General features: G+C 54.9%; 54 protein-coding genes (1 of these 54 only partly in view). 11 read left to right on the top strand and 43 right to left on the bottom strand.

Annotated features, from left to right (window positions below; all coding sequences use genetic code 11):
* Window positions 1-282: 282 nt before the first annotated feature.
* The 10 genes from C3708_RS20575 to C3708_RS20530 form a co-directional block, all read right to left on the bottom strand.
* Window positions 283-1,482, bottom strand: a complete 1,200-nt coding sequence (locus tag C3708_RS20575; RefSeq protein WP_103950095.1) for a nicotinamide mononucleotide deamidase-related protein YfaY — start codon at window positions 1,480-1,482, stop codon at window positions 283-285.
* Window positions 1,483-1,575: 93 nt separating this feature from the next.
* Entirely contained in the window at window positions 1,576-2,115 is a 540-nt protein-coding gene (locus C3708_RS20570) for a YfaZ family outer membrane protein (RefSeq protein WP_103950094.1), read from the bottom strand.
* A gap of 162 nt (window positions 2,116-2,277) precedes the next feature.
* Window positions 2,278-3,639 carry an o-succinylbenzoate--CoA ligase gene (gene menE, locus C3708_RS20565; protein ID WP_103950093.1) on the bottom strand — a complete coding sequence of 454 codons (1,362 nt, stop codon included), beginning with the start codon at window positions 3,637-3,639 and terminating at the stop codon, window positions 2,278-2,280.
* Window positions 3,636-4,601, bottom strand: coding sequence for an o-succinylbenzoate synthase (gene menC / locus C3708_RS20560; protein WP_095282733.1), 966 nt, complete (start codon window positions 4,599-4,601; stop codon window positions 3,636-3,638). Before menC ends, menE begins: the two co-directional genes overlap by 4 nt.
* A complete protein-coding gene (menB, locus tag C3708_RS20555) occupies window positions 4,601-5,458 on the bottom strand; it encodes a 1,4-dihydroxy-2-naphthoyl-CoA synthase (RefSeq protein WP_095282734.1) in 858 nt (285 codons plus the stop codon). The genes menC and menB overlap by 1 nt, the downstream gene beginning before the upstream one ends.
* A complete protein-coding gene (gene menH / locus C3708_RS20550; RefSeq protein WP_103950092.1) occupies window positions 5,455-6,231 on the bottom strand; it encodes a 2-succinyl-6-hydroxy-2,4-cyclohexadiene-1-carboxylate synthase in 777 nt (258 codons plus the stop codon). The genes menB and menH overlap by 4 nt, the downstream gene beginning before the upstream one ends.
* Window positions 6,228-7,898 carry a 2-succinyl-5-enolpyruvyl-6-hydroxy-3-cyclohexene-1-carboxylic-acid synthase gene (gene menD, locus C3708_RS20545; protein WP_103950091.1) on the bottom strand — a complete coding sequence of 557 codons (1,671 nt, stop codon included), beginning with the start codon at window positions 7,896-7,898 and terminating at the stop codon, window positions 6,228-6,230. The genes menH and menD overlap by 4 nt, the downstream gene beginning before the upstream one ends.
* A gap of 88 nt (window positions 7,899-7,986) precedes the next feature.
* On the bottom strand, window positions 7,987-9,282 hold the full coding sequence (gene menF, locus C3708_RS20540) for an isochorismate synthase MenF (RefSeq protein ID WP_103950090.1): 1,296 nt from the start codon (window positions 9,280-9,282) through the stop codon (window positions 7,987-7,989).
* A gap of 96 nt (window positions 9,283-9,378) precedes the next feature.
* Window positions 9,379-9,684, bottom strand: a complete 306-nt coding sequence (elaB, locus tag C3708_RS20535) for a stress response protein ElaB (protein ID WP_095284335.1) — start codon at window positions 9,682-9,684, stop codon at window positions 9,379-9,381.
* Between the two features lie 53 nt (window positions 9,685-9,737).
* A complete protein-coding gene (locus C3708_RS20530; protein ID WP_103950089.1) occupies window positions 9,738-10,199 on the bottom strand; it encodes a GNAT family N-acetyltransferase in 462 nt (153 codons plus the stop codon).
* A gap of 71 nt (window positions 10,200-10,270) precedes the next feature.
* Between C3708_RS20530 and rnz the strand changes: the two genes are divergently transcribed.
* Window positions 10,271-11,188 carry a ribonuclease Z gene (rnz, locus tag C3708_RS20525; RefSeq protein ID WP_103950088.1) on the top strand — a complete coding sequence of 306 codons (918 nt, stop codon included), beginning with the start codon at window positions 10,271-10,273 and terminating at the stop codon, window positions 11,186-11,188.
* A gap of 64 nt (window positions 11,189-11,252) precedes the next feature.
* Window positions 11,253-12,257: a chemotaxis protein gene (locus C3708_RS20520; RefSeq protein ID WP_095282740.1), complete on the top strand. Its 1,005-nt coding sequence runs from the start codon at window positions 11,253-11,255 to the stop codon at window positions 12,255-12,257.
* Between the two features lie 133 nt (window positions 12,258-12,390).
* Here the strand turns inward: C3708_RS20520 and nuoN are convergent, their stop codons facing one another.
* The 14 genes from nuoN to lrhA form a co-directional block, all read right to left on the bottom strand.
* Entirely contained in the window at window positions 12,391-13,848 is a 1,458-nt protein-coding gene (gene nuoN / locus C3708_RS20515; protein ID WP_095282741.1) for an NADH-quinone oxidoreductase subunit NuoN, read from the bottom strand.
* A gap of 6 nt (window positions 13,849-13,854) precedes the next feature.
* A complete protein-coding gene (gene nuoM / locus C3708_RS20510) occupies window positions 13,855-15,384 on the bottom strand; it encodes an NADH-quinone oxidoreductase subunit M (protein WP_095282742.1) in 1,530 nt (509 codons plus the stop codon).
* Between the two features lie 171 nt (window positions 15,385-15,555).
* The gene (gene nuoL, locus C3708_RS20505) at window positions 15,556-17,397 is read right to left on the bottom strand and encodes an NADH-quinone oxidoreductase subunit L (RefSeq protein WP_095282743.1); all 1,842 of its coding nucleotides are present in this window, start codon (window positions 17,395-17,397) and stop codon (window positions 15,556-15,558) included.
* Entirely contained in the window at window positions 17,394-17,696 is a 303-nt protein-coding gene (nuoK, locus tag C3708_RS20500; protein WP_003861496.1) for an NADH-quinone oxidoreductase subunit NuoK, read from the bottom strand. The genes nuoL and nuoK overlap by 4 nt, the downstream gene beginning before the upstream one ends.
* Entirely contained in the window at window positions 17,693-18,247 is a 555-nt protein-coding gene (gene nuoJ / locus C3708_RS20495; RefSeq protein WP_095282744.1) for an NADH-quinone oxidoreductase subunit J, read from the bottom strand. Before nuoJ ends, nuoK begins: the two co-directional genes overlap by 4 nt.
* An 11-nt stretch (window positions 18,248-18,258) precedes the next feature.
* The gene (gene nuoI, locus C3708_RS20490) at window positions 18,259-18,801 is read right to left on the bottom strand and encodes an NADH-quinone oxidoreductase subunit NuoI (RefSeq protein WP_095282745.1); all 543 of its coding nucleotides are present in this window, start codon (window positions 18,799-18,801) and stop codon (window positions 18,259-18,261) included.
* Window positions 18,802-18,814: 13 nt separating this feature from the next.
* Entirely contained in the window at window positions 18,815-19,792 is a 978-nt protein-coding gene (gene nuoH, locus C3708_RS20485) for an NADH-quinone oxidoreductase subunit NuoH (protein ID WP_095282746.1), read from the bottom strand.
* Window positions 19,789-22,515 (bottom strand): NADH-quinone oxidoreductase subunit NuoG, encoded by a 2,727-nt coding sequence (gene nuoG, locus C3708_RS20480; protein WP_133159908.1) that lies wholly within the window; start codon window positions 22,513-22,515, stop codon window positions 19,789-19,791. The genes nuoH and nuoG overlap by 4 nt, the downstream gene beginning before the upstream one ends.
* A gap of 57 nt (window positions 22,516-22,572) precedes the next feature.
* On the bottom strand, window positions 22,573-23,910 hold the full coding sequence (gene nuoF, locus C3708_RS20475; protein WP_095282748.1) for an NADH-quinone oxidoreductase subunit NuoF: 1,338 nt from the start codon (window positions 23,908-23,910) through the stop codon (window positions 22,573-22,575).
* Window positions 23,907-24,407 (bottom strand): NADH-quinone oxidoreductase subunit NuoE, encoded by a 501-nt coding sequence (gene nuoE / locus C3708_RS20470; RefSeq protein WP_095282749.1) that lies wholly within the window; start codon window positions 24,405-24,407, stop codon window positions 23,907-23,909. The genes nuoF and nuoE overlap by 4 nt, the downstream gene beginning before the upstream one ends.
* Window positions 24,408-24,409: 2 nt before the next feature.
* Window positions 24,410-26,212, bottom strand: coding sequence for an NADH-quinone oxidoreductase subunit C/D (gene nuoC / locus C3708_RS20465; RefSeq protein WP_095282750.1), 1,803 nt, complete (start codon window positions 26,210-26,212; stop codon window positions 24,410-24,412).
* 90 nt (window positions 26,213-26,302) lie between these two features.
* Window positions 26,303-26,977, bottom strand: a complete 675-nt coding sequence (gene nuoB / locus C3708_RS20460) for an NADH-quinone oxidoreductase subunit NuoB (RefSeq protein ID WP_003861482.1) — start codon at window positions 26,975-26,977, stop codon at window positions 26,303-26,305.
* 15 nt (window positions 26,978-26,992) lie between these two features.
* Window positions 26,993-27,433: an NADH-quinone oxidoreductase subunit NuoA gene (gene nuoA / locus C3708_RS20455; protein ID WP_095282751.1), complete on the bottom strand. Its 441-nt coding sequence runs from the start codon at window positions 27,431-27,433 to the stop codon at window positions 26,993-26,995.
* A gap of 631 nt (window positions 27,434-28,064) precedes the next feature.
* A complete protein-coding gene (gene lrhA / locus C3708_RS20450; protein ID WP_103947223.1) occupies window positions 28,065-29,003 on the bottom strand; it encodes a transcriptional regulator LrhA in 939 nt (312 codons plus the stop codon).
* Between the two features lie 884 nt (window positions 29,004-29,887).
* Here lrhA and alaA point away from each other — a divergent pair.
* Both alaA and yfbR read left to right on the top strand, forming a co-directional pair.
* The gene (gene alaA, locus C3708_RS20445; RefSeq protein ID WP_095282753.1) at window positions 29,888-31,102 is read left to right on the top strand and encodes an alanine transaminase AlaA; all 1,215 of its coding nucleotides are present in this window, start codon (window positions 29,888-29,890) and stop codon (window positions 31,100-31,102) included.
* A gap of 94 nt (window positions 31,103-31,196) precedes the next feature.
* Window positions 31,197-31,796, top strand: coding sequence for a 5'-deoxynucleotidase (yfbR, locus tag C3708_RS20440; protein ID WP_095282754.1), 600 nt, complete (start codon window positions 31,197-31,199; stop codon window positions 31,794-31,796).
* 96 nt (window positions 31,797-31,892) lie between these two features.
* On the opposite strand, the gene C3708_RS20435 is transcribed toward yfbR, so the two are convergent.
* The 4 genes from C3708_RS20435 to yfbV all read right to left on the bottom strand — a co-directional run bounded on the left by C3708_RS20435 (window position 31,893) and on the right by yfbV (window position 35,513).
* Window positions 31,893-33,725 (bottom strand): SLC13 family permease, encoded by a 1,833-nt coding sequence (locus tag C3708_RS20435; RefSeq protein ID WP_103950086.1) that lies wholly within the window; start codon window positions 33,723-33,725, stop codon window positions 31,893-31,895.
* A 76-nt stretch (window positions 33,726-33,801) separates the two neighbouring features.
* Entirely contained in the window at window positions 33,802-34,461 is a 660-nt protein-coding gene (locus C3708_RS20430; RefSeq protein WP_103950101.1) for a sugar phosphatase, read from the bottom strand.
* Between the two features lie 10 nt (window positions 34,462-34,471).
* Window positions 34,472-34,966: a YfbU family protein gene (locus C3708_RS20425; RefSeq protein WP_095282756.1), complete on the bottom strand. Its 495-nt coding sequence runs from the start codon at window positions 34,964-34,966 to the stop codon at window positions 34,472-34,474.
* A gap of 91 nt (window positions 34,967-35,057) precedes the next feature.
* The gene (gene yfbV, locus C3708_RS20420) at window positions 35,058-35,513 is read right to left on the bottom strand and encodes a terminus macrodomain insulation protein YfbV (RefSeq protein ID WP_095282757.1); all 456 of its coding nucleotides are present in this window, start codon (window positions 35,511-35,513) and stop codon (window positions 35,058-35,060) included.
* A gap of 337 nt (window positions 35,514-35,850) precedes the next feature.
* On the opposite strand from yfbV, the gene ackA reads away from it, so the two are divergent.
* Both ackA and pta read left to right on the top strand, forming a co-directional pair.
* Entirely contained in the window at window positions 35,851-37,053 is a 1,203-nt protein-coding gene (gene ackA / locus C3708_RS20415; RefSeq protein ID WP_095282758.1) for an acetate kinase, read from the top strand.
* A 76-nt stretch (window positions 37,054-37,129) separates the two neighbouring features.
* On the top strand, window positions 37,130-39,274 hold the full coding sequence (gene pta / locus C3708_RS20410; RefSeq protein WP_095282759.1) for a phosphate acetyltransferase: 2,145 nt from the start codon (window positions 37,130-37,132) through the stop codon (window positions 39,272-39,274).
* A gap of 113 nt (window positions 39,275-39,387) precedes the next feature.
* Here the strand turns inward: pta and C3708_RS20405 are convergent, their stop codons facing one another.
* The 5 genes from C3708_RS20405 to C3708_RS20385 form a co-directional block, all read right to left on the bottom strand.
* Complete coding sequence (locus C3708_RS20405) at window positions 39,388-40,341, bottom strand: transketolase family protein (RefSeq protein WP_103950085.1); 954 nt, start codon at window positions 40,339-40,341, stop codon at window positions 39,388-39,390.
* The gene (locus C3708_RS20400) at window positions 40,334-41,164 is read right to left on the bottom strand and encodes a transketolase (RefSeq protein WP_103947226.1); all 831 of its coding nucleotides are present in this window, start codon (window positions 41,162-41,164) and stop codon (window positions 40,334-40,336) included. Before C3708_RS20400 ends, C3708_RS20405 begins: the two co-directional genes overlap by 8 nt.
* Window positions 41,161-42,552, bottom strand: coding sequence for a PTS ascorbate transporter subunit IIC (locus C3708_RS20395; protein ID WP_095282762.1), 1,392 nt, complete (start codon window positions 42,550-42,552; stop codon window positions 41,161-41,163). Before C3708_RS20395 ends, C3708_RS20400 begins: the two co-directional genes overlap by 4 nt.
* A gap of 21 nt (window positions 42,553-42,573) precedes the next feature.
* Complete coding sequence (locus tag C3708_RS20390) at window positions 42,574-42,846, bottom strand: PTS sugar transporter subunit IIB (protein ID WP_095282763.1); 273 nt, start codon at window positions 42,844-42,846, stop codon at window positions 42,574-42,576.
* Between the two features lie 80 nt (window positions 42,847-42,926).
* The gene (locus tag C3708_RS20385) at window positions 42,927-43,370 is read right to left on the bottom strand and encodes a PTS sugar transporter subunit IIA (RefSeq protein WP_103950084.1); all 444 of its coding nucleotides are present in this window, start codon (window positions 43,368-43,370) and stop codon (window positions 42,927-42,929) included.
* Between the two features lie 238 nt (window positions 43,371-43,608).
* Between C3708_RS20385 and C3708_RS20380 the strand changes: the two genes are divergently transcribed.
* Window positions 43,609-44,628: a LacI family DNA-binding transcriptional regulator gene (locus C3708_RS20380; RefSeq protein ID WP_103947227.1), complete on the top strand. Its 1,020-nt coding sequence runs from the start codon at window positions 43,609-43,611 to the stop codon at window positions 44,626-44,628.
* A gap of 3 nt (window positions 44,629-44,631) precedes the next feature.
* Here the strand turns inward: C3708_RS20380 and yfcD are convergent, their stop codons facing one another.
* Genes yfcD through yfcF form a run of 3 tightly spaced genes read right to left on the bottom strand, consistent with a single transcriptional unit; the run spans window position 44,632 to window position 46,492 of the window.
* Window positions 44,632-45,186, bottom strand: a complete 555-nt coding sequence (gene yfcD / locus C3708_RS20375) for an NUDIX hydrolase YfcD (protein WP_095282766.1) — start codon at window positions 45,184-45,186, stop codon at window positions 44,632-44,634.
* Between the two features lie 54 nt (window positions 45,187-45,240).
* A complete protein-coding gene (gene yfcE, locus C3708_RS20370; RefSeq protein ID WP_095282767.1) occupies window positions 45,241-45,792 on the bottom strand; it encodes a phosphodiesterase in 552 nt (183 codons plus the stop codon).
* Window positions 45,793-45,847: 55 nt separating this feature from the next.
* The gene (yfcF, locus tag C3708_RS20365; RefSeq protein ID WP_103950100.1) at window positions 45,848-46,492 is read right to left on the bottom strand and encodes a glutathione transferase; all 645 of its coding nucleotides are present in this window, start codon (window positions 46,490-46,492) and stop codon (window positions 45,848-45,850) included.
* A gap of 138 nt (window positions 46,493-46,630) precedes the next feature.
* Between yfcF and yfcG the strand changes: the two genes are divergently transcribed.
* The 4 genes from yfcG (at window position 46,631) to C3708_RS20345 (ending at window position 49,175) form a co-directional block, all read left to right on the top strand.
* The gene (yfcG, locus tag C3708_RS20360; RefSeq protein ID WP_095282768.1) at window positions 46,631-47,260 is read left to right on the top strand and encodes a GSH-dependent disulfide bond oxidoreductase; all 630 of its coding nucleotides are present in this window, start codon (window positions 46,631-46,633) and stop codon (window positions 47,258-47,260) included.
* 72 nt (window positions 47,261-47,332) lie between these two features.
* Entirely contained in the window at window positions 47,333-47,695 is a 363-nt protein-coding gene (gene folX / locus C3708_RS20355) for a dihydroneopterin triphosphate 2'-epimerase (RefSeq protein ID WP_095282769.1), read from the top strand.
* Window positions 47,696-47,714: 19 nt separating this feature from the next.
* The gene (locus C3708_RS20350; RefSeq protein WP_103947228.1) at window positions 47,715-48,608 is read left to right on the top strand and encodes a TIGR01777 family oxidoreductase; all 894 of its coding nucleotides are present in this window, start codon (window positions 47,715-47,717) and stop codon (window positions 48,606-48,608) included.
* A gap of 57 nt (window positions 48,609-48,665) precedes the next feature.
* Window positions 48,666-49,175 (top strand): GNAT family N-acetyltransferase, encoded by a 510-nt coding sequence (locus C3708_RS20345; RefSeq protein ID WP_103950083.1) that lies wholly within the window; start codon window positions 48,666-48,668, stop codon window positions 49,173-49,175.
* Between the two features lie 77 nt (window positions 49,176-49,252).
* Here C3708_RS20345 and hisP read toward each other — a convergent pair whose 3' ends face one another.
* From hisP to purF, 7 genes are all read right to left on the bottom strand, one after another.
* Window positions 49,253-50,026: a histidine ABC transporter ATP-binding protein HisP gene (hisP, locus tag C3708_RS20340; RefSeq protein ID WP_095282772.1), complete on the bottom strand. Its 774-nt coding sequence runs from the start codon at window positions 50,024-50,026 to the stop codon at window positions 49,253-49,255.
* Between the two features lie 7 nt (window positions 50,027-50,033).
* Complete coding sequence (locus tag C3708_RS20335; protein WP_095282773.1) at window positions 50,034-50,750, bottom strand: ABC transporter permease; 717 nt, start codon at window positions 50,748-50,750, stop codon at window positions 50,034-50,036.
* On the bottom strand, window positions 50,747-51,433 hold the full coding sequence (locus tag C3708_RS20330; protein WP_095282774.1) for a histidine ABC transporter permease HisQ: 687 nt from the start codon (window positions 51,431-51,433) through the stop codon (window positions 50,747-50,749). Before C3708_RS20330 ends, C3708_RS20335 begins: the two co-directional genes overlap by 4 nt.
* Before the next feature lie 85 nt (window positions 51,434-51,518).
* Window positions 51,519-52,301, bottom strand: coding sequence for a histidine ABC transporter substrate-binding protein HisJ (hisJ, locus tag C3708_RS20325; RefSeq protein WP_095282775.1), 783 nt, complete (start codon window positions 52,299-52,301; stop codon window positions 51,519-51,521).
* 201 nt (window positions 52,302-52,502) lie between these two features.
* Window positions 52,503-53,285, bottom strand: a complete 783-nt coding sequence (gene argT, locus C3708_RS20320) for a lysine/arginine/ornithine ABC transporter substrate-binding protein ArgT (protein ID WP_095282776.1) — start codon at window positions 53,283-53,285, stop codon at window positions 52,503-52,505.
* Between the two features lie 291 nt (window positions 53,286-53,576).
* A complete protein-coding gene (locus tag C3708_RS20315) occupies window positions 53,577-54,146 on the bottom strand; it encodes a UbiX family flavin prenyltransferase (protein ID WP_103950082.1) in 570 nt (189 codons plus the stop codon).
* Between the two features lie 88 nt (window positions 54,147-54,234).
* Window positions 54,235-55,037, bottom strand: partial view of an amidophosphoribosyltransferase gene (gene purF, locus C3708_RS20310; RefSeq protein ID WP_095282778.1) — the 3' portion only. It continues 715 nt past the right edge of the window; 803 of the gene's 1,518 nt are visible here — the last part of the coding sequence; the start codon falls outside the window, past its right edge; it ends in the stop codon at window positions 54,235-54,237.

The raw sequence follows: 55,037 nt of genomic DNA, 5'->3' as shown, positions 1-55,037 counted from the left end.
GAAGCGTTTCCGTAAGGCCGGGGCGACGCGCAGGGATGCGCGGAGAGGGTGCGACCTGCATGGATGCAGGATCGCGCCCGACCCGAAAGTCTGAAGGAATAAGCTGAGGGCACCGCGAAGCGGCGATTTTCATTGCCGGGAGCCGGGATTGTTAAGGGGGCGGCGATAGCCCCCTTAACACGTTCACCGCAGAGAAACAGACAAAAAGCAGCGAACTAAGAGTGAACGGAACGATTCCACTCATTTCCCAAAGCGCATCAAACAGCACGGCCCCACATAGTTCTACTCAATAAACAGAGTATCCACCACATCAATCCAGCCGTGATCGCTCGCAACATCTTTGCCATTCAACCAGCGGCGCAGCATATTCAACGCCATCATCGCGCACACTTCCTGACGCACCGGCAGGCTGTAGCGCGTCGCGCTCATTTTCACCCGCAGGGCATGAGTTCCCTGCGGCGTGGCGAGGGCAAAGTTGAGATGCTCGTCTTCAAGCCCACTGACCGACAGCGCCAGCCCGGCGAAATGATTCACCCGACGATCGGCTGCCCAGTGAGCGGTTTGTGCCAACGTCTCTTCCTGAGAGGGCACCACTTCGCTCGCCAGCAGCGACGCGTTTTCTCGCGAGAGTTGCAGCGCCAGTAAACCGCCAGTGAATTGCTCGCTTAAGGTCAGGCTTAGCTGACGCTCCTGCAAATGACGGGCAATTTGCGCCGGTAATCCTTCGGTGCCTTCGAAGATCAGGTTTTCACCTGCCACGCGCTGCACTTCAGGCCATGCCGCCAGCATGGCTGCCTTTTCGCTGGCCGGGCCGGTGAGTTTTAACTCAATGATTGGCATCGAAGAGCGATAACCCATAGACACGCTTTCCGGCAGCGCAAGATGGTCGAGGCTTTGCGCCAGATCGCTTTCCGAGCGGCCAAAAGTGGTCAGACGCAGGCAGATCGGCGGCTCAGGCAGCGTGAAACGCTCGCGCAGGCGCGGCATGATTTCTTGCTCGACCATCACTTTAAATTCAGAGGGAACGCCAGGCGTGAAGAACATCAGGCAGCGGTTCAGCTTAACGGCAAACCCGCAGGCCGTGCCGACCGGGTTATTGATAAATTCGGCGCTGGCGGGGATTTCCGCCTGTTTGCGGTTGCTGGGAGCCATCACCCGACCACGATCGTTGAAGAAACGCTCCATTTCTGCCAGCCACGGCTCATGCAGCACCAGCCCCTCACCTTTTGCCGTCGCGGCAGCCAGTGCGCTGAGATCGTCGCTGGTCGGCCCAAGCCCACCGTTGACGATCAGCACATCCGCATGTTCGCTGCGCTCGCGCAGAACGTTAACCAGCGATTCAAGACTGTCGCCAACGGTATTGCGGCGCGTTAACGGTAATCCCTGCTCAAAGAAAAAATTGGCCAGCCAGGCCGCATTGGTATCAGTAATTTGTCCATGCAGCACTTCGTCGCCAGTGGACAACATTTCCACGCTTATCATCGTGTTCTCCCACTTATTTAGTGGAAACACTATAGCGCAAACGGATGTGGGGGGAAGAGAGAAACAGGCGCAGCAGAACGCCGCGCCCTAAAATCAGAAACCTGCGCTCACGCCAACGTACGGGCCATCGGCCAGCGCGTTGTCGCGGTTGCCGTCTTTACCGGCGAGGTTCAGGTAACGATAACCTGCTTCGATGGTGATTGGACGCATGATGGTCCAGCGCGCACCGGCGTTGGCTTCTTCGTAGCTGTCGATACCGCTGGAGAGTGAATCCGGAGAGTAGTAGTACTCACCAAACAGACCGAAGCTGTCGCCGATTTTCCACTGTAAACCGCCGCCCACTGCCGCCGCGTAGCCTTCGTCGCCATCGTTCGGATTGGTATAAATACCTTTCCCGCCAACGGTCGCCAGGAAGGGTCCCAGCGGAACATTCAGGCCGAGGCCGAGGCTTGCCGCATCGCCGTCGTCATCGTTGTGCGTCCAGCCGCCGGTCATCGCCAGGCCGGAGGTTTCCGTGCCCATGCCAAAACCGAGGTGGGTGTAATCCTGACCCGCCTGGCCGCTCACTGAAATCGCGTTTGCCGCCGCAGATACAACCATCAGGCCTAAGCCCAGTAATGCCACTTTTTTCATTGTCGTGATCCCGCACTTATTAAATATAGATGTCCCAAAACCGCGCGATTTTAACCCGAGCGTGCGTGGGATCAATGCGCTATCAGTGCGTATGACGTTTAGATTGTAACGATTTGAAACTTTCTGGCTTTTTTGCAAGCAGTGTTAAGGTCAGTTAACGGACTACCCTTTCAGAAAAGCGTTAACCCACTGCTGCAACGCCCGACGGGAGATTTTGATCCCACCGCTTTTCAGCTCGGCGGGTAACACCAGCCAGTGTCGCGGCTGCTGAAATCGCGCCAGTTTGTCGCTCACCCACTCGGGGAACGTCGAGATGTCTGCATTTTCGGCACACTCGATCACCGCCACCGGGCGCTGACCGAATTCAATGTCATCCAGCGGAACAACAAACACCTGATGAATCAAAGGATGTGCGACGATTACGCGCTCCAGCTCTTCCGGTTGGATGCCCTCGCCCCCGCTGAAAAACAGATTATCCATCCGTCCAACAATTGTCAGACGGCCATCGTGCAATTCCCCACGATCGCGGGTAGCGAACCAGCCCTGCTCGTTGGCAAGCGGCGCTAATCCCCCGTTGCGCCAGTAACCACTGGCCATGCTTTTCGCTTTCAGCCAGACTTCCCCATCAACAATCCTGACTTCGCGTCCTGGTAGCGCATACCCGACATCAGGTTGGCCGTCGGCTTCTTTCGCACAGACAGTCGACGCAAATTCCGTCAGCCCGTAGCCGCACCAGGTTCTGATGCCTTGCTGTTGCGCGTTGAGCGTTAACTCCACCGGAATGGCGGCACCGCCCAGCAGTACGGCTTTGAGGGCGACAGGCTCGTGATTATTCAGTAAGCGCCAGAGCTGCGTCGGCACCAGAGACGCATGCGTGCAGCCCTGTAGCATCTGCTCCAGCGGCTGTTTTTCACATACGGTTAAACGGGCACCGGCCCGCAGCCAGCGCCACAAAATCCCCTGACCGGAGACGTGAAATAGCGGGAGCGAGAGCAGCCAGTCGTCTTCTTCGGCGTACGGCATCAGGGAAAGCACGCCCTGTGCGCTGGCAAGATGCGCTTCACAGGTGTGTACCGCCGCTTTTGGCAGGCCAGTGGAGCCAGAGGTTAACGTCATGGACGCCAGCCGCTCAGGCTGCCATTGGGCTGCGTATTGGCCTGCGGATTCTTGCATTGAGAGTGACGATAATCCGTCGAACCCGCCGTCCAGCGCCAGCGCAAAGCGCAGAGTCATCTGCGGAAGTAACACATCCAGCAGCGGACGCGGAAGCTGCGGGTTGACGGGTAGAATCCGCGCGCCGCATTGCAGCAGCGCCAGCCAGGCGAGCAGCGTGCCGGGATGGTTTTGCGCCATCAGCATTACGCCGTCACCGGCCTGCACACCCTGCTGGTGGAAGCCGCTGGCCAGCGCATCGACGCGCTGACACAGCTGATGCCAGGTCAGGACTTCACTGTTCAGGCGCAACGCCGGTTTGTCGGCGTTTTGCCCGCGCCAGTGTCGCCACGGCCAGTCGGTAAAACTCATAGCAGCGGCTCCAGCACCTCAACGTCCACCAGGGGCAGCGAGTTGTCCGGCCAGCGACGCACCAGTTGAGCCTGCATCAGGTTGAGTGTGTCCAGCCCCGGAATGGTGTCTGGGGTCAGCCACGCGGCAATCCGCGCCAGTTGCGTCAGGCCGAGGCTCGATTCGATGGACGAACTGATCACTGCAGTCAAGCCCAGCGCGTGGGCCGCCGTGACCTGCTCGCGCACCTTGTCCAGACTGCCCGTGAGCGTTGGTTTGATCACCACTGCACTCACGCCAGGCTCGGCGATAAATTCGAAATCCGCCTCGCGCAGGCTTTCGTCCCAGGCAATCGCAATCCCGGTTTCGCGAGCGAACGCCCGTGAGTCGTCACGGGTTTTGCACGGTTCTTCCATAAAGGCGATGCGGTCGCGGTAATCCGGATTGACGTATTTCGCGAACTGCTGCGCTTTGAGCGGCGTCCAGGCGCGGTTGGCGTCCAGTCGCAGACGCAAATCGGGAATCGCTTCGAGCAGCAGGTTGACGACCATGCCGTCGCGCACCGCTTCGTACAGACCCACTTTGACCTTAGCGACTTTCTCGCCAGGCATGGCGGCAAGTGCGGCAAACAGCTCGTCCGGATCGCCGGAACAGAGCGGCGCGGCGCGATAATCTGCCGCCTCCGGCAGCGTGCCGTTAAGCTCCGCCAGCGCACAACTGATGCCGAACGCGGCAGACGGCACATCCGGCAGCGCCGGAGAAGCGCCGTCGCGCCAGGCGTTAACCCAGGTCAGCAGCGCCGCCTGGGCATCGTCCAGCGTTTCCAGGCTAAAGCCCGGCAGCGGCGAGACTTCGCCCCAGCCCTGCTTTTCGCCCTGCTGCAAATGGACGAACAGACCGTCACGGGTTTTTAACCGCCGTTCACGCAGCACCACGCCCGCGTCCATCGGTATCTGCCAGCGGTAAACCTGCGCGCGACGCATTACGGGTTCCGTTTGTATTTGCTGAAGTCTGGCTGGCGTTTTTCGTTAAACGCGTTGCGACCTTCCTGCCCTTCTTCGGTCATGTAGAACAGCATGGTGGCGTTACCCGCCAGCTCCTGCAGGCCGGCCTGACCGTCGCAGTCTGCGTTCAGTGCGGCTTTCAGGCAGCGCAGCGCCATCGGGCTGTTTTGCAGCATTTCGCGACACCAGCGGACGGTCTCTTTTTCCAGATCGGCAATGGGCACCACGGTGTTAACAAGGCCCATATCCAGCGCCTCTTTGGCGTCGTACTGACGGCACAGGAACCAGATTTCACGCGCTTTTTTCTGGCCAACAATACGCGCCATATAGGAGGCGCCCCAGCCGCCGTCGAAGGAGCCGACTTTCGGGCCGGTCTGGCCGAAAATAGCGTTTTCAGCGGCAATCGTCAGGTCACACATCATGTGCAGCACGTGGCCGCCACCGATGGAGTAACCCGCGACCATTGCGACAACAGGTTTTGGACAGGTGCGGATCTGGCGCTGGAAATCGAGCACGTTCAGGTGATGCACGCCGGAGTCGTCCTGGTATCCGCCGTAGTCGCCGCGCACTTTCTGATCGCCGCCCGCGCAGAAGGCTTTATCGCCTTCGCCGGTCAGAACGATCGCGCCGATGTTATCGTCGTAGCGCGCGTCGGCCATTGCCTGCATCATCTCTTTGACGGTCAGAGGACGAAACGCGTTACGCACCTGCGGACGGTTAATGGTGATTTTGGCAATGCCGTCGGCAGATTTGTGATAACGAATATCCGTGTAGCCTTCGGAGCAGTCTTGCCATTCAACGGGTGCATACAGCATTTGTTCATCAGGGTAGATCATGGGATGTCCTTTATTCGAAGACGCAGTATCTGCGCCAGACACGCGGCGACCGCAGCGGGATTGTCCCGGTGGGCGTTGTGTCCGGCATTGGGAATCACGTGGCGTTCGGCGTGAAGTTCAGCCGTGAGGCCTGCAAACTTGTGGTCACGTTCGCCATACAGGTAGTGAAAAGGTGCCGCGCACGCACTGAGCGCCGCGCGTAAATCGGGTTGTGCCGCCAGAGAGGTGGCTTCCAGCATGGCCGCCAGGGTCGCGCCGTTGTTTTGGCTACGCAGGGCAACCAGTTCGTCGCACTGCGCGTCGGTCAGAGAGGCAAAGACCGGCTGCTGATACCAGTCCTGGAAGACTGACGCCAGGGGTTCATCGCGAAAACGCATCGCCCAGCGGGTGTCGGAATCGGCTCGCGCCTCTCGCTCTGTGGCGTCGCGCAGGCCAGGATGTCCGCCCTCGACGATCAGCCCCGCCGATCCTTCCGGCTGCTGGCAGGCATGAAACATGGCCACGCGGCCGCCGAGGGAGTACCCCACCAGCCAGTATTTAAGTATGTTGTAACTAAGCAGAGTTTTGGTCAGCAGCTGACTTAGGTCGTTGAATCCTGTCACCGCGATATCCTGTGAACCGCCGTGGCCAGGGAGATCGAGATACAGCTGCGGATAGTCCGGCAGTTTCTTGCCTATATTTTGCCATTCACGGTTATCGCCGGAAAAACCGTGCAGGAAAACCAGCCAGGGGAAACCTGGCTTTCCAGCGCGTGTTTCACCGGCGAGGATCATAGGTGGCTCACCTGGGCGAGAAGATTTTGCAGCTTCTGCGCGCCGTCAGAATCGTTCACCACCAGCTCAATCAGCGTGGCACCAGGCTGTTTCCAGGCGCGGTTCATGGCTTCATCCAGATCGGCCCAACTTTCCGGGCGGCGGTATTTGAGGCTAAACATTGCGGCGGCGTGCTCAAAATTCACGTTTTGCGGCATGAGGTAGAAACGCTCGCGCTCGCTTTGCGGCGTCGGCAGCAGGGAGAAAATCTGCCCGCCGTTATTGTTGACCACAATCAGCACGAACGGCGCGGAGACCTGGCGCAGCAGCGCCAGCGCGTTAAGGTCATACAGGGCCGATAAATCTCCGACAATCGCCAGTGTCGATTTCGCGCTCGCGCGCTGTACGCCTGCCGCCGTAGAGATCAATCCGTCGATACCGCTGGCGCCCCGGTTACTGTAGACCGGATATCCGGCAGGTAACTTAGACAGGGCATCAATCAGACGCACCACCAGGCTATTACCGACAAACAGTTGGCCCTGCTCAGGCAGATACTGGCGGATACGGTGCGCCAGTTCGGCCTCGCCAAACCCTTCGCACTGCTGAGCGGTTAACTCCCAGGCCTGGCGCGACAGCATCGGGATATCTGTCGCCCACGGCTGGCGTTTTTCCGCCGGATGAGCATCCAGCCAGTCGTCGATATTGCTGACCAGACGACGCCCGCGATGGTGCGCCGGATCGAGCCGACCTTCCAGCGGATCGACCAGCCAGTATTCTTCCGGCTCGCAGGAGGTTTGCCATTGCAGCACGCGCTTACCGGTGAGGCTCGATCCCAGTTGAACAACAATCTGCGCCTGCGCCAGTTCTGTCACTGCTTTGGCGTTACTCAGCCAAAGGTCGGCGCACGGCAGCGGCTGCCCGGTTTGCGAGAGCGCGTCGCCAATCAGCGGCCAGCCCAGGGTTTGCGCCCACTCCGCCACCTGTTTACCTTCAGCGGCAGTCATCCGCCCGGCGAGTACCACGCCGCGCTTTTGCCGCCAGAAGAACCAGTCACGCTGTTTTGCGCTTTCGAGATGGGTTTGTGCGCGCAGCCAGGGTTTGTCGCTGCGCCACCAGTTGCCGAGGGTTTGCTGCCACTCCACGCCGGTGTTATCCATTTCGCCATACAACGGTTCAGCGAACGGGCAGTTGATGTGCAGCGCCCCGCTGTGCAGCGATCCCAGCGCGTTATCAATCGTTGAGACCAGCCAGCTGGCGGGGATGTCCTGGGTCGGGCGCGGTAACGCGATGGACTGAGACGGATGAGAGGCAAAAATGCCCGGCTGACGAATCGCCTGGTTGGCACCGCAGTCGATCAGCTCAGGCGGACGGTCGGCGGTAAGCAGAATAAGCTTTTCGCCCGTCAACCCGGCTTCAATCAGCGCCGGATAGAGATTCGCGACCGCCGTACCGGACGTCACAATGACTGCCACGGGCGCCTGGCTGACTTTTGCCAGCCCCAGCGCCAGATGGCCAAGACCGCGCTCATCAAAATGGGTGTGATGAATAAACGCACGGTTTTCTGCCGCTGCCAGCGTCAGCGGCGTAGAACGTGAGCCCGGCGCAATACACACATGCCTGACGCCATGGCGAGTCAGGGCTTCAAGGATCACCGTCGCCCAGCGTCGGTTAAAAGAACTTACTGACATGAAATTGTCCGGTATCAATATTGAGACACAGTATAAATAATAGAGAGTGATTGAATTTTGATATGAATCGGGAATGCGCGACTCAGTCTTAATCATTAAGGAGCAGTGTCCTCAGCCCTGCGGCTTTGTTCTCTATCTCCTGCCACTCCTCCTCGGGGACGGAACCACTGACGATCCCCGCACCGGCGTAGAGTCTCACTGCACAATCAGTGATGCGCGCGCTGCGAAGCGCAACGCAAAACTCGCTTTGTGCGGGGGAAAGATATCCGGCAGAACCGGCGTACCATTCCCGGTCGAAGGGTTCAAACGCCTGAATAAAATCGCGCGCAGGCAGACGCGGCAAACCTGCGACGGCGGCCGTCGGCTGTAACAACTGCAAACACTGTTCGTCGTTGGCGTCGTGTAATTCAGTCCAGATACAGCGACGCAGGTGTTGTACCTTTCTCAGGCGAACAATTTGCGCCGGAAGCACTTCCAGCGCCTGCGTGTGGTGTTGTAACCGCTGGCAGATATCTTCCACCACCAGCATGTTTTCACGCTGGTTTTTGTCGTCCGCCAGCAGCCAGTCGCCAAGACGCTGAGCCTGACCGTCATCAGGATGGCTGGCCACGGTACCGGCCAGCGCTTCAGTGCGCAAATGCTTGCCACGCCTGCGCCATAAGCGCTCCGGCGAGGAGCCCATAAACGCGCTGTGGGCATCGAATACCATGCAGAAATGGTAGCAGTTGAGATTCAAACGGCGGCTGGCGGCCATCAGCGCGATGGCGTTCACGCCACGGTCGAAGTGCAGATCGGTCGCGCGGGCCAGCACCACTTTATCGAATGCGCCACGCTCGATGGTATCGGTGGCCTGTGAAACCAGACGTAGCCATTCCGTCTTCGCTGGCTGGTGGGTTTCGCGCACCTTATTCAGCGAAAGAGATGCAATAGGTTTGAGATTGCAGAGCTGCTGCACGAAATCACGGGCCTGTTGCGCATCATCCTGTAGCGAATGGTCGCTCGCCAGGTTCAGGCGCAACGTCGCCACCCCACCGAGGCGCAGCCATAGCAGGCGCGGCAGAAACAGATGGCTTTTTTCCGGAGTAAACGCGTTCAACCCGCAAATACGGGTATCATCGGGAAGCGAAGGGTTCTGCAAGAACTGGCGAGCGAGAGAAAGTGAGGAGAAGTGCTGCACCGCGCCGAGGGCGGCAAGTTCTTCTTCACCGTTACGCTGCTGCCAGTAAAATTGGGGATAACACGCCTGAGCGCCCAGCCAGGCCAGCGGGTCGAAGGCATCGTTTAACGGGAAAGCAATGTCGATATGGCTTACGCCGGGGGTTGCCGGAAAGTCTTGCGCCAGAAAGCTGCAAAGACGTTCCATCGCGACTGAAATCGAATGCACGCTGACCTCTCCCTGTTAAAACCTCACATTATACGGGGTACTTAGCCTAAAAAGCAGTACCCACGTTTAGGGAGGGGTCACCGTTTGTGCGCAGAATCAGCGGCGAGCGAGCAGAAGCCCTAACACCAAGCCTGCCGCAGCCCCAACACCAATACCCTGCCACGGTTTTTCGTGTACATAATCATCGGCGCGATAGACTGCTTTTTTAGCCCGGTAATAGTAATTATCGGACGCATTGCTGACGCGGTTTTTCACCTCTTCCAGCGCCTGCTCCGCACGTGCTTTTAACTCAATGTACTTTTGGTCAGCCGGATCGCCTGAAGAACGCAGCACTTCTTCCAGCGTTTCGCTAAGCAGCGCCAGGTCGTCGTCGATACGGGAATCCCAGGATTGAAATGACATATTTTTCTCCATGTGAGTGCTTCAGTCCGCTAACTATAGACAACGACCGCGCATTACGCCTGTTTCGCTTCCCGCGCCATCCCGATGTGCGGAATGCCATCTTCGTCATACACTTCCGTGACGGGAGCGAAGCCAAAGTGAGCGTAGAACGGTTGCAGATGTGCCTGTGCGCCCAGATATAACGCCTTGTCTGGCCACTGATTTTCACAAGAAGCTAGCGTGTGCTCCATCAATGCATAGCCGAGTTTTTCGCCGCGCGCTTTGCCGCTGATAATCACCCGGCCAATGACGACAGGGTCATAATCGTCTTCGCTTTTCAGAATCCTCGCATACGCTACCAGCTCGTCATCTTTCCAGCCGAGGATATGGCGGTTCTCACCCACCAGGTCATCACCGTCGATGTCCTGATACGGGCAGGTTTGTTCCACGACGAATACTTCGCAGCGTAATTTGAGTAATGCGTACAGGGCAGAAACGGTCAGTTCACTATGATGTAAATCTTGCCACTGGATCATGTCAGTCTCCTTCTTGGGTTTCATCCCGTTATACTAAACACTTCTCGGGAGTCATAGAGTTTGATGATGTTATGGAACTGATTTTTCTCGGTACGTCCGCGGGCGTGCCAACCCGATCACGAAATGTGACGGCGATTCTGCTCGATTTGCAGCACCCCACGCACGCCGGTTTATGGCTTTTCGACTGTGGTGAAGGGACGCAGCATCAGCTGTTACGCACCACCTATCACCCTGGCAAACTGGATAAGATTTTTATTACCCACCTGCACGGCGACCATCTGTTTGGTTTGCCGGGGCTGCTGTGCAGCCGTTCGATGGCCGGAAATGCAAATCCTTTGACGATTTACGGCCCGGCAGGAATTAAAGAGTTTGTTGAAACCACCCTGCGCCTCAGCGGGTCGTGGACCGATTATCCGCTGGAAGTCATTGAAATCACCGAAGGCGTGGTTTTTGCAGACCCGCGTTATACGGTCACTGCACAATCGCTGAATCATCCGGTGGAGTGTTACGGCTATCGCGTTGATGAGCACGATAAACCTGGCGCACTCGATGCCGCAGCGCTTATCAGGGACGGCATCAAGCCGGGTCCGCTGTTCCAGCAGTTGAAAAACGGTGAAACCGTGACGCTGGATGACGGGCGTGTCGTCAACGGACAGGACTATCTTGCGGCCCCTGTTGCTGGCAAAAAAGTGGCAATTTTTGGCGATACGGCCCCTTGTCCGCAGGCGCTGATTCTGGCTCACGGCGTCGATGTTCTGGTCCACGAGGCGACGCTTGAGGCGGCAATGGAAGAGAAAGCCAACAGCCGGGGACATAGCTCTACCCGTCAGGCGGCGGCCCTGGCGCGGGATGCGGGTGTGAAGAAACTGATCGTCACCCACTTAAGCTCACGCTACGACGCGCAGGGCTGTGCCGCGCTACTGACTGAATGCCGGGATGTGTTCGCAGAGTGCGAGTTGGCCCACGATTTCTTGCAGGTTTGCGTTTAGCCCTTCACTTTTCCCTCGGCGTGCCGATAACGATTAAAAGGCAAGCATCTCACTTGAGGGTAAAATGGATAATTTCCAGAAAGATATTGATGACAGGGCGAATCTGACCCTGTCGAACCGGTTTGAGCTGTTGTTGTTCCGTCTCGGCACCTCGATGAATGAGAACAAGTCTGAGCTGTTTGGCATTAACGTCTTTAAGCTGCGCGAAATTGTTCCGATGCCGGAATTCACCAAACCCGCAGGCATGAAATCGCCACTCATGGGGATGGTTAATATCCGCGATCAGGTGATTCCGGTTATCGATCTGTCAGCAGTCGCGGGCTGTACACCCAAAACGGGTCTGAATATTTTGCTGATTACCGAATATGCCCGCAGCGTGCAGGCGTTTGCCGTGGAGTCGGTGGACAATATCATGCGACTGGACTGGAAGCAGGTGCATGCAGCCGAAACCGCCGTCAGCGGGCGGTATATCACCAGCATCGCCAGCCTGGATGAAGGCGCCGATTCTAACAATCTGGCGATGGTCCTCGACGTCGAGCAGATTTTGTATGACATCACCCCGGCCAACCACGATTTGCACGCCACCAATCTGAAAACCAACAAATTCAACATCAAGCCTGGCGCGGTGGCGATTGTGGCTGAAGATTCAAAAGTCGCCCGTTCAATGCTGGAAAAAGGGCTGGAGGCGATGAATATTCCGGCCCAGCTGCATATCACCGGCAAAGAAGCGTGGGAAAAAATCGGCGTTCTGGCTGCACAGGCACAGGCTGAAGGCGTGCCGATTACCGATAAAATCGCACTGGTATTGACCGACCTTGAAATGCCGGAGATGGACGGATTTACGCTGACGCGCAAAATCAAATCAGACGAAATCCTCAAGCACATTCCGGTTGTCATTCACTCCTCCCTTTCCGGGAACGCCAACGAAGATCATATCCGCAAGGTGAAGGCCGACGGATATGTGGCGAAGTTTGAGCTTAACGAGCTGTCATCGGTGATTGAGGAAGTGCTGGATCGTTCGATGAAGAAGATTGATGGGCCGTTGATCAGCCGTAAACAGCTGGCGTGATTTGTGCCTGATTGCCGGGTGGCGGCTTCGCCTTACCCGGCCTACAAAAGCGATAGGAACGTAGGCCGGGTAAGCGAAGCGACACCCGGCAATAAAAAACCCGCCGAAGCGGGTTTTTTTACGTCTGTCACTCTTACATCAGCGGCATCGCGTGCTGTACCAGGGTAATCAGCGGCTGCGGATAGATACCGAAGATCAGCACCAGCAGCGCGGAGATCAGCACCACAATACCGCCAGCGCTGTACTGCCAGTTGGTTGGCGCATCGCGGTTCAACTGCTGCGGCGCGTTCAGATACAGGCTCACAGCAACACGCAGATAGTAGTACAGACCGATTGCGGAACCGATAACCACCGCAGCGGTCAGCCACCACAGGCCAGCCTGCACACCGACAGCCAGCACGTAGAACTTACCGATAAAGCCTAGCGTCATCGGGATACCCGCCAGAGAGAGCATCATCACGGTCATCACCGCAGACAGAATCGGACGGTGCCAGAACAGACCACGGTAAGAGTACAGTGAATCTGCATCCGGACCACGGTACGGGCTGGACATCAGACTCACCACGCCGAACGCGCCGAGACTGCTGAACAGATAACCTGCCAGGTAAACGCCGACGGCTTCCATCGACATTGAGCCGCTCTGCAGCGCAATCAGTGCCACCAGCAGATAGCCCAGGTGAGAGATAGACGAGTAACCCAGCAGACGCTTGATATTGGTCTGGCTCAGCGCCATCAGGTTACCGAAGATGATCGAGGCGAAGGCAATAATGCCCAGCACTACGCGTACCGCTTCGCTGTCGCCGACTGGCGCGTACAGGAACAGACGCATCACCACGCCGAAGATAGCGATTTTGCTCGCCGTCGCCAGGAAAGTGGAAACAGGAGCCGGAGCGCCCTGATACACGTCTGGCGTCCACAGGTGGAACGGAACCAGAGAAAGTTTAAAGCCGAGGCCAACAATCATCAGGCCCAGACCCGCCAGCAGCAGCGGTTCATGCAGCATGGTGTCGCCGAGGCTCTTACCAAGCGCCACGAAAGAGAGGTTACCGGACTGTGCATACAGCAGCGCCATACCAAACAGCAGGAAGGACGATGCCGCAGCAGACAGAATCATGTACTTGATAGCGGCTTCCAGAGAACGCTTCTGGCGGAATGCATAACCAATCAGGCCGAACAGCGGGAGAGAGATCAGCTCAATACCGAGGAACAGGGCCGCCAGATGGTTGGCATTCGCCAGCAGGATCCCGCCGAGAGCGGCAATCAGAACCAGCAGGTAAAACTCTTCTTTGTTGTCGTTGTAGCCTTCGAGCCACGGGTACGCAAAGGTACAAGTCGCCAGACTCGCCAGCAGAACCAGCCCGGTATAAAGCATCGCAAAGCCGTCAACGCGCATCAGCGGGGTGACATCCATTGCGCCCGCCTGGCCAACAAACCAGAGGGAAACTAACGCAGCGTTCAGTCCCAGAACCGACAGCGTCGCATTCAGGAAATGATTGCGTCGCCACGCAATGGAGAGCATCACAACCACCACCGTCAATCCGACGATCAGCAGCGGTAGCAGCGCAATCAGTTGTTGTGGAGTTATTGTCATGGCGATTTACGGCCTTGTAGTAGAAGCAGAATTAACAAACCACTGCTGGATGTTACCCATCGCGGAATGCGACGTATCCAGAATCGGCTGCGGATAGAAGCCCAGCAGCACCAGCAGTACAACAATCAGCAGAACGATGGACAGTTCGCGCGGTGACATCCCCGGCAGTTCCTGCGCCGCGATTTGGCTCTTCGCTTTACCGAAGTAAGCGCGATGCAGCATCGCCAGCGAGTAAACGGACGCGAAGACCAGGCCGAAGGTGGAGACCACCGTAATCACCGGAACCACTTTGAAGCTGCCGAACAGAATCATAAATTCGCCGACAAAGTTACCGGTGCCCGGCATCCCCAGCGTCGCCACTGCGAAGAACATCGACAGGGCTGGCAGCCACTTAATTTTGCTCCACAGACCGCCCATCATGCGCATGTCACGGGTATGCAGACGTTCGTACAACTGACCGCAGAGGATGAAGAGACCTGCCGCAGAGAGACCGTGCGCAATCATCTGAATCACCGCGCCCTGGTACGCCAGCTGGCTGCCGGTGTAGATAGCAATCAGCACGAAGCCCATGTGGGAAACGGAGGTATACGCGATAAGACGTTTGATGTCGTACTGCGTGAATGCCATCCATGCGCCGTAGAAGATGCCAATAACACCGAGCCACATCGCAATCGGCGCGAACTCAGCGGAAGCATTCGGGAACAGCGGCAGCGCAAAGCGCAGCAGACCGTAAGCCGCGGTTTTCAGCAAGATCCCCGCCAGGTCGACAGAACCCGCCGTTGGTGCCTGGGAGTGCGCGTCTGGCAGCCAGCCGTGCAGCGGAACCACCGGCATTTTCACCGCAAACGCGATGAAGAAGCCCAGCATCAACAGGTATTCCACGCCGTGAGACATTGGCGTTTTCAGCAGGTCTTCGTAGTTGAAGGTCCAGATACCGGTCGCGTTGTGGTGAACAAATACCAGCCCCAGGATCGCAATCAACATCACCAGACCACTCGCCTGGGTGTAGATGAAGAACTTGGTCGCCGCCGTGATACGCGTTTTACCGTCGGATGCCTTGTGGCCCCACAGCGCGATCAGGAAGTACATCGGCACCAGCATCATTTCCCAGAAGAAGAAGAACAGGAACATGTCGATGGCAAGGAACACGCCGATCACGCCGCCCAGGATCCACATCAGGTTCAGGTGGAAGAATCCCTGGTATTTTTGAATCTCATTCCAGGAACACAGTACCGCCAGAACGCCGAGCAGGCCGGTCAGCACCACCATCAGCAGCGACAGTCCGTCGATGGCGAGGTGGATCGTAATACCAAAGCGCGGTATCCACGGCAGGATAAATTCAGACTGCCACTGCGGAATGCCCGCAGACTGGGTCAGTGAATAGCCGCCCTGCAACCAGAGTTGCAGACCAAGTGCAAGCGTCAATCCCATGGTGATCAGCGCAATCCAGCGCGGCATCTTCACGCCAAAGCGTTCGGTCTGCCAGCACAGGAACCCACCAATGAAGGGAATTAATATTAGCCAGGGTAGTAACATGGCGATTTTTATTCCTTTTTAAGGCCTCAGCAGAGGCCGATGTTCAACGAATTCTCACGGAAAATTCAGTTCGGATGGGGTTTGTTGTGTCGGGTGGCGCTTACGCTTACCCGACCTACGGTCTTGTAGGCCCGGTAAGCGCAGTGCCACCGGGCGAAACCCCATCTCAAATCAACGCAACACCATCAGCAGCGCCAGCACGACAACCGCACCAATGCTCATCGAAGCCACATACCAGCGCAGATAACCGTTCTCGCTCAACAGCAGGCCTTTACCTGCGAAGCGGGACAGCACCGCCGGGATGTTCATCATGGAGTTCATTGGATCGCGTTTCAGCAGCCACGCAATGCCGAGGAACGGCTTAACGAAGATCATGTCGTACAGCCAGTCGAAGCCCCACGCGTTGTACCACCAGGTGCCCAGCAGACGGCCCGGCGCACTGTTAGCCACCGCAGTGACCAGAGTACGTTTGCCCAGCCACAGCCATGCAGCGATCAGGATGCCCGCGATAGCGACCACACCCGAGGTGATTTCAAGCGTCAGAACGCGACCGTGCTCAAGCTCGGTGGTGTCTGGCAGTACGCCCTGCAGCGGTGGCACAATCATCGCGCCAACGAAGGTAGACAGCACCAGTAGCACCAGCAGCGGCAGGTGGTGGGTAATCCCCTTCCCTGCGTGAGCGTGAATTTGTTCTTTACCGTGGAACACGATGAAAATCATTCGGAAGGTATACAGGGAGGTCATGAATGCACCGACCAGACCTGCCACCATCAGATTGATATGACCATTTGCCATCGCACCCGCAAGGATTTCGTCCTTACTGAAGAAGCCCGCGGTGATGATCGGCAGAGCCGACAGCGCCGCGCCACCCACCAGGAAGCAGACATAAACCAGCGGAATAGATTTGCGCAGACCGCCCATCTTGAAGATGTTCTGCTCGTGGTGGCACGCCAGAATGACGGAGCCGGACGAGAGGAACAGCAGCGCTTTGAAGAACGCGTGCGTCATCAGGTGGAAAATCGCCGCGTCCCATGCCTGTACGCCGAGCGCCAGGAACATGTAGCCAATCTGGCTCATGGTGGAGTAAGCGAGAACGCGTTTGATGTCGGTCTGAACCAGCGCGGCAAAGCCCGCCAGCACCAGCGTTACCGCACCCACGATACCGACCAGGTGCAGGATTTCCGGGGTCATCAGGAACAGGCCATGAGTACGCGCAATCAGATAAACACCGGCGGTCACCATGGTTGCCGCGTGGATCAGCGCGGAGACAGGCGTTGGGCCTGCCATCGCGTCCGCAAGCCAGGTCTGCAACGGCAGCTGTGCGGATTTACCCACAGCACCACCGAGGAGCATCAGCGTTGCCCACGTCAGCATGTTGTTGCCTGCTTCGAAGTGAGCCGGTGCCAGTTCCACCATTTCGCGGAAGTTCAGCGTGCCCAGTTCGTTGTAAAGAATGAACAGCGCGAAAGCGAGGAACACGTCACCCACACGGGTCACGATGAACGCTTTCATGGCCGCTGCGCCATTCTTCGGATCGGTGTAGTAGAAACCGATCAGCAGGTAAGAACAGAGACCCACGCCTTCCCAGCCGAGATACATCAACAGCAGGTTATCACCCAGCACCAGAACCACCATGCTGGCGATAAACAGGTTGGTGTAGGCGAAGAAGCGGGAGTAACCCTCTTCACCGCGCATATACCAGGAGGCGAACATGTGGATCAGGAAGCCGACACCGGTCACCACGGAGAGCATGGTCAGAGACAGACCATCCAGCACCAGACTGAAACCGATGTTGAAATCACCGACCGACATCCAGGTCCACAGCGGCAGGGTAAATGCCTGCTTGCCGTTGTTAAAGAAGTCGATACCCGCATACGCTGTCACCAACGCAGCCAGGCCGATTGAGCCAATCCCCACGGTGGCGGACAGATTTTCTGACCAGCGACCGCGAGAAAACGCCAGCAGCATAAAGCCGATCAGCGGGAAAATAATGGTAAAGGCGAGCATGTTCATCCACGCAACTCACTTACTGAATCGATGTTCAGGTTCTGGCGGCGACGATGGAGCTGCAGCAACAGCGCCAGGCCAATACTCGCTTCGGCAGCCGCAAGGCTGATGGCGAGAATGTACATTACCTGACCATCGGTCTGGCCCCAGTAGCTACCGGCGACCACAAAGGCCAGCGCGGAAGCGTTGATCATGATTTCCAGACCGATCAGCATAAACAGCAGATTGCGGCGGATAACCAGACCGGTTAAGCCCAGAACGAACAAAATCGCGGCGAGGATCAGTCCATGTGTTAAGGGGATCATGCGCGCTCCTCCGTTTTTCTTTTCGCGCTGTCATTCGCACGGTTGCTCAGCACTTCGCCAGCACGCTCTTCGCGACCGACGTGGAAGGCCACAACCAGACCCGCCAGCAGCAGCATCGACGCCAGTTCAACGGCCAGTACGTACGGGCCAAACAGCGTGATACCGACCGCTTTCGCGCTAATCGGCGTACCGTCGATGCCCTGATCGTTAACGCCGAGAATCGCGTAAACGATAACCGCTAACATGATGGCCGACAGAATCGCCGGGCCAATCCACACCTGCGGTTTTAACCACTGACGTTCTTGTTCAATTTCAGAGCCGCCCAGGTTCAGCATCATCACCACGAAGACGAACAGAACCATAATGGCACCGGCGTAGACGATGATTTCCAGTGCGCCCGCAAAGTGGGCGCCCAGCGAGAAGAACACGCCGGAAATGGCCAGCAGCGAAATGATTAAATACAGCAGCGCATGCACCGGATTGGTGTGCGTAATCACTCGCAGCGTGGCCAGGATGGCGATAAGGCCACAGATATAAAAAGCGAATTCCATTGCCCCTCTCCTTACGGTAACAGGCTCTTGACGTCGATAGGCTTGGCTTCGTTCTCTGCTTCGCCCTTATCTTTGCCGTCGATTGCCATACCCGCCATCCGGTAGAAGTTATATTCCGGGTATTTGCCCGGACCGGAAATCAGCAGATCCTCTTTCTCGTACACCAGGTCCTGACGCTTGTACTCACCCAGTTCGAAATCTGGAGTCAGCTGAATCGCCGTGGTTGGGCACGCTTCTTCGCACAGACCGCAGAAAATGCAGCGTGAGAAGTTAATGCGGAAGAACTCAGGGTACCAGCGGCCATCTTTGGTCTCTGCTTTCTGCAAAGAGATACAGCCGACCGGACAGGCTACCGCACACAGGTTACAGGCCACGCAGCGCTCTTCGCCGTCCGGATCGCGGGTCAGCACGATACGGCCACGGTAGCGCGGCGGCAGATATACCGGCTCTTCCGGATACATCTGGGTTTCGCGTTTTGCAAACGCGTGCAGGCCGATCATCCAGATACTGCGAAGCTGGGTGCCAGTGCCTACCAATAATTCTTTTAAGGTCATGTTCTATAGCCCCTTATGGCTGCTGCCAGAGAATGACAGCCGCCGTTACCAACAAGTTGACGAGCGTCAGCGGCAGGCACACTTTCCAGCCGAAGGACATTACCTGGTCATAACGCGGACGCGGTAAGGACGCACGAATCAAAATGAACATCATCATGAAGAACGCGGTTTTCAGCGCGAACCAGATGAACGGCGGTAAGAACGGGCCATGCCAGCCACCAAAGAACAGCGTTACCATCAACGCGGAAATGGTGACGATACCGATGTACTCGCCCACGAAGAACAGACCGAATTTCATGCCGGAATATTCAATGTGGTAACCGTCGGCCAGTTCCTGTTCGGCTTCTGGCTGGTCAAACGGGTGACGGTGACACACCGCCACGCCCGCGATGGCAAAGGTGACAAAACCAAAGAACTGCGGAATGACGTTCCAGATATCAGCCTGGTTATTGACGATGTCGGTCATGTTGAATGAACCGGCCTGCGCCACCACGCCCATCAGGGAAAGACCGAGGAACACTTCGTAGCTCAGGGTCTGCGCAGACGCACGCATCGCACCCAGCAGGGAGTATTTGTTGTTACTCGACCAGCCCGCGAACAGGACCGCGTAAACCGCGAGGCCTGCCATCATCAGGAAGAACAGGATCCCGATGTTCAGGTCCGCCACCACCCAGGTCGGACTGACCGGGACGATAGCAAAAGCCAGCAGCAGCGAGGTAAAGGCGATCATCGGCGCCAGGGTAAAGATGACGCGATCCGAGAATTTCGGGATCCAGTCTTCTTTAAAGAACATCTTGATCATGTCCGCGACCAGCTGGAGTGAACCACCCCAGCCCACGCGGTTCGGTCCGTAACGGTTCTGGAACAGACCGAGCAGACGACGTTCACCAAAGCTCATGAACGCACCGCAGGTGACAACCACCAGCAGAATGACCACCGCCTTGAGAATGCTTAACAGAATTTCGATGAGATCCGGCGTTAACCAACTCATACTTGTGCCTCCTGCAGATTATCAAGACGCGCGCCCGCCAGTACCGGAGCGATGCCCGGCAGACCCATCGGCAGACCGACCTGCCCTGCTGTCAGACCGTCCGTAATAATCAGCGGCAGGCTGATGGTCTGGCCTTCATAGCTAAAGGAGACCTGGCTGCCCGCATTGACGCCAAGCTTCGCGGCATCCGCCGGATTGAGCTTGATGTACGGCTGCGGCATACGCGTCTGGAACACCGGAGAACGCTGGGACATCTCGTCACTACCAAACAGATGGTAGTAAGGCGCGATACGCCAGTTGCCTTCCTGCGCTTCGAAGCTTGCCGGAACGGTCGTGAAGTACTCCAGACCCGTTTCGCTCGCTTCAATCAAACGAACACCGGGATCGCCGTGGCGCAGAGAACCACCCACTTCGGCCTGGAACTTGTTCCATGCCTGCGGGGAGTTCCAGCCCGGTGCCCATGCGAACGGAATCTGAGAACGCGGTGCAGACGGCTGGTTGTTCCCTTCCATCGAGAAGGCGAACATGGTGTCTTTATCCTGCGGCTGACGCGGTTCGTGCACGCTGATATTCGCGCGCATCGCCGTACGGCCACTGTAACGGTGCGGTTCACGCGCCAGTTTCTGGCCGCGAATGCGGAAGTTCGCATCCGGCGCAGCATCTTTAATGCCTGCCAGTTGTGGCAGTTTGGCCACCACTGCGTCGATAACATCATCGAGCTGCGTCCAGTCCACCTGACGGTTTTCCACGGTGCTGTGCAGAGAGTGCAGCCAGCGCCAGCTTTCCAGCATCACGTTGTTGCTGTCGTAGTAAGACGGGTCATAAACCTGGAAGAAACGCTGTGCGCGGCCTTCGTTGTTGATAACCGTACCGTCGCTTTCAGCAAAACTTGCTGCCGACAGCACCAGATGCGCTTTGTCCATGATCGCCGTACGCTGATGGTCGATAACCATTACCAGCGGTGCTTTAGACAGGGCCGCATCTACGCGGGCCGCAGACGCATGACGATGCAGGTCGTTCTCAAGGACGATAACGCCGTCAGCCGCACCCGATTCGAGTTCGCTTAATGCTTCTTCCAGAGAACCGCCGCCAATCATACCCAGACCGACGCTGTTCACGGCGCGTGCAATCATGGTCACGCCCACGTCCGCTCCGCGCCCTTTCAGCGCTTTCGCGACGTTTGCCGCAGCCTGAATCACGTCCGGGCTACCGGCGTTAGTGCCGGAAATAATCAGCGGTTTTTTCGCTCCGGCCAAAGCCTGAACGATCACGTCGATCTTGTTTTGCAGGTCACGATCCAGGCCTTCAACGGCCGGAGCACTGTTATCCAGCGCGTGAGCAATGGCAAAACCGAGACGCGCCTGATCTTCTACCGGTGCGCGATAGGTCCACGCCGCGATGTCGTCCAGACGGGTGTTGTCGACGTTTGTGACAAACAGCGGATGCTTGGCGCGCTGGCCGATATTCAGGATCGCCGCAATCTGCCAGTCAGCCACTTTCTGGGCCGCTGCCATTTCACGTGCTTTACCTTTCACCGCCTGACGAACCGCCAGGGCAACGCGTGCCCCGGTCTGCGTCAGGTCTTCGCCCAGCACCAGCACGGCGTCATAGGATTCGATTTCGCGCAGCGCAGGAGTACGAATACCGCCTTCGCGCAGCACTTTCAGCACCAGTTGCAGACGTTCCTGCTCGCCGTTGGCGATCCCGGTGTAGAAGTTATCCGCACCCACCAGCTCACGCAGCGCAAAGTTGCTTTCGACGCTGGCACGCGGGGAGCCGATACCGATCACTTTCTTCGACTGGCGCAGAATATCTGCTGCGCCCTGCATCGCTTGCTCAGCGTTGAGGGTGATCAGGTCATCGCCACGGCGCTGAACCGGCTGACGCGGACGGTCTTTCAGATTCACATAGCCATAGCCGAAACGACCACGGTCGCAGAGGAAGTAGTGGTTAACGGTACCGTTGTAACGGTTTTCGATACGACGCAGTTCGCCGTAGCGCTCACCCGGGCTGGTGTTACAGCCGAGGGAACATTGCTGGCAGATGCTTGGCGCAAACTGCATGTCCCACTTACGGTTATAACGCTCGGAGTGCGTTTTGTCGGTGAATACGCCGGTCGGGCAGATTTCTACCAGGTTGCCGGAGAATTCGCTTTCCAGCGTACCGTCTTCCGGACGACCAAAGTAGACGTTGTCATGTGCGCCATACACGCCCAGATCCTGACCGTCTGCATAATCTTTGTAGTAACGCACACAGCGGTAGCAGGCGATGCAGCGGTTCATTTCATGAGAGATGAACGGCCCCAGATCCTGATTGCGGTGGGTACGTTTGGTAAAGCGATAGCGACGGAAGCTGTGACCGGTCATGACGGTCATATCCTGAAGGTGGCAGTTACCGCCCTCTTCGCAGACCGGACAGTCGTGCGGGTGGTTGGTCATCAACCATTCCACAACGCTCTCGCGGAACTGTTTCGCTTCTTCGTCTTCAATCGAAATAAAGGTGCCTTCGGTCGCTGGTGTCATACAGGACATGACCAGGCGTCCACGCGTGTCTTCCGCGTTTTGATATTGCTTCACCGCACACTGGCGGCAAGCACCGACGCTGCCCAGCGCCGGATGCCAGCAAAAATACGGAATATCAAGGCCGAGAGACAGACAAGCTTCTAGCAGGTTGTCGGCCCCGTTGACCTCGTATTCTTTGCCGTCTACATGAATCGTAGCCATTAGCATGCTTCCAGTTGGCTCAGAATAAATCTGAGCGTTAATCAAAATTCAGTATCGCTACCAGCGCGCTTTCAGCAGGTTCGGCTGAATACCGTTAATCAAGTGGGTATTGCTGAACTGCTGCTTGATGCCCGCTTCGAATTCGTCGCGGAAATATTTAATCGCGCTTTGCAATGGCTCAACGGCACCTGGTGCGTGGGCACAGAAGGTTTTACCCGGACCGAGGAATCGACACAGTTGCTCAAGTGTTTCGATATCCCCAGGCTGGCCTTCGCCGCGCTCAATGGCGCGCAGGATCTTCACGCTCCACGGTAAACCGTCACGGCATGGCGTACACCAGCCGCAGGATTCGCGGGCGAAGAACTCTTCCAGGTTACGCACCAGCGACACCATGCCAATTTCATGGTCAACGGCCATCGCCAGCGCCGTACCCAGACGGCTGCCTGCTTTACCAATGCTTTCGAATTCCATCGGCAGGTCGAGGTGCGCTTCGGTCAGGAAGTCAGTCCCCGCGCCGCCTGGCTGCCAGGCTTTGAATTTCAGGCCATCGCGCATGCCGCCCGCGTAGTCTTCGAGGATTTCACGTGCGGTAGTCCCGAACGGCAGTTCCCACAGACCCGGATTTTTAACGCGACCGGAGAAGCCCATCAGCTTGGTGCCAGCATCTTTACTGGTCGAGATGTTCTGATACCACTCCACGCCGTTGGCGAGGATAGCCGGCACGTTACACAGGGTTTCGACGTTGTTGACACAGGTCGGTTTACCCCACACGCCGGAGCTTGCCGGGAACGGAGGCTTGGAGCGCGGGTTCGCGCGGCGGCCTTCGAGGGAGTTGATCAGTGCGGTCTCTTCACCACAGATATAACGCCCTGCCCCGGTGTGCACGAAAAGCTCAAAATCAAAACCGGTACCGAGAATATTTTTGCCCAGCAGGCCCGCTTCGGTCGCTTCCGCGATAGCACGACGCAGGTTTTCCGCTGCTTCAATGTATTCGCCGCGCAGGAAGATGTAGCCACGGTAGGCTTTCAGCGCGAACGCCGAGATCAGCATGCCTTCCACCAACAGGTGCGGCAGCTGTTCCATCAGCAGACGGTCTTTATAGGTGCCGGGCTCCATTTCATCGGCGTTACACAGCAGGTAACGGATGTTCATGGATTCGTCTTTCGGCATCAGGCTCCACTTCAAACCCGTGGAGAAACCTGCGCCGCCGCGCCCTTTCAGACCGGAATCTTTAACGGCATTAACGATTTCGTCCGGCGCCATGCCAGACAGCGCTTTACGCGCACCTTCGTAACCGTTTTTGCTCTGGTATTCGTCGAGCCATACTGGCTGTTTGTCATCGCGCAGACGCCAGGTCAGCGGATGAGTCTCAGCAGTGCGAATGACAGTTTTCATTTGTACCGCTCCAGCAGGTCAGGAATTGCTTCCGGCGTCAGATGGCTGTGAGTGTCCTCATCAATCATCATGCTCGGCCCCTTGTCGCAGTTACCCAGGCAGCAGGTTGGCAGCAGCGTGAAACGACCGTCGAAAGTCGTCTGTCCAGGCTTGATGTCGAGTTTTTTCTCGAGCGCGGCCTGGATGCCCTGATAACCGGTGATATGACACACCACGCTGTCGCAATAGCGGATCACATGACGGCCCACCGGCTGGCGGAAGATTTGGCTGTAGAATGTTGCCACCCCTTCCACGTCGCTTGCCGGGATACCCAGCACGTCGGCGATCGCGTAGATAGCGCCATCTGGAACCCAACCGCGCTGCTTCTGAACGATTTTCAGCGCTTCAATGGATGCCGCACGCGGGTCTTCGTAGTGATGCATTTCATGCTCAATTGCCGCACGTTCTGCCGCACTCAGCTCAAAAGCCTCGGTTTGTGGTTGTTGATTCTCGTGCATAATTAGCGGTCCACATCTGACATAACAAAATCGATACTACCCAGATACACAATCAGGTCGGAGACCAGACTGCCGCGAATGGCGGACGGGATCTGCTGCAGGTGCGCAAAGCTCGGCGTACGGATACGCGTACGGTAGCTCATGGTGCTGCCGTCACTGGTCAGGTAGTAACTGTTAATACCCTTGGTCGCTTCAATCATCTGGAAGGATTCCTGGGCTGGCATGACCGGGCCCCATGAAACTTGCAGGAAGTGAGTGATCAGGGTTTCGATATGTTGCAGCGTGCGCTCTTTCGGTGGCGGCGTCGTCAGCGGGTGATCCGCTTTGAACGGGCCTTCCGGCATGTTGTTGAGGCACTGCTCAAGGATGCGCAGACTCTGGCGCAGCTCTTCCACTTTCAGCATCACGCGGGTGTAGCAGTCGGATACACCGCCGCCAACCGGGATTTCAAAGTCGAAGTTTTCGTAGCCAGAATATGGACGGGCTTTACGCACGTCGAAATCAATACCGGTCGCACGCAGGCCAGCACCGGTGGTGCCCCACTCCAGCGCTTCTTTCGCGCCGTAAGCCGCAACGCCTTTGGAACGGCCAATCAGAATGGTGTTGCGCAGCGCGGCTTTCTCGTAAGAAGCCAGACGCTTCGGCATCCAGTCGAGGAATTCACGCAGCAAGCGATCCCATCCGCGCGGCAGATCGTGTGCCACACCGCCGATACGGAACCAGGCCGGGTGCATACGGAAACCGGTAATCGCTTCAACCAGATCGTAGATTTTCTGACGGTCGGTAAATGCGAAGAACACCGGCGTCATCGCCCCGACGTCCTGAATGAACGTGGAGATGTAGAGCAGATGGCTGTTGATACGGAACAGTTCAGAGAGCATGACGCGGATAACATCAACTCGTTCAGGCACTTTGATACCGGCCAGTTTCTCTACGGCCAGCACGTAAGGCATTTCGTTCACGCAGCCGCCGAGGTACTCGATACGGTCGGTGTACGGAATGTAGCTGTGCCAGGACTGGCGCTCGCCCATCTTCTCAGCACCACGGTGGTGGTAACCGACGTCAGGAACGCAGTCGACAATCTCTTCGCCATCGAGCTGAAGAATAATACGGAATGCACCGTGCGCAGACGGGTGGTTTGGACCGAGGTTGAGGAACATGAAGTCCTCGTTTTCGGTGCCACGCTTCATGCCCCAATCTTCCGGCTTGAAGGTCAGCGCTTCCATCTCCAGATCCTGTTTGGCTTTGGTCAGCTCAAACGGGTCGAATTCGGTGGCGCGTGCCGGGTAGTCTTTACGCAGCGGGTGGCCGGTCCAGGTCTGCGGCATCATGATGCGCGTCAGGTGCGGGTGACCATCGAAGGTCATACCGAACATTTCCCAGGTTTCACGCTCATACCAGTTCGCGTTCGGGAAAAGTTTGGTGATCGTCGGCAGATGCATGTCGTTTTCAGACAATGCCACCTTGAGCATGATATCCCGATTGCGGTCTATTGAGATCAGGTGGTAGAAAACGGAAAAATCCGCCGCGGGTAAACCGTGACGGTGGGTGCGTAGACGCTCATCCATGCCGTGTAAGTCAAACAGCATGACGTAAGGTTTAGGCAGTTTCTTTAAGAACTCTACTGCTTCCAGCAATTGTTCACGCTTGACCCAAACAACGGGTACCCCGGTGCGGGTGGCCTGAACAGTAAAGGCATCCGGCCCAAAACGGTTGCGCAGCTCGCCGATGACCGGGTCATCGAGATGATCCCTGGTCTGCCATGCGGCTTCTTGCGCGGTTAAGTCGGTCATATTGTTCACCATTGCAAATGGTCCGTGGTGACTGTTAAGCCTGGCTTCGCGCTATTTGTATAGTGATATGCGAAGGTTTTGCTCCAGGCCCACAGGCGCAAATTAAATTTCGTCAGGCGTACGCAGATTGGTTACTGCAATACGTTCTCCGCGTTTACGCTCGCGCTCAGACTGCATATTGGCGCGATACACGCCCTGGTCGCCAACCACCCAGGAAAGCGGACGGCGCTCTTTACCGATCGACTCCTGCAGCAGCATCAGCGCCTGCATGTAAGCTTCCGGACGCGGCGGGCAGCCAGGGATGTAAACATCCACCGGGATGAACTTATCAACGCCCTGTACGACGGAATAAATGTCGTACATACCGCCTGAGTTTGCACAAGCCCCCATGGAGATTACCCATTTCGGCTCGAGCATCTGGTCGTAAAGACGCTGAATAACGGGCGCCATTTTGGTGAAGCAGGTTCCCGCAACCACCATCAGGTCAGCCTGACGAGGTGATGCACGCAGTACCTCGGCACCAAAACGCGCAACGTCATGCACCGCAGTGAATGACGTCACCATTTCAACGTAGCAGCAAGAAAGACCAAAGTTGTATGGCCAGATGGAGTTCTTACGACCCCAGTTGACCATATCGTGCATGGCATGTTCGAGCTTGCCCATGTACACGCTTTTGTTGACTTCTTGCTCCAGGGGATCGGTTACGATCTCCTGTTTTTGCAGGGGGTAACGGTCATTCTCACCGTTAGGATCTATGCGGGTGAGCGTATAATCCATCTTATTGCCTCGCTGTTACTGCTGACGATTAGAGTTACTGTTTTCCGGATTAACCAGTTCACGGCGTGAACGCACAGGTGTCCAGTCCAGCGCGCCGATGCGCACCAGATACACCAGGCCGGCCAGTAGCACTAAAATGAAAATTGCGGCTTCGACAAAGCCAATCCATCCACTTTCGCGGATTGAAGTTGACCATGCGAACAGGTAGAGCGCTTCAACGTCGAAGATGACGAAGAACATGGCCACCAGATAGAACTTGGCGGACAGGCGTAAGCGAGCGGTACCTACCGAATCGATACCCGATTCAAATGGGGTGTTTTTGTGCCTTGCGCGGGCGCGACCGCCCAGGAACCAGCCACCGATTAACATCAGGCAGCACAGACCAATGGCAACGATTAGAAAGATTGCGAATGCCCAATGATGAGCGACGACTTCTGTGGATGTTGACATACTCATTGCTTACTCATCAAAAGTGATATCTACAGCTCTGCTCTTGCTGGCAGATGGACATCACATCGATTCATGGGGAGGAACAAATAACCTTACACCGACTGTCAGAAATGAGACATAGACAGCAAAATGATGTGGTTTTTTACTCCTTTCTATAACCTTTTGTCAACTTTAACAAAGGTTTCTTCACATTAAATCACATAGATCGATTCTCATTAACATTTCATGCCCTTTAACCCTGGTGGGTTGATGACTTTACGTCAACTGCATGCTGTTGAATCGTGTCCGTTTTGAAGTAAAAGAAATATTACCCCCCTATTTTGACAGGATTTGCTGCTGATTCCTCCCCCTAAATGGGAGTATTTTCTTGATCTGAGACACGCTTTTGTTAATCCAATCAAAAAAACGGCAACATTTTTGCTGGTTTTTTAACATGAGCGCCTCCTGCAGGGTGTTCAAACGCACAATGGCTAAAATTCAAACAAACACACGTAACCACATGAAAATAAGAATCTATTTATAATCACCTTATATTTTATGTCGCTATTTTTGCCAAAAAAAAACCACTCCGCGAAAAATTCGCTCGAGTGGTTCTTTTTTACACTTACAAATTGTTACGAGAATTTTAGGCGCTGGATCACTCAAAATCCCCTTCAACCACCAGGGAATCGCCCCCCCCTTCGGGAGTAACATTCTCGAATTGCCACGGATTGTGGTAGTTCACCATCGCTTCAAAGACGATTTTTGCCAGCTCGTTATTGCTGGACGGATTGTGACACAGCAGGTATTCCGTATCAGGCAAAACGGGCAATCCTTCAGATTTACCTAATACACGTAAATCTGGGCTCATCATCTCAACAGGACGAGCGGTGACACCAAGGCCCGCTTTAACCGCCGCACGTACCGCAGGCAACGTGGAAGCAACATAAGCCAGTCGCCACGGAATATTCGCTTCATTCAGCGCTGATAACACCATATCGCGGAACGGGCTGGGATCATCCAGCAGTACCAGCGGAATAGGTTCACCTTTTTGCAGAACATATTCAGCTGCGCAATACCAGTGCGTCGGCGACGTTCGCAACGTCAGACAATCAAATTGCCCAGGACGGTGTGCCGTGACAACGAGGTCAACTTCATGGTCTTTTAGCATATCAACCATGAACGCATTTCGTTTGACACTGATGTCCAGCGCAAGCTTCGGATAAACCGAACTGATCCGGTTTAGTAAAAACGGCAATATCGTATCAGCGGATTCATCAGATGCGCCTAACGTTAAAACGCCCTGAAGATTGCTAAACATTAATGACATACATGCTTCATCATTGAAGCGTAAAATCTTCCGTGCGTAACCCAGTAGCTGGATCCCGTGCTCAGTTAAGAGCTTATTACGACCGTGGCGCGCAAAGAGTTCTTTGCCCACCAGTTGTTCCAGTCGCTGCATTTGTTGACTGACTGCCGATTGGGTACGGCAGACAGCGGCTGCAGCGGCAGCAAAGGTATTGAGATCAGCGACCGCAACAAACGTTCTCAGCAGATCGAGGTCGAGATTCATTATCGGACGATTTGCATTTATCATATCTATTCACTTACAAGTTGCTCGTGCGGAGCTGCCCGACCGGCAGACTACATGACAGATAGTTATTGGCTGGTGTATAGCAGAAGTCAGAAACAACGTTCCATGACGATAATTTTATTCTCTTAAATGTTCAGGATATTTTGAGGTTTTACTGATTTAGGTAAATTCCATTAAAGAACTTACAAATCACTACCCTCTTTTCCCGCAACATGGGCACAGCAGTAAAGGCTTGCCTATCCAGTATAGTAGAGATAATTCTAACAATAACAATCAACTAATTCAGAAAAAGCAGCGTGAATTACACAGCAATGTAAACATTTCCCTCTTTTCCTGAGACAACATCTTAACCCAAATCCACTTTATTTATAAGTATTATTACACCATTCCTGATTAATCGATGTTGATTAATGGCTAAACTAATTTTATTAAAATTAACGAAAGTTAAGATTTACGCACCATTAATAAATAAAAATTAATTTAGAATAGGTTTATCCATTAATAATGCTTAACATTATTTTCACACGCGTAACCTTAAGCAAAATCAGACATTCACCAAAGATATTAAGAAGCATTCCGGTTTTACGAAAGATACCAGATGAAATCATTGCAATATCATCGTTTCTCGCGCGCAGCCTCTGATTTTATCAGGGTAAAATACAACAAATCTATCAACAAACAAAATAATAAACTGCCAAAGATGACTATCACGGCGCTATTGACGACAAAATAAGCTCATCTCCAGACAAATAGATTACCTCTCGTTTTCGCATTCCGGCAAAATCTTCTTCTGTACACCCTTCAAAACACCGCGCGGTGGGAGTACATTGTTCCGTGCTGACTTCCACGGCAGGGAGTGGCAATAACAGCTAAAAGGTCAACGATTCATGTCCCCAATCGAAAAATCCAGCAAATTAGATAACGTCTGTTACGACATCCGCGGTCCGGTTCTCAAAGAGGCAAAACGCCTGGAAGAGGAAGGCAATAAGGTCCTGAAACTCAACATTGGTAACCCTGCGCCATTTGGCTTTGACGCGCCGGATGAGATCCTGGTTGATGTGATCCGTAACTTGCCCACTGCGCAAGGCTACTGTGATTCAAAAGGTCTTTATTCCGCCCGTAAAGCCATCATGCAGCATTACCAGGCCCGTGGGATGCGCGATGTCACCGTTGAAGATATCTATATCGGCAACGGCGTTTCCGAACTGATCGTGCAGGCCATGCAGGCTTTGCTGAACAGCGGTGACGAGATGCTGGTACCTGCGCCGGACTATCCGCTGTGGACTGCCGCCGTATCCCTTTCCAGCGGCAAAGCGGTGCACTACCTGTGCGACGAATCGGCTGACTGGTTCCCTGATCTTGACGATATCCGTGCGAAAATTACCCCACGTACGCGCGGCATCGTCATTATCAACCCGAACAACCCAACGGGTGCGGTGTATTCCAAAGAGCTGTTAATGGAGATCGTCGAGATCGCCCGTCAGCACAACCTGATCATCTTTGCCGATGAGATTTACGACAAGATCCTCTACGACGCCGCACAGCATCACTCTATCGCCACGTTGGCCCCGGATCTGCTGACCGTGACCTTTAACGGCTTGTCGAAAACCTACCGCGTGGCCGGGTTCCGTCAGGGCTGGATGGTGCTGAATGGCCCGAAAAAACACGCCAAAGGCTACATCGAAGGGCTGGAAATGCTCGCGTCAATGCGCCTGTGCGCCAACGTTCCGGCACAGCATGCCATTCAGACTGCGCTCGGCGGCTACCAGAGCATCAGCGAATTTATCGTGCCGGGCGGTCGCCTGTACGAGCAGCGTAACCGCGCGTGGGAACTGATTAACGATATTCCTGGCGTCTCCTGCGTGAAACCTAACGGCGCGCTCTATATGTTCCCGAAAATTGACGCTAAACGTTTCAATATTCACGATGACCAGAAAATGGTGCTGGATTTCCTGTTGCAGGAAAAAGTGCTACTGGTTCAGGGAACCGCGTTTAACTGGCCGTGGCCAGACCACGTGCGTATCGTCACTCTGCCGCGCGAGGATGATCTGGAAATGGCGATTAGCCGGTTCGGACGATTCCTCTCCGGTTATCATCAGTAATCCTCCATCAGGCTGCCATCGGCAGCCTGATTTGCATCTTGCCTCCCCTCGCCGCACAATGAAAGCTGTCGCAGTGCAAGACAAAAGGTATTCTATGAGTCAAAGTCATTTCTTCGCCCACCTCTCCCGCCTGAAACTCATTAACCGCTGGCCGCTGATGCGCAACGTGCGCACCGAAAACGTGTCGGAACACAGTTTGCAGGTGGCGATGGTTGCTCACGCCCTGGCCGCGATCAAAAACCGTAAATTCAACGGGCAGGTTAATCCTGAACGTATCGCCCTGCTGGCGATGTACCACGACGCTTCTGAAGTCCTGACCGGGGATTTACCGACACCGGTGAAATATTTCAACTCGCAGATTGCGCAGGAATATAAGGCTATTGAGAAGATAGCCCAACAGAAGCTGGTCGATATGGTGCCGGAAGAGCTGCGGGATATTTTTGCCCCACTGATTGATGAACATCAGTGCAGTGAAGAGGAAAGATTGCTGGTGAAACAGGCGGATGCCCTGTGCGCTTATCTTAAATGTCTGGAAGAGCTGTCTGCCGGAAATAACGAGTTTCTGCTGGCGAAAACGCGGCTGGAAAAAACCCTGGAGCAGCGCCGTAGCGCAGAGATGGATTACTTCATGGAGGTGTTTGTCCCAAGCTTCCATCTGTCGCTGGACGAGATTAGCCAGGATTCACCGCTTTAATCATCTGTTGTGCCCGGCGGCGCTACGCTTGCACGGGCCTACAAAACACCCAAATGTAGGCCGGGTAAGGCGCAGCCGCCACCCGGCACACCGATGTCAAAACGGGAACAGCACCGGAATTAACACTACGCATACCAGCATCACCAGAATCGTGAACGGCACGCCAAGCTTCACGAAATCGCTGAATTTATAGTTCCCCGGCCCCAGCACCAGCGTATTCACCGGTGAAGATACTGGCGTCATAAACGCCGCCGATGCAGCCATCGCCACCATCATGGCAAACGGATACGGTGAGACGCCCATCGATTTTGCCATCGCCAGTGCTATCGGCGCCATTAGCACCGCCGTCGCGGTATTGGAAATAAACAGTCCGATACTCGCGCACATCACAAACAGACAAATCAGCATCATGTAGGGACCATAGCCCCCGCCGACGTCCATCAGCCCTTTCACGACCAAATCCACACCGCCGGTTTTTTGCAGTGCCAGCGCGAAAGGCATCATCCCGACGATCAGAATAATGCTTGGCCAGTGAATGGCTTTATAAGCACTTTCCGCGTCGATACAGCGGAATTTACCCATTAGCAAGCAGGCAATAATGGCCGCTATCGGGTTGGGAATTTCATCGGTGAGCATCAGCGCGACCATCAGCACCAGACAGAAAATAGCGTGTGGAGCCTGGCTGTGAGCGGGTGATGCGTCACTCTCTTCAATGGGCATATTTAGCACCACAAAATCGCGCCCTTTTTGCCCGAGCTGGCTGATAAGCTTCCAGTTGCCGACCACCAGGAAGATATCACCCAATTGCAGCGGCTCATCCACCACCGCCCCTTCCATCGCGACACCGTCGCGCTTCAGCCCGACAACGTTCAGACCGTAACGAGTTCGAAAGCCGATTTCGCGAACGGTTTTGCCCAGCAGTTCAGATTCAGGAATCAGCGAGACTTCCGCCATCCCCACGTCCAATGCCTGGTCAGAGAAATATTCACCGCGCAGCACCATCGGCTCAAGCAGCTGTTCCGTGCAAAACTCGCGCAAATCGACCTCCGCCGTCGACATGTCGATCAGCAAGACGTCGCGGGCACGGAATTCTGATACGCCGTTCACGTTGACAATGACCCGACGGAACCGCCGCCAGCGCTCAACCCCAATGATATTCGCGCCGTAGCGCTCACGCAGTTTGAGATCGTCAAGACGCTGACCAATCAGCGGTGAACCGGGCCGGATTGCCAGACGACGCGCGCGTCCGGTGAGGCGATACTCTTTGATCAGATCGCGGAAAGTGCGACGACGCCAGCCATCGCCTTTTTTGTGTTGTGTATCGCCCTTCAGCGCAAAGCGGGTCAGCAGCATGTAAACCACGCCAAGCACCAGCACCACCAGTCCAATTGGCGTTACGCTGAAAAAGCTAAATCCGGCGTAGCCTTCACGCAGCAGTTCACTGTTGACCACCAGGTTCGGCGGCGTGGCGACGAGAGTCATCATACCACTGATTAGCCCGGCAAAACTGAGTGGCATCATCAGGCGCGAAGGCGATATTTCCATACGCATCGAGACGCTTAATACCACCGGAATAAAGATCGCGACCACGCCGGTCGAGCTCATGAATGCACCAAGTCCGGCGACCGTCACCATGAGATAAACAAGCATTTTGGTTTCGCTGCTGCCCGCCACTTTTACCAGCCATGCCCCCATCACCGTGGCAACGCCGGTACGTACCAGCCCATCACCGATGATAAACAGCGCGGCAATCAAAATAACGTTGGGATCGCTAAAACCAGAAAAAGCTTCGGGAAGGGTCAAGGTACCGCTGAGGACAAATGCGACGATCACCAGCAAAGCAACGGCGTCCATGCGCACTTTGCCAGTTGCAAAGAGAATGATGGCGATAGCAAGCAGGCTGAGCACCCAAATCAGTTCACCGTTCACAACATATCCTTGTCAGGGAAAGGGAAGGAAATTTTGCCATAAAAAAGCCCCAACAATGTGGGGCTAAATCATGGGATTACATTTTCAGGGAGACAGTTACATTTCCGTCTGACGCTTTATGAACCGCAAACGAAGCAAGCGACGTGAGCACAAAGTCCACCTCATCAAGCCGGGGCGAACCGGCCGGAACATTCACGGCAATCACATGACTTCCGGCGTTAAGTCCTGCCAGAACGCCTGCAGCGGCGTCTTCCACCACCACGCAATCGGCCGGAGGAATACCCAGCAGTTCTGCGCCCAATAAGAAGGCATCTGGTTCCGGTTTGCCACGCTTCACACGCTCTGCGGTGACAAACACTTCAGGCGTCGGCAGGCCTGCCGCCTTGTGGCGTGCGTGGGCAACAGGAATCGAACCCGAGGTCACGATAGCCCAGGGGATCTGCATTTCATCAAGATGCTGGAGCAGCTCAAGCGCGCCCGGGAGCGCCGCAATACCTTCAACATCTGTCGCTTCGATCTGCTCCAGATACTTGAACTCCGCCTGAACCTCTTCTTCGCTTCTGCCCGGTAAGAAGTGTCGTAACGACGTAATGGCCTGTTTGCCGTGGATGAAATTCAATACTTCCTGATGGTCAATGCCATGCCTGTCGGCCCAATGGCACCACGAGCGCTCGACGACCGGCAGCGAATCCACCAGCGTACCGTCCAGATCAAACAGAAAACCTTTACACTGCACATTCACCCCCTCAGGCATTAATAATTTGCTGAATCTCATTGCTGCTTAAATGGTACTGACGCGGGCAAGCATGCCACGCGCTTAACATACGCTGATATTTTTCCCACATCGGCGTCTGAGAATTGAAGCCATGCGTACCGGCGTCGAAATGGGTATAACGCCCTTCGGTGTTGACCATGAAGCGCACGTAGCTCAGGTAACGCGATTCGGTCGCCACATCAAAGCCCAGGAACGTCACGCGGCGTTCATCAATTGTTTGAGCATCTTTGAGATTGGTCCAGGAAACATGCAGCGCGTGGTACATCTCCATGATGTCGATGACGGTGCGGCACGTCTCTTCTTTCAGTTCACCAAATTCGCGGTCCAGTTCGCGCATCTGCAAGCCAAAACCACGTTCAACGATAGTCTGTAAGCGGCGATAGCGCTCAGCGTTGTCGGGATCAAGCATAGTCATCATCTTGTACTGATTGGACAAAATCAGACGTTGAGCGTTGGTCATTTCCATCTTTCGACTCCTGTTGCGCGTTGCACTAAAAAAAAAGACACGGTAACTGATTGTTACTGTGCCTTCTTTTCGTGACCGTTTCGATGATCAATCACAAGTCATCGAGGAATGTTTTATCAAGTTGCTTGAAAGCGCGCTTGAGCGTATCCGCTAACGCCTGGTAATCCGGTTTGCCTTCCACCGGGGCCAGCGCCTGCCCTGCTTCCTGAAGTTTCCCGCGCACTTCATAAAACCAGTGTAAAATAGTAGGTGGCAGCGGCGTGACTGAACGTTTGCCCAGCCACCACAGCCCTTGCATCGGCAACGTAAGCGCAAACAGCGCCGTCGCCACGGCCGGGCCGAGTTGACCGCCCAGCGCAATCTGCCAGCAAAGCGTAAACACAGCGATCGGCGGCATAAAGCGAATCGCATAACGGGTAATGCGAATCACGCGATTATCGATAAACACTGGCGCAAGGCGCTTTTCCAGAGGCCACGTCTTTGCGTAGAGCTGGCCCCGACGAAACAGACTAAAGAAGCTCACGGAGGGGTTTTCTGGTGTCGACATGGCTGTACCTCAACTTCACATATAAAAATTAAAATTTTCGTGCAAATCCACAACAAGCCATGACAACGTTCAAAATATTTTGTCATCGCTACCCAGTATCGGGTATTCTGTGCCAGCCTGATTGGGCCTTAGACGAGAATCGTTAACTCGTCAAATTATCGCATATTATGCCATTGTCTGAAAATCGTTCAAAATGGCATAGCATCATATGGATTTCTTTCATCATGCCAGAAAGTTGGTTTGGCATGATGTTAATCATAAATGTCTGGGTCATCTTGCGCTACGCTACGAGACTCACTGACGTTTTTTTAGCCACGTATCAATTATAGGTACTTCCATGTCGAGTAAGTTAGTACTGGTTCTGAACTGCGGTAGCTCCTCACTGAAATTCGCCATCATCGATGCGCTCAACGGTGAAGAATACCTCTCTGGTTTGGCCGAATGTTTCCATCTTCCTGAAGCACGCCTTAAGTGGAAAATGGACGGCAGCAAACAAGAAGCGGCTTTAGGTGCAGGCGCCGCTCACAGTGAAGCGCTGAACTTTATCGTTAACACTATTCTGGCACAAAAACCAGAACTGTCTGCTCAGCTGACGGCAATCGGTCACCGTGTTGTTCACGGCGGCGAGAAGTACACCGGTTCTGTCGTTATCGACGAATCTGTGATTCAGGGTATCAAAGACGCAGCCTCTTTTGCACCGCTGCACAACCCTGCACACCTGATCGGTATCGCAGAAGCCCTGAAATCCTTCCCGAATCTGAAAGACAAAAACGTGGCTGTGTTCGACACTGCGTTCCATCAGACCATGCCGGAAGAATCTTACCTCTACGCCCTGCCGTACAGCCTGTACAAAGAACACGGTGTACGTCGCTACGGCGCACACGGCACCAGCCACTTCTATGTGACTCAGGAAGCGGCCAAGGTTCTGAACAAACCAGTTGAAGAGCTGAACATCATCACTTGCCACCTGGGCAACGGTGGTTCTGTTTCTGCTATCCGCAACGGCGAATGTGTTGATACTTCTATGGGTCTGACCCCGCTGGAAGGCCTGGTGATGGGTACTCGTTCCGGTGACATCGACCCGGCGATCATCTTCCACCTGCACGACACCCTGGGCATGAGCGTTGATGCTATCAACAAAATGCTGACCAAAGAGTCTGGCCTGCTGGGTCTGACCGAAGTCACCAGCGACTGCCGTTATGTTGAAGACAACTACACCACCAAAGCTGACGCTAAACGTGCAATGGACGTTTATTGCCACCGTCTGGCGAAATACATCGGTTCTTACACTGCACTGATGGATGGTCGTCTGGACGCGGTTATCTTCACCGGTGGTATCGGTGAGAACGCGGCAATGGTTCGTGAACTGTCCCTGGGCAAACTGGGCGTTCTGGGCTTCGACGTTGATCACGAGCGTAACCTGGCTGCCCGTTTCGGCAAGTCTGGCTTCATCAACAAAGAAGGCACCCGCCCGGCTCTGGTTATCCCAACCAACGAAGAGCTGGTCATCGCGCAAGACGCGAACCGTCTGACTGCCTGATACCACACCGCCAGCCTAGCTGGCGGTGCTGTTTTGTACCCCGCCCGATGCGGCGGTAACCAAAAGAGGATAAACCGTGTCCCGTACTATTATGCTGATCCCTACCGGAACCAGCGTCGGCCTGACCAGCGTCAGCCTTGGCGTTATCCGTGCTATGGAACGCAAAGGCGTTCGCCTGAGCGTCTTTAAGCCTATCGCCCAGCCTCGTGCCGGTGGCGATGCGCCAGACCAGACCACTGCCATCGTGCGTGCTAATTCCGGTCTGCCAGCGGCTGAACCGCTGAAAATGAGCCACGTTGAATCTCTGCTCTCCAGCAATCAGTCCGATGTGCTGATGGAAGAGATCATTGCCAATTTCCACGCGAATGCGCAAGACGCAGAAGTGGTGCTGGTTGAAGGCCTGGTTCCGACGCGCAAACATCAGTTTGCTCAGTCCCTGAACTTCGAAATCGCCAAAACCCTGAACGCAGAAATCGTGTTCGTGATGTCCCAGGGTACCGATACCCCGGAACAGCTGAACGAGCGTATTGAGCTGACCCGCAGCAGCTTCGGCGGCACGAAAAACACCAACATCACCGGCGTTATCGTTAACAAACTGAACGCACCGGTAGATGAGCAAGGCCGTACTCGCCCTGACCTGTCCGAAATTTTCGACGATTCTTCCAAAGCGAAAATCGTGAAAGTGGACCCAGCTCAGCTGAGCGCAAGCAGCCCGCTGCCAGTTCTGGGCGCAGTGCCGTGGAGCTTTGACCTGATCGCCACCCGTGCGATCGACATGGCGCGTCACCTGAATGCGACCGTGGTTAACGAAGGCGACATCAATACCCGCCGCGTGAAATCAGTGACCTTCTGTGCGCGCAGCATTCCGCACATGCTGGAACATTTCCGCGCAGGCTCTCTGCTGGTGACTTCTGCTGACCGTCCTGACGTGCTGGTTGCAGCGTGTCTGGCCGCGATGAACGGCGTTGAAATCGGTGCGATCCTGCTGACTGGCGCATATGAAATGGACGCTCGCGTCAGCAAGCTGTGCGAACGTGCTTTCGCGACTGGCCTGCCGGTCTTCATGGTGAACACCAACACCTGGCAGACCTCTCTGAGCCTGCAAAGCTTCAACCTGGAAGTGCCGGTTGATGACCATGAACGTATCGAGAAAGTTCAGGAATACGTTGCAAGCTACATTAACGCTGACTGGGTTGAGTCTCTGACCGCAACCTCCGAGCGCAGCCGTCGTCTGTCTCCGCCAGCCTTCCGCTACCAGCTGACTGAGCTGGCGCGTAAAGCCGGTAAACGCGTGGTTCTGCCAGAAGGCGACGAACCGCGTACCGTTAAAGCAGCCGCAATTTGTGCAGAGCGCGGAATCGCGACCTGTGTGCTGCTCGGTAATCCAGATGAAATCACCCGCGTTGCGGCGTCTCAGGGCGTTGAACTGGGTTCAGGTATCGAAATCGTGGATCCAGAAGTGGTTCGCGAGAGCTATGTTGCGCGTCTGGTTGAGCTGCGTAAGAGCAAAGGCATGACCGAAGCCGTTGCCCGCGAACAGCTGGAAGACAACGTGGTTCTGGGTACCCTGATGCTGGAGCAGGACGAAGTTGACGGTCTGGTTTCTGGTGCTGTTCACACCACCGCGAACACCATCCGTCCACCGCTGCAGCTGATCAAAACCGCACCGGGCAGTTCTCTGGTGTCTTCCGTGTTCTTCATGCTGCTGCCAGAACAGGTTTACGTTTACGGCGACTGTGCGATTAACCCAGACCCAACCGCTGAACAGCTGGCTGAGATTGCTATCCAGTCTGCGGATTCCGCGATTGCCTTTGGTATCGAACCGCGCGTGGCGATGCTTTCCTACTCCACCGGCAACTCTGGTGCAGGTAGCGACGTAGAGAAAGTACGTGAAGCAACTCGTCTGGCTCAGGAAAAACGTCCTGACCTGATGATCGACGGTCCACTGCAGTACGATGCCGCTGTTATGGCTGACGTTGCAAAATCTAAAGCACCGAACTCTCCGGTTGCAGGTCGCGCGACCGTGTTCATCTTCCCAGATCTGAACACCGGTAACACCACCTACAAAGCGGTACAACGTTCTGCTGACCTGATCTCCATCGGGCCAATGCTGCAAGGTATGCGCAAGCCGGTGAACGACCTGTCCCGTGGCGCGCTGGTTGACGATATCGTCTACACCATCGCTCTGACCGCGATTCAGTCTTCACAGCAACAAGCGTAAGGCTAAAAAGCCCGGTGGCGCTTACGCTTACCGGGCCTACGGTTTTGTAGGCCGGATAAGCGAAGCGCCATCCGGCAAAAAAAGGCGACCAATAAAATGGTCGCCTTTTTTATTTACAGCAGCTCTCGCGCCGCCGAGACAATATCGTGTGCCGTCAGGCCGTACTCTTTTTGCAGGAAATCCTGCGTTCCCACCTGGCCATAACGTTCCTTGACCCCCACTCGACGCATTGGTACCGGACAGGTTTCGACCAGCACCTCGGCAACAGCAGATCCTAATCCGTTGTGAATACTGTGGTTTTCACAGGTCACGATCCGCCCGGTTTTCTCAGCATAGTTTTTCACCAGCATTCGGTCGATAGGTTTGAGAGTAAACATATCGATAACCGCGGCACTTACGCCCTCCTGCTCCAGCTGACGTGCTGCTTCCAGCGCCTCAGCCACCATAATGCCGTTCGCAATCAGGGTGATATCGCTGCCTTCGCGCAGTACGTTACCCTTACCAATAGTAAACGTCGACCCCGGCGCGTACACGCTCGGTGCCTGCTTACGAATGGTGCGCACCCAATAGAACCCATCGAGATCGATAAGCTGGCGCAGCACGTCTTCGAACATCACGGCATCGGTGACTTCCAGTACTACCGAATGCGCCAGACCACGCACAATCCCCATGTCCTCAAATGACATATGAGTGCCACCGTTGTGACAAGCCGTGACGCCCGCATCCGAGGCGATCACTTTGACGTTATTACGCTGATAATCGAGCGACATAAACAGCTGATCAAAGCAGCGACGGCTGGCGAATGCCGTAAAGGTATGCACAAAAGGTTTGCGCCCGGTCAGCGATAAACCCGCCGCCGTGCCAATAACGTTGGCCTCCATAATGCCGCAGTTGATCACATGCTGCGGATAATCACGCGCCACGCCGTCCATCGCCATCGAACTCATCAGATCCGCTTCGAGGGCGATAATCTCGCTTCCAGCTTCAATCTGGCTGGCCACGAAACCGGCATACACTTTGCGCATCTCGATGGCGTCTTTTTGTCCTGCGGGTGCAACCTTAATCATGTGCGGCCTCCAGTTGGCGAATCGTCTCGTTAAGCGCGGCTTTGACATCGTCCGTCAGTCGCAGGTGGTGGGAGTTGCTCAACTGCTCCAGATACGGCACGCCCTGGCCTTTGATACTGTCGAGGATCACCACCCTAGGGCGTGCATCAGCGGCTGGCGGCTGCGAAACCGCGTCCAGCAGCCCTGGCACGTCATCTCCTTTGACCGTCACCACGTCAAAACCAAACGCGCGGAATTTCCCTTCCAGGTCAAACGCACAGATGATCTCATCCAGCTCACCATCGAGCTGCTGTTTGTTCCAGTCGACAAAAATAGTCAGATTGTTCAGTCGATGATGGGCGATAAACTGGAAAGCCTCCCAGCACTGCCCTTCGTTCAGTTCGCCGTCGCCGACGATGCTAAACACCCGGTTTGGGCGCCCCGCCAGTTTGTGCGAGAGCGCCATCCCGCCCGCAATAGAAATCCCCTGCCCCAGCGAGCCAGTGGTAGCATCCACGCCGCGCGTTTTCAGGCGATCGGGATGGCTCGGCAGACGCGTACCGTTCTGATTCAGCGTGCTCAGCTCTTCCACCGGGAAATAGCCCTTAATCGCCAGCGTACTGTAGAGTGCCGGGCCAGCGTGGCCTTTGGACAATACAAAGTAGTCACGCTCAGGCCAGTCGGGATCGGCCGGATCGATTTTCATCACCGCGCCGTACAATACCGCCAGTGTTTCCACCACCGACATACTGCCGCCATAATGTCCGAACCCCAGCTGCGTCAGCGATTTGAGAGTTTCCACGCGGATCTCGCGCGCCAGTCGGGTCACTTCTTTTACATTCATGATTTGGCTCCGGTATTTTCCTGCGCGTTACCGCCCGCAGATTTGGTTTTAGCAAACACGTTGTACGCCACCAGAAGTGCGAACACCGCGACGACAAGGCCTGTGATAGCGAATGGCGACAGATAGCGCGCCAGGTTGCCCAGCACGATGCCCACGGCACCGAAATCGGCATCCGAGAACGTGGTGTTTGCAAAACCAATGGCGCCGAGAACAGGCAACAGCATCACCGGCAGGAAGGTAATCAGCAGGCCGTTGGCAAAAGCACCGATCATCGCCCCGCGACGCCCGCCGGTGGCATTACCAAATACCCCGGCGGTTGCGCCAGTGAAGAAGTGAGGAACGACGCCCGGCAGGATCAGCACCCAGCTAAACTGTCCGCACAGGAATAGCCCGACGATCCCGCCGAGGAAGCTGAACAAGAAGCCAATCAGCACCGCATTGGGCGCGTAAGGATAAACCACCGGGCAGTCCAAAGCCGGACGCGCATTGGGAACTAGTTTCTCAGAGAAGCCGGTAAAGGCCGGAACGATCTCCGCCAGAATCAGACGCACACCCTGCAAGATAATGAACACGCCCGCCGCGAAAGTGATCGCCATGATGATGGCGTAAACCAGATAGTTTTGACCGCCGCTGAACGTCGCTTCAACGTATTCACGACCGGCGCTCACCGCCATGATCAGGTAAATGATCATCATGGTCAGAGAGATAGAAATTGAACTGTCACGCAGGAAGCTCAAGTTCTTCGGCAGGTTCATCTCTTCAGTAGAACGAGAACCTTTCCCACATTTACTGCCGATCCAGCCGGAAAGCACGTAGCCCAGCGTACCAAAGTGACCAAAGGCGATATCGTCATTACCGGTGATACGCTTCATATAGCGCTGCGCCAGTGCCGGGAAAAACGCCATGATAAGACCCAAAATTAACGAGCCGGTAAAGACCAGACCGACGCCTTCAAAACCGGCAACCGTCAAGATTACACCGATCATACAGGCCATATAGAACGTGTGATGCCCTGTAAGGAAGATGTATTTCAGGCGCGTAAATCGAGCGACGATAATATTGGCTACCATCCCGAATGCCATAATCAGCGCCGTCGATGCACCATATTTCTCCAGCGCAATCGAAACAATCGCTTCGTTATTCGGAATAATTCCCTGAATACTAAAGGCGTGCTCGAACATTCCACCCAAAGGATTTAACGAGCCCACCAGCACCGTGGCACCACCGCCCAGCACAATAAAACCGAGGATCGTTTTAATGGTTCCTTTTACGACATCGGAGAACGGTTTTTTCTGCGCCACCAGGCCAATTAAGGCAATTAAGCCCACCAGCACTGAGGGGACTTTTAAAATATCAACAACGAAATTCAGCGTTTCAAGGATAAACATATCCACCTCGCCTAAACAGGGTTATTGTTTCGCGAACCAGGCGCTGAGCTGCGCTTCGAGTTCATTGATGTCGATAATATTGGTGATCACCACCAGCTGGCTTTCCGGTACGCTCGCACTGGCGGCAATATCTTTCGCCATCACGAAAAGATCGGCGGCCCCCGGCGTTGCTGATGACAAATCTGAGTGTTCTACTTCGGCTTCAATATTTAACTTCTTAAGGACTTTTTTGATGTTCATTTCGACCATAAAACTGCTGCCGAGGCCAGAGCCGCAAATCGCCATTATTTTCATTGTTATACCTTTTTTTGAGTAGAGTACGCCCGCATCACGAATACACGTAATAAGTTAATTTACGGGGATAGATAATTAATTCAGAAGCGTTCGATAATAGTTTTAATCTCCTCCCGCGTAGTGGCGTTGTGAAGCTCTATTAAATCCTCATCACTGGAAAATAATTCAGCCAGCGCGGAAATCATTTCTATATGGCTGTGTTTGTCAGGCGCAGCCAGCATGATGATAATATCCACCGGATCAAACTCTCCGGCTCCGAATGAAACTCCCTGCTTGAGTTTTAATAATGAGAGGCCAAGCCCTTTCGCCCCTTCTTCTGGCCGCGCATGCGGCATCGCCAGCCCTGGTGCCAGCACGTAGTAAGGTCCTAACTTATGATGCTGTTCGACAATAGCCGTCACGTACTCCGGAGAGATGACGTCCATTTCCAGCAGCGGTCTGGCGCAAAGCTCCAGCGCCTGCGGCCAGTTTTCAACGCTCTCTTCCAACGTGATGGTGGCATCATATATCCAACTTTTGAGCACTTTTTTCTCCCACCCTGATGTCAACAATGAACAAACTTTATGCAAGCCCATCGCGGATAGCTGCGATCAAGATCACAAAGATAGCGCTACCAATTTATAACATTCAAAATTGTGATAGCGCTATCAAATCGTAATCCGCACGGGAAATCACAGTAAAAAAAGGGATTTAAGGCGTATACTCAAATTCATGTGAAGCGAAGGATGATAAGAAAAACGCGTCTGGTCACCAGGAATTTGTATGTCTCTAACCCGAAAACGACGTAGTACCGGCAAAGTGACGATCTCCGACGTCGCACAGCTTGCCGGAGTGGGTACTATGACGGTGTCCCGCGCATTGCGCACGCCTGAGCAGGTTTCCGATAAGCTGCGAGAAAAAATTGAAGCTGCGGTGCAAGAATTAGGGTACATGCCCAATCTTGCAGCGAGCGCATTGGCGTCGGCCTCGTCATGGACCATCGCGATGGTGGTTCCGAATCTTGCCGAAGACGGTTGTTCCGAGATGTTTGCCGGATTACAGCAAATCCTGCAACCTGCCGGATACCAGATTATGCTGGCAGAATCGCAACACCGGCCTGAACAGGAAGAAAAACTGCTCGAAACGCTGCTCGCCTCTAACATTGCAGCCGCGATTTTACTCAGCGCTGAACACACCGATACAGTTCGCCACTGGCTGAAAAACGCCTCCATTCCGGTGATGGAAATGGGTGCTATGCGCGCCGAGCCGCTGGATATGAATATCGGTATCGATAATGTTGCCGCGATGTATGAACTTACCGAACTGGTGATTCAGCGAGGTTATCAGAATATTGGGCTGCTATGTGCAAATCAGGAACAGTGGATTTTCAAGCAGCATTTGCAGGGCTGGTATAAAGCCATGTTGCGCCACCATATGTCGCCCAATCGAGTAATTAACGCCGCGCTGCCGCCGAATTTCTCAACGGGTGCATCGCAGTTGCCGGAGTTTTTACTCGCCTGGCCTGAACTGGATGCGCTGGTCTGCGTTTCTGATGAGCTGGCGTGCGGTGTGTTGTATGAATGCCAGCGCAGACGCATCAAAGTGCCGGACGATCTGGCGGTAGTGGGATTTGGTGATAGCGACGTCAGCCGGGTCTGTCAGCCACCGCTAACGACGATGGCAGTGCCACATCGGAAGATTGGTATTGAGGCCGGACGTGCGCTGCTGGAGCGGTTGAATGGCGGCGACTGGCGCGATCAGAAACCGATCGCTTCCAGTCTGTGCTTGCGGGAAAGCTGCTGAGTGTTACTCGGCTTGTTCCTGCTTTTCTGGTTTTGCAGATTCATTTTTGGCGTTGCGGCTCATCCACAGCGCCAGCGCTTTCAGTGAATCCGGCGTAAATTCGTCGCAACGCGCGGTGATCTCTTCCGGCGTCATCCAACTCACTTCACTTACTTCTTCTTCCTGAAGCGCAAATGGGCCGTGGGAAACACAGCTAAACAGCCCGCCCCAGACGCGACAGTGCTTGTCTTCGAAGTAGAACAGACCGTGCTCGGCAAACGGCACACCGGCGATGCCTAACTCTTCTTCGGCCTCACGACGAGCGGAATCGAGTAGAACTTCATCAGCCTGAACAACTCCACCGGCAGTTGCATCGAGCATACCTGGGAGAAAATCTTTCGTGTCAGTACGTCGCTGTACCAGAATCTTGCCCATTCCATCGTGAACAACGATGTAAGTTGCGCGATGACGCAGGCGTTCTGCCCGCATTTGCTCGCGGCTCGCCTGTGCAATCACTTCATTGTCTTCGCTGACAATGTCAACCCACTCTGTACTTGCCAAATGACGCTGCTCCACCATCGGGAACCCTTCTCGTTAAGCGCTCTTGTGGCGCGTTTGACTTTGAGGTGTAACTTACGGATTAATGCTGACCTGCGCAATAACTTGCTGATCATTAAGTGCGATAACGCTCAACAGATTGTCCTCCAGCATACCGTAGCTGGGTACATTACCGCCTTTAGGGATGCTGACGGAACCTGGGTTGAAATGCACGACACCCTCGCGCTGTTCCGCCACCGGAATATGAGTATGACCGTAAACCAGCACATCGCCAGTCGAAAGCGGCGGCAGATTGTCCGGGCCAAAAAGATGCCCGTGGGTCAAAAACAGACGACGCTTTTCCAGCAGGATTTGCTGCCAGGGTGCGGTTATCGGGAAATGCAGTAACATCTGATCGACTTCGCTGTCGCAATTGCCGCGAACGGCGATGATTTTGTCAGCGTACTGATTCAGTTTTTCGGCCACCTGCGCAGGCGCATAGCCTTCCGGAAGCGCATTGCGCGGGCCGTGGTTGAGCACATCGCCCAGAACAATGAGCCACTGCGCACCACTCTGAACAAAGCGTGAAAGCACGCGTTCCGTAGCGGGCAGCGAGCCGTGAATATCCGATGCAAACATCAGTTTCATCTGTGACTCCTTTCAAATGATCGCTGCCCTATTATACCTGAACACACAGGGGTTATCAGCCTGCGCGCTTTGCCGAAAGCGCCACAAAACGCTGCACTGAAGCGCGCTGCCACTGGAACGAGGCATAATCCACCAACGTCTGCGGAACGGCATCGCCATTCAATACCAGACGGTTTAGCATGAGCGCCAAATCGGCATCGGCAATGCACCACTCACCAAATAAATTCGGATTACCGTGTTCCAGCAATCTCCCCGCCGTCTCAAACAACTTGCTGGCACTCGCGACGCCCGCTTCGTCTAAAGCGGGCTTTTTCGCCCCGCCAAAGATAACGTCCGTCGGGCGCTGTTCACGAATCGGTACCAGATCGCTTCTGATCCACGCCTGAATCTGACGCGCACGCGCACGTTTTTGCAGATCATGAGGATAAATTCGCTCCCACTCTGGAGGTGCAAAACGGTCTTCCAGATATTCAGCAATGGCAGAGGATTCACTGAGCTCAAACCCGTCAATTTCCAGCACCGGTACGCGACGCGTCAAAGCATAGCCCTGCCACTGTGGTTTGAGGTGCTCACCGCGATCCAGATCAACGGTTTTGAGATTAAATGTCAGCCCCTTTTCCGCCAGCGCAACATATACACTCATCACATAGGGTGAGAAAAAGTTGGCATCGGACCACAGGGTAATCGCAGGTTGGCTCATAATATCCTCATCGGCTGATCGGTTTTCATCCAACATATAATCTCTTTAGGTCCCTGTCACTTGATGAAAACTCACGATTTATCATCAGCACCTATACTCGTTTTTATGGCATGAAATAATGTAACGACAGGAGTTGAGATGATAGACCTCTATTTTGCCCCGACCCCCAACGGACACAAGATCACGCTATTTCTGGAAGAGACGCAGCTGGATTATCGCATTATCAAAGTGGATATCAGCAAGGGCGATCAGTTCCGGCCTGATTTTCTCGCCATCTCACCGAACAATAAAATCCCCGCCATTGTCGATGCCGCCCCGACGGACGGTGGTCGCCCCTTAAGCCTGTTTGAATCCGGTGAGATCCTGCTGTATCTGGCGGAGAAAACGGGAAAACTGCTGAGCGGCGAATTGCGTGAACGACATCACACATTGCAATGGTTATTCTGGCAGTCAAGTGGTCTGGGTCCAATGCTCGGGCAAAACCACCACTTTAATCACTTTGCGCCGCAGACCATTCCTTATGCGATAGAACGTTATCAGGTTGAAACGCAAAGACTGTATGGCGTGATGAACAAACGGCTGGAAAAATCCCCCTGGCTGGGTGGTGACCATTACAGCATCGCGGATATCGCCTGCTGGCCGTGGATAAACGCGCATGTGCGCCAGCGCATCGATCTCGCAAACTATCCAGCCGTAAACAACTGGTTCGAACGAATTCGCAACCGTCCGGCGACGGAACGCGCGATGCAGAAGGCTCAGCAAATTTAAGTATCCGCCAGATTGGGCGCGCCGAATATCCTCATGTATTATGGTGCGAATAATAAACAGAGGAAGCCTGCAATGTCACAGCAAGACGCTATTATTCGTATAAAAAACTTACGCTTACGTACCTTTATCGGCATCAAAGACGAAGAGATCGAAAATCGTCAGGACATCGTGATTAATGTCGTTATTCATTACCCGGCAGAGAAAGCGCGCGCCAGCGAAGATATTAACGATGCGCTGAACTATCGCACTATCACTAAGAACATCATTAAATATGTGGAGAATAACCGCTTCTCTTTGCTGGAGAAATTAACTCAGGATGTGCTCGATATCGCACGCGAACATCACTGGGTCACTTATGCTGAAGTGGAAATCGATAAACTTCACGCGCTGCGTTACGCCGACTCGGTGTCGATGACCCTAGGCTGGCAACGCTAAGCGCAACCTCGGAGGTTGTATGAAGATTCTGGTGACTGGCGGTACGGGCCTGATTGGTCGTCATCTCATTTCGCGTTTGCAGGTGCTGAAACACAATGTCACCGTGGTGACACGTAATGCCGAAAAAGCCCGTCAGCTGCTCGGCAATAGTGTGGGCATCTGGAAAGGGCTTGCAGAACACCAGAATCTGGACGGCTTCGACGCCGTCATCAACCTCGCCGGGGAGCCTATCGCCGACAAGCGCTGGACCGAAGAACAAAAACAGCGCTTGTGCGACAGCCGCTGGAATATTACGCAAAAGCTGGTCGACTTGTTTCATGCCAGCGACACCCCGCCGTCGGTGCTGATTTCCGGCTCGGCGGCCGGGTATTACGGCGACCTCGGTGAAGTGGTCGTCACCGAAGAAGAGCCGCCGCACAACGAATTCACCCACAAACTCTGCGCTCGCTGGGAGCAAATCGCCTGCGGTGCGCAAAGCGACACCACCCGCGTCTGCCTGCTTAGAACCGGCGTGGTGCTGGCCCCGAAAGGCGGGATTCTGGCGAAGATGTTGCCCGTTTTTAAACTCGGACTGGGCGGCCCGATGGGCAGTGGCCGTCAGTATCTGGCGTGGATACATATCGACGATATGGTCAACGGTATTCTCTGGCTGCTTGATAACGATCTGCGCGGCCCGTTCAATATGGTTTCGCCCTATCCGGTGCGTAACGAGCAATTCGCCCATGCCCTGGGCCACGCTCTAAAACGCCCTGCGGTTTTGCGCGCGCCAGCTACGGCGATTCGCCTGATGATGGGGGAATCCTCGGTGCTCGTTTTAGGCGGACAACGCGCCCTGCCAAAACGGCTGGAGGCGTCGGGATTTGCCTTCCGCTGGTATGACTTAGAAGAAGCCCTGGGAGATGTAGTGGCTTAAATCTGCCGTGTCGCTTATGGTAGAGTTGTACGTCAGGCTCCCCAGAATGGCGACACTATGGCGACAATCACCACTCCCCGACTTCAGCTTTCCCCGTTTAAACCCTCCGACTGGGCGTTCTTTCGCTCGCTGCGCGAAGACCGCGCTATCATGCGCTATATGGCGGCCATTGCCCCTGAAAAAGAGACGCGACGCTTGTTCGCCATCCGCCTCACGGCGCCGCATACCTTTGTGATCCGTGCTCACGACGATGACACGCCGCTGGGCGACATTGGCCTGCAAATCAGTGCGAAGTATCGCGAAGAGGCAGATATCGGTTATACGGTAATTCCGCAGGCGCAGGGCAAAGGCTATGCCAGCGAAGCACTTCGCGCCATGTGTGACTATGCGTTTAATCAGACGGGCGTCAAAGCGATTAATGCTTATGTGCTGGCGGATAACGTCAGTTCGGTGCGGGTGCTGGAGAAGATGGGTTTTGTGCGCACTCAGGTGCTGGAACAAGCCTATGAAATTGACGGTGTACGGTATGACGACTGGGTTTATCGGCTGGAGGTTAATGCGGTCTGACTTGCCGGGCGGCACTGAGTTTGCCCGGCCGACGGGTTATGTAGGCCCGGTAAGCGCAGCGCCACCGGGCAACAAAACTACTTGAGCGATCCCTTCAGGAACTGCTGCAGACGCGGACTCTTCGGGTTCGCCAGCACTTCGTCCGGATGCCCCTGCTCTTCAATCACGCCCTGATGCAGGAAAATCACATGGTTCGAGACGTTACGGGCAAAGCCCATCTCGTGCGTCACCACCACCATCGTTTTCCCCTCTTCGGCGAGCTTTTGCATAATGCGCAGCACTTCGCCCACCAGCTCTGGATCGAGCGCCGAGGTCGGTTCATCAAACAGCAGCACTTCCGGCTCCATCGCCAGCGCGCGGGCGATAGAGACGCGCTGCTGCTGACCGCCGGACAGATGCACCGGGTATTTAATCTGCTGGCGCTCGTCGATCCCCACTTTCGCCAGGTATTTCACCGCACGCTCGCGCGCTTCCTGTTTGCTTAAGCCGAGCACCTGAATCGGCGCTTCCATCACGTTCTCCAGCACCGTCATATGGCTCCAGAGGTTGAAGTGCTGGAAGACCATCGTCAGACGCGTGCGCAGCAGACGCAGCTGATTTTTATCCGCCACTTTCAGCTGCCCGTCTTTGTCGCGCACCAGGTTGATGTTCTGCCCGCTGACAATAATCGAGCCTTCGCTCGGTTTTTCGAGGAAGTTAATGCAGCGCAGGAAGGTACTTTTTCCCGAACCGGATGAGCCGATAATACTGATCACATCGCCCGCATTCGCCGTGAGCGATACCCCTTTCAGCACTTCATGTTCGCCGTAGCGTTTGTGCAGATCGATAACGTTTAATTTATTTTCAGACATCGTTTTCTCAGTGCGTCGAAGTAGGTTTCATGTGCTGCAACCAGCGTTTTTCTGCCTTACGGAACAGGCTAATCAGGACGTACGAAATCATCAAATACAGCACCGCGGCAATGCCGAAGGCGGTAAAGGGCTGGTAGGTCGCCGAATTAATATCACGCGCGATTTTCAGCAGATCCGGCACGGTGGCGGTAAACGCCAGCGCGGTGGAGTGCAGCATCAAAATCACTTCGTTGCTGTACGCCGGGAGCGCGATACGCAGCGCCGAAGGCATAATAATGCAGCGATACAGTTTCACCGACGAGAAACCGTAAGCGCGCGCTGCTTCAATCTCACCGTACGGCACAGAGCGGATGGCCCCGGCGAAGATTTCGGTGGTATAGGCGCAGGTGTTGAGCGTCAGCGCCAGCACAGTACAGTTCAGCCCGCTGCGAAAGAAGGCGTTCAGCATTTCGGTGCCTTTTACGATCTCCAGCGTATACATCCCGGAGTAAAAGACCAGCAGCTGAACGTACAACGGCGTACCGCGAAACACATAGGTGAACAGCCAGATCGGGAAGCGAATGTATTTGTTTTCTGACACGCGGCCAATGGACAAAAACACCGCCAGAATCCCGCCCATCACCACAGACGAAATCAGCAGCCACAGGGTGATCGCCACGCCGGTAAAGCGATAGCCATCGGTCCACAGCAGCGATTTCCAGTATTCCTGAAGAATCTCAATCACAGGTCAGCCCTCTTCACACCCACGGAGTAGCGACGTTCGAGAAGAAGCAGCACACCATTGGAGACAGTGGTAAACACCAGATAAATCACGCCGCATACTACGGCAAAATAGAACGGTTCCCAGGTGCTCTTGCCCGCCAGCTGCGTGGCTTTCACCACATCTTCCAGCCCGAGAAGAGAAACCAGCGCCGTTGCTTTGAGGATAACCTGCCAGTTATTGCCGATGCCCGGTAAGGCAAAGCGCATCATGGCTGGGAACATAATCCGACGGAAGATTTGCGAGGAGGTGAAACCAAAGGCGGTCGCCGCCTCAATATGGCCCTTCGGTACGGCCATGTACGCGCCACGGAAGGTTTCGGTGAAATAGGCACCGTAGATAAAGCCGAGAGTGATAATACCGGCCACCATCGGGTCGATATCAATTTGCGACATGCCTACGGCATCCGTCACGCCGTTGAGCGCGATTTGCAGACCGTAGAAAATGAGCAGCATCAGTACCAGATCGGGCACACCGCGAATCAGCGTGGTGTAGCCTTCAAAAATCAGCGCCAGTACCCGATTACTTGAGAGTTTCGCTCCCGCACCCGCCAGGCCTATCAGCACCGCTAACACCACCGAACTGAGGGCCAGTTCAAGCGTGACAAGCGCGCCTTGTAAAATAACGCCAGAAAATCCGTACAGCATAAGGCCTGCCCTGTCGTGAGTGGTCACACCGTGTCTTTTCCCCTCCCGAAACGCTGGAGGGGCCGCACGTTATATAACGGGGCGATTAGCCGCCGTAGACATCAAAGTCGAAGTATTTCTTCGCCAGTTTTTCGTAAGTGCCGTCTGCACGCATTTCGGCAAACGCTTTATTCAGTGCTTCTCGCAGTTCGTTGTCTTCTTTACGCAGGCCCATGCCGGTGCCGACGCCAAAGAGTTTCTCGTCCTTAATGGACGGACCGCCGAACTTATAATCTTTTCCGACTGGCTGTTTCAGGAAACCTTCGCTGGCAGCCACTTCATCCTGGAACGCAGCGTCAATACGGCCTGCCGTCAGGTCAGCGTAGATGTTTTCCTGGCCCTGATAAGAGACGATTTCGATCCCTTTCGGTGCCCAGTGTTCATTGCCGTAGGTTTCCTGGGTCGTGCCCTGCAATACGCCGACGCGCTTACCTTTCAGGGACTCCAGGGTTGGCTGAATGTCAGAAGACTTTGCGACCACCAGACGAGAATCCGCTGCATAGAGTTTGTCGGTGAAGGCAATCTCCTGCTGGCGTTTTTCGGTGATCGAGAGGGAGGACATAATCACGTCGATTTTCTTCGCTTTCAGCGAGGGGATCAGCGCGTCCAGCGGGTTCTCAACGTAGGTACATTGCGTTTTGATGCGCTTGCACAGTTCATTGGCGATATCGATGTCAAAACCAACCAGTTCACCTTTCGAATTCTTTGATTCAAACGGGGCATAAGTCGGATCGGTACCGATACGCACTTTTTGCGGAATGGCGGCAAAAGCAGCGGTAGCGCTGGAAAAGGCCAGCACCAGAGAAAGCGACAACACCAGTTTTTTCATGTTTATCCTCAACAGACTGTCTTCTTACGGGATTTTACGACGGGGGAGTGTCGTTAATGTGCCATTAATTCCCCTGGCAAGGCAAAGCATAAAGCCCGTCAGATGGAAATTTTTGCATCATAAGTGCTTAACTATGCACTTGACGACCCAAAACGGTGCGTATTTTGCACCATTTTGGGGAGCGCTACCCGTCAGTGATGGTTAATCACCGTAAACGTTGAAGTCGAAATATTTCTTCGCCAGTTTGTCGTAGGTTCCGTCTTTGCGCAGTTCAGCAAAGGCTTTATCGAACGCCGCTTTCAGCTCTTTATCGTCTTTACGCAGGCCAATCCCAGTGCCGTCACCGAAGTATTTTTTGTCTTTCACTGATGGACCGGCAAAGGCAAACTCTTTACCCGCAGGCTGTTTCAGGAAGCCTTCGCTCGCCGCGACTTCGTCCTGGAATGCCGCATCCAGACGCCCTGCTGCGAGGTCAGAATAGATCAGGTCCTGGTTTTGGTAAGCGACGACATCGACGCCTTTTTCACGCCAGTCGGCGTTAGCAAAGCCTTCCTGCGTGGAGCCCTGCAACACGCCAACGTGTTTGCCTTTCAGCGACTCAATGGTCGGCTGAATCGGGGAGCCTTTCGCTGCGATCAGACGGGAATCCGCTGCATAGAGCTTGTCAGAGAAGGCAATTTCCTGCTGACGTTTTTCAGTAATGGAGAGTGAAGAGATGATGGCATCGATTTTCTTGGCTTTCAGCGACGGAATTAACGCATCAAAATCGCTGCCCACCCATGTGCATTTCACCTGCATGCGCTTGCACATTTCATTGCCCAGATCGATATCAAAGCCAACGAAATCACCTTTCGCATCCTTGGACGAGAATGGCGCGTAAGTGGCGTCAGTACCGATACGCACAGTCTGAGGAAGTGCCGCATAGCTGCTCGCTGCCGCACTTAATCCCACCAGCAGAGACAGAGCCAGAACCGTCTTCTTCATACATTTACCCTCAAGTGTCGTGATTTTCTTATGGTTTATGTTGTGTGTTGTGTAACAGGCGTTCTCTTGCAGGTCTTATGCCATATTGCCGACTGGTCAAAAATTCGACGTTAAATATGTTAATAAAACGTTGCGATATTGCCTTAATAAGGAAAGATAGCAGGTCTGCCAAACGAACCGGAGAGGGATAAAGGGAAAAAACGAATTAAATGTCGAGGATATGATCGCGGTTGCATAATTGCCCCGCAACGGGGCAACCAGGCTTATCATGCACCCAAAACGGGCAACGGCCTATGCGCCCTGCCAGCGCGCGAACAGATCTTCCGGCAGGTCGATATCAAACTGATCCAGGACGCGATTGACGGTCTGGTTTATCACATCATCCAGCGTTTGCGGGCGATGATAGAACGCCGGGACCGGCGGCATAATCACCGCACCCAGCTCCGCCGCCTGGGTCATCAGACGCAAATGCCCCAGATGCAGCGGCGTTTCACGCACGCAAAGCACCAGCGTGCGGCGCTCTTTCAGCACCACATCGGCGGCACGCGTCACCAGGGTGTCGGTATAGCTGTTGACGATGCCAGAGAGCGTTTTAATCGAGCACGGCAGAATCACCATGCCGGCAGTTTTAAACGAACCGGAGGAGATGCTGGCAGCGATGTCGCGGGCGTCATGCACCACGTCGGCCAGCGCCTGTACGTCGCGCAGGGAGAGATCGGTTTCGAGAGCAAGGGTTTGACGCGCAGCCTGGCTCATCACCAGATGGGTCTGGACATCCGCCACGTTGCGCAGCACTTCCAGCAGACGTACGCCGTAAATGGCACCGCTGGCACCGGAGATCCCTACAATGAGTTGTTTCATGATTTCGCCCTTTCTCGATTCAGGGCAGACTGTGCAGGATTTTGCGAGGAGTTGCAAGTGAGGGCACCCGCCCTCACTTGCCGAAGACTTAGCCTTCGTTATGCATCTCTAAACTTTCGAGATCGTTTTGCATCTGCACGGCTTTCGCATCGTCGTTGCGCAGCGAGTCGAGATAGTCGAGATACTGCTGATCGACGTCTTTAGTCACGTAAATGCCGTTGAAGACCGAGCACTCAAACTGCTGAATATCCGGGTTCTCGGCGCGCACCGCGTCAATCAGATCGCTGAGATCCTGGAAAATCAGGCCGTCTGCGCCGATTATCTGGCGAATCTCATCCACTTCACGACCGTGAGCTATCAGCTCGTTAGCAGTTGGCATGTCGATACCGTAGACGTTAGGGAAACGAATTTCCGGTGCGGCGGAGGCCAGATAGACTTTTTTCGCCCCGGCTTCACGCGCCATCTCGATAATCTGCTCAGACGTGGTACCCCGCACGATGGAGTCATCCACCAGCAGCACGTTTTTATCGCGGAACTCAGCGCGGTTAGCGTTGAGCTTGCGGCGCACGGACTTACGACGCAGGTGCTGGCCTGGCATGATAAAGGTGCGGCCCACGTAGCGGTTCTTCACGAAGCCCTGACGGTACGGTTTACCCAGGATTCGCGCCATTTCCAGGGCGATATCGCAGGAGGTTTCTGGAATCGGGATCACGACGTCGATATCCAGATCGTCCCACTCGCGGGCAATCTTTTCACCGAGCTTGGTACCCATGTTCACGCGCGCGCTGTATACGGAAATTTTGTCGATGAACGAGTCCGGGCGTGCGAAGTAAACATATTCGAACAGGCACGGATTGCTGACCGGGTTTTCCGCGCACTGGCGGGTAAACA

The organism is Lelliottia sp. 7254-16 (assembly GCF_002922995.1).
In the GTDB taxonomy this organism is placed as follows: domain Bacteria; phylum Pseudomonadota; class Gammaproteobacteria; order Enterobacterales; family Enterobacteriaceae; genus Enterobacter; species Enterobacter jeotgali.
Note: the sequence above shows the minus strand (reverse complement) of the source record. Positions and strands in the feature narration are given on the sequence as shown.

Coding starts and splice junctions, on each gene's coding strand:
- C3708_RS20575 (WP_103950095.1), bottom strand. CDS start 1,482: ATGATAAGCGTGGAAATGTTGTCCACTGGCGACGAAGTGCTGCATGGA.
- C3708_RS20570 (WP_103950094.1), bottom strand. CDS start 2,115: ATGAAAAAAGTGGCATTACTGGGCTTAGGCCTGATGGTTGTATCTGCG.
- menE (WP_103950093.1), bottom strand. CDS start 3,639: ATGAGTTTTACCGACTGGCCGTGGCGACACTGGCGCGGGCAAAACGCC.
- menC (WP_095282733.1), bottom strand. CDS start 4,601: ATGCGTCGCGCGCAGGTTTACCGCTGGCAGATACCGATGGACGCGGGC.
- menB (WP_095282734.1), bottom strand. CDS start 5,458: ATGATCTACCCTGATGAACAAATGCTGTATGCACCCGTTGAATGGCAA.
- menH (WP_103950092.1), bottom strand. CDS start 6,231: ATGATCCTCGCCGGTGAAACACGCGCTGGAAAGCCAGGTTTCCCCTGG.
- menD (WP_103950091.1), bottom strand. CDS start 7,898: ATGTCAGTAAGTTCTTTTAACCGACGCTGGGCGACGGTGATCCTTGAA.
- elaB (WP_095284335.1), bottom strand. CDS start 9,684: ATGTCATTTCAATCCTGGGATTCCCGTATCGACGACGACCTGGCGCTG.
- C3708_RS20530 (WP_103950089.1), bottom strand. CDS start 10,199: ATGATCCAGTGGCAAGATTTACATCATAGTGAACTGACCGTTTCTGCC.
- rnz (WP_103950088.1), top strand. CDS start 10,271: ATGGAACTGATTTTTCTCGGTACGTCCGCGGGCGTGCCAACCCGATCA.
- C3708_RS20520 (WP_095282740.1), top strand. CDS start 11,253: ATGGATAATTTCCAGAAAGATATTGATGACAGGGCGAATCTGACCCTG.
- nuoN (WP_095282741.1), bottom strand. CDS start 13,848: ATGACAATAACTCCACAACAACTGATTGCGCTGCTACCGCTGCTGATC.
- nuoM (WP_095282742.1), bottom strand. CDS start 15,384: ATGTTACTACCCTGGCTAATATTAATTCCCTTCATTGGTGGGTTCCTG.
- nuoL (WP_095282743.1), bottom strand. CDS start 17,397: ATGAACATGCTCGCCTTTACCATTATTTTCCCGCTGATCGGCTTTATG.
- nuoK (WP_003861496.1), bottom strand. CDS start 17,696: ATGATCCCCTTAACACATGGACTGATCCTCGCCGCGATTTTGTTCGTT.
- nuoJ (WP_095282744.1), bottom strand. CDS start 18,247: ATGGAATTCGCTTTTTATATCTGTGGCCTTATCGCCATCCTGGCCACG.
- nuoI (WP_095282745.1), bottom strand. CDS start 18,801: ATGACCTTAAAAGAATTATTGGTAGGCACTGGCACCCAGCTTCGCAGT.
- nuoH (WP_095282746.1), bottom strand. CDS start 19,792: ATGAGTTGGTTAACGCCGGATCTCATCGAAATTCTGTTAAGCATTCTC.
- nuoG (WP_133159908.1), bottom strand. CDS start 22,515: ATGGCTACGATTCATGTAGACGGCAAAGAATACGAGGTCAACGGGGCC.
- nuoF (WP_095282748.1), bottom strand. CDS start 23,910: ATGAAAACTGTCATTCGCACTGCTGAGACTCATCCGCTGACCTGGCGT.
- nuoE (WP_095282749.1), bottom strand. CDS start 24,407: ATGCACGAGAATCAACAACCACAAACCGAGGCTTTTGAGCTGAGTGCG.
- nuoC (WP_095282750.1), bottom strand. CDS start 26,212: ATGGTGAACAATATGACCGACTTAACCGCGCAAGAAGCCGCATGGCAG.
- nuoB (WP_003861482.1), bottom strand. CDS start 26,977: ATGGATTATACGCTCACCCGCATAGATCCTAACGGTGAGAATGACCGT.
- nuoA (WP_095282751.1), bottom strand. CDS start 27,433: ATGAGTATGTCAACATCCACAGAAGTCGTCGCTCATCATTGGGCATTC.
- lrhA (WP_103947223.1), bottom strand. CDS start 29,003: ATGATAAATGCAAATCGTCCGATAATGAATCTCGACCTCGATCTGCTG.
- alaA (WP_095282753.1), top strand. CDS start 29,888: ATGTCCCCAATCGAAAAATCCAGCAAATTAGATAACGTCTGTTACGAC.
- yfbR (WP_095282754.1), top strand. CDS start 31,197: ATGAGTCAAAGTCATTTCTTCGCCCACCTCTCCCGCCTGAAACTCATT.
- C3708_RS20425 (WP_095282756.1), bottom strand. CDS start 34,966: ATGGAAATGACCAACGCTCAACGTCTGATTTTGTCCAATCAGTACAAG.
- yfbV (WP_095282757.1), bottom strand. CDS start 35,513: ATGTCGACACCAGAAAACCCCTCCGTGAGCTTCTTTAGTCTGTTTCGT.
- ackA (WP_095282758.1), top strand. CDS start 35,851: ATGTCGAGTAAGTTAGTACTGGTTCTGAACTGCGGTAGCTCCTCACTG.
- C3708_RS20405 (WP_103950085.1), bottom strand. CDS start 40,341: ATGATTAAGGTTGCACCCGCAGGACAAAAAGACGCCATCGAGATGCGC.
- C3708_RS20400 (WP_103947226.1), bottom strand. CDS start 41,164: ATGAATGTAAAAGAAGTGACCCGACTGGCGCGCGAGATCCGCGTGGAA.
- C3708_RS20395 (WP_095282762.1), bottom strand. CDS start 42,552: ATGTTTATCCTTGAAACGCTGAATTTCGTTGTTGATATTTTAAAAGTC.
- C3708_RS20390 (WP_095282763.1), bottom strand. CDS start 42,846: ATGAAAATAATGGCGATTTGCGGCTCTGGCCTCGGCAGCAGTTTTATG.
- C3708_RS20380 (WP_103947227.1), top strand. CDS start 43,609: ATGTCTCTAACCCGAAAACGACGTAGTACCGGCAAAGTGACGATCTCC.
- yfcD (WP_095282766.1), bottom strand. CDS start 45,186: ATGGTGGAGCAGCGTCATTTGGCAAGTACAGAGTGGGTTGACATTGTC.
- yfcE (WP_095282767.1), bottom strand. CDS start 45,792: ATGAAACTGATGTTTGCATCGGATATTCACGGCTCGCTGCCCGCTACG.
- yfcF (WP_103950100.1), bottom strand. CDS start 46,492: ATGAGCCAACCTGCGATTACCCTGTGGTCCGATGCCAACTTTTTCTCA.
- yfcG (WP_095282768.1), top strand. CDS start 46,631: ATGATAGACCTCTATTTTGCCCCGACCCCCAACGGACACAAGATCACG.
- folX (WP_095282769.1), top strand. CDS start 47,333: ATGTCACAGCAAGACGCTATTATTCGTATAAAAAACTTACGCTTACGT.
- C3708_RS20350 (WP_103947228.1), top strand. CDS start 47,715: ATGAAGATTCTGGTGACTGGCGGTACGGGCCTGATTGGTCGTCATCTC.
- C3708_RS20345 (WP_103950083.1), top strand. CDS start 48,666: ATGGCGACAATCACCACTCCCCGACTTCAGCTTTCCCCGTTTAAACCC.
- hisP (WP_095282772.1), bottom strand. CDS start 50,026: ATGTCTGAAAATAAATTAAACGTTATCGATCTGCACAAACGCTACGGC.
- C3708_RS20330 (WP_095282774.1), bottom strand. CDS start 51,433: ATGCTGTACGGATTTTCTGGCGTTATTTTACAAGGCGCGCTTGTCACG.
- hisJ (WP_095282775.1), bottom strand. CDS start 52,301: ATGAAAAAACTGGTGTTGTCGCTTTCTCTGGTGCTGGCCTTTTCCAGC.
- argT (WP_095282776.1), bottom strand. CDS start 53,285: ATGAAGAAGACGGTTCTGGCTCTGTCTCTGCTGGTGGGATTAAGTGCG.
- C3708_RS20315 (WP_103950082.1), bottom strand. CDS start 54,146: ATGAAACAACTCATTGTAGGGATCTCCGGTGCCAGCGGTGCCATTTAC.